This is a genomic window from Pseudonocardia acidicola (genome assembly GCF_012911935.1).
GTDB classification, from domain to species: Bacteria; Actinomycetota; Actinomycetes; order Mycobacteriales; family Pseudonocardiaceae; genus Pseudonocardia; species Pseudonocardia acidicola.
In genome coordinates this window covers 1-42,067 of sequence record NZ_JAAXLA010000064.1, presented here as the reverse complement: position 1 = coordinate 42,067, position 42,067 = coordinate 1, and the positions used below count along the sequence as shown (strand labels likewise).

35 protein-coding genes and 1 pseudogene are annotated in these 42,067 nt (G+C 72.5%); 17 read left to right on the top strand and 19 right to left on the bottom strand.

Annotated features, from left to right (window positions below; genetic code table 11):
- Window positions 1-86: 86 nt before the first annotated feature.
- Together HF526_RS26230 and HF526_RS26225 are read left to right on the top strand one after the other, a co-directional pair.
- The gene (locus HF526_RS26230) at window positions 87-2,066 is read left to right on the top strand and encodes a flavin-containing monooxygenase (protein WP_169384242.1); all 1,980 of its coding nucleotides are present in this window, start codon (window positions 87-89) and stop codon (window positions 2,064-2,066) included.
- Window positions 2,067-2,076: 10 nt separating this feature from the next.
- Window positions 2,077-2,877, top strand: a complete 801-nt coding sequence (locus HF526_RS26225) for an FCD domain-containing protein (RefSeq protein WP_169384241.1) — start codon at window positions 2,077-2,079, stop codon at window positions 2,875-2,877.
- Window positions 2,878-2,920: 43 nt separating this feature from the next.
- Here HF526_RS26225 and HF526_RS26220 read toward each other — a convergent pair whose 3' ends face one another.
- On the bottom strand, window positions 2,921-3,685 hold the full coding sequence (locus tag HF526_RS26220; protein ID WP_169384240.1) for a crotonase/enoyl-CoA hydratase family protein: 765 nt from the start codon (window positions 3,683-3,685) through the stop codon (window positions 2,921-2,923).
- Window positions 3,686-3,811: 126 nt separating this feature from the next.
- Between HF526_RS26220 and HF526_RS26215 the strand changes: the two genes are divergently transcribed.
- Window positions 3,812-4,981, top strand: a complete 1,170-nt coding sequence (locus tag HF526_RS26215; protein WP_338051756.1) for a CaiB/BaiF CoA transferase family protein — start codon at window positions 3,812-3,814, stop codon at window positions 4,979-4,981.
- 85 nt (window positions 4,982-5,066) lie between these two features.
- On the opposite strand, the gene HF526_RS26210 is transcribed toward HF526_RS26215, so the two are convergent.
- From HF526_RS26210 to HF526_RS26200, 3 genes are all read right to left on the bottom strand, one after another.
- A complete protein-coding gene (locus HF526_RS26210; protein WP_169384239.1) occupies window positions 5,067-6,626 on the bottom strand; it encodes a S1C family serine protease in 1,560 nt (519 codons plus the stop codon).
- Window positions 6,627-7,046: 420 nt separating this feature from the next.
- A complete protein-coding gene (locus HF526_RS26205) occupies window positions 7,047-8,213 on the bottom strand; it encodes a thiolase family protein (RefSeq protein WP_169384238.1) in 1,167 nt (388 codons plus the stop codon).
- Window positions 8,214-8,294: 81 nt separating this feature from the next.
- Window positions 8,295-8,444, bottom strand: coding sequence for a hypothetical protein (locus HF526_RS26200; RefSeq protein ID WP_169384237.1), 150 nt, complete (start codon window positions 8,442-8,444; stop codon window positions 8,295-8,297).
- A gap of 75 nt (window positions 8,445-8,519) precedes the next feature.
- On the opposite strand from HF526_RS26200, the gene HF526_RS26195 reads away from it, so the two are divergent.
- Complete coding sequence (locus HF526_RS26195) at window positions 8,520-8,957, top strand: TIGR03618 family F420-dependent PPOX class oxidoreductase (protein WP_169384236.1); 438 nt, start codon at window positions 8,520-8,522, stop codon at window positions 8,955-8,957.
- A 3-nt stretch (window positions 8,958-8,960) separates the two neighbouring features.
- On the opposite strand, the gene HF526_RS26190 is transcribed toward HF526_RS26195, so the two are convergent.
- Entirely contained in the window at window positions 8,961-9,617 is a 657-nt protein-coding gene (locus tag HF526_RS26190) for an FCD domain-containing protein (RefSeq protein WP_169384235.1), read from the bottom strand.
- 98 nt (window positions 9,618-9,715) lie between these two features.
- On the opposite strand from HF526_RS26190, the gene HF526_RS26185 reads away from it, so the two are divergent.
- The 3 genes from HF526_RS26185 to HF526_RS26175 all read left to right on the top strand — a co-directional run bounded on the left by HF526_RS26185 (window position 9,716) and on the right by HF526_RS26175 (window position 12,454).
- Window positions 9,716-10,144, top strand: coding sequence for a nuclear transport factor 2 family protein (locus HF526_RS26185; protein WP_169384234.1), 429 nt, complete (start codon window positions 9,716-9,718; stop codon window positions 10,142-10,144).
- Window positions 10,145-10,152: 8 nt separating this feature from the next.
- Entirely contained in the window at window positions 10,153-10,908 is a 756-nt protein-coding gene (locus HF526_RS26180) for an alpha/beta fold hydrolase (protein ID WP_169384233.1), read from the top strand.
- A gap of 250 nt (window positions 10,909-11,158) precedes the next feature.
- Entirely contained in the window at window positions 11,159-12,454 is a 1,296-nt protein-coding gene (locus tag HF526_RS26175; protein ID WP_169384232.1) for a TMEM165/GDT1 family protein, read from the top strand.
- Between the two features lie 53 nt (window positions 12,455-12,507).
- On the opposite strand, the gene sfnG is transcribed toward HF526_RS26175, so the two are convergent.
- The 6 genes from sfnG to HF526_RS26150 all read right to left on the bottom strand — a co-directional run bounded on the left by sfnG (window position 12,508) and on the right by HF526_RS26150 (window position 18,279).
- Window positions 12,508-13,635, bottom strand: coding sequence for a dimethylsulfone monooxygenase SfnG (sfnG, locus tag HF526_RS26170; RefSeq protein WP_169384231.1), 1,128 nt, complete (start codon window positions 13,633-13,635; stop codon window positions 12,508-12,510).
- Window positions 13,636-13,768: 133 nt separating this feature from the next.
- Complete coding sequence (locus HF526_RS37540; protein ID WP_420821658.1) at window positions 13,769-13,840, bottom strand: putative leader peptide; 72 nt, start codon at window positions 13,838-13,840, stop codon at window positions 13,769-13,771.
- 99 nt (window positions 13,841-13,939) lie between these two features.
- Window positions 13,940-15,436: an LCP family protein gene (locus HF526_RS26165; RefSeq protein ID WP_169384230.1), complete on the bottom strand. Its 1,497-nt coding sequence runs from the start codon at window positions 15,434-15,436 to the stop codon at window positions 13,940-13,942.
- Window positions 15,437-15,441: 5 nt separating this feature from the next.
- Window positions 15,442-15,834, bottom strand: coding sequence for a Sec-independent protein translocase protein TatB (tatB, locus tag HF526_RS26160; protein WP_169384229.1), 393 nt, complete (start codon window positions 15,832-15,834; stop codon window positions 15,442-15,444).
- 88 nt (window positions 15,835-15,922) lie between these two features.
- Window positions 15,923-17,587: an AMP-binding protein gene (locus tag HF526_RS26155; protein ID WP_169384228.1), complete on the bottom strand. Its 1,665-nt coding sequence runs from the start codon at window positions 17,585-17,587 to the stop codon at window positions 15,923-15,925.
- 56 nt (window positions 17,588-17,643) lie between these two features.
- On the bottom strand, window positions 17,644-18,279 hold the full coding sequence (locus tag HF526_RS26150; protein ID WP_169384227.1) for a TetR/AcrR family transcriptional regulator: 636 nt from the start codon (window positions 18,277-18,279) through the stop codon (window positions 17,644-17,646).
- A gap of 67 nt (window positions 18,280-18,346) precedes the next feature.
- Between HF526_RS26150 and HF526_RS26145 the strand changes: the two genes are divergently transcribed.
- From HF526_RS26145 to HF526_RS26105, 9 genes are read left to right on the top strand one after another with little or no spacing between them, the layout of a single operon-like run.
- Complete coding sequence (locus HF526_RS26145; protein ID WP_169384246.1) at window positions 18,347-19,501, top strand: acyl-CoA dehydrogenase family protein; 1,155 nt, start codon at window positions 18,347-18,349, stop codon at window positions 19,499-19,501.
- A 12-nt stretch (window positions 19,502-19,513) separates the two neighbouring features.
- Complete coding sequence (locus HF526_RS26140) at window positions 19,514-21,160, top strand: AMP-binding protein (protein ID WP_169384226.1); 1,647 nt, start codon at window positions 19,514-19,516, stop codon at window positions 21,158-21,160.
- Window positions 21,161-21,162: 2 nt separating this feature from the next.
- Window positions 21,163-22,761 carry an acyl-CoA carboxylase subunit beta gene (locus HF526_RS26135; RefSeq protein WP_169384225.1) on the top strand — a complete coding sequence of 533 codons (1,599 nt, stop codon included), beginning with the start codon at window positions 21,163-21,165 and terminating at the stop codon, window positions 22,759-22,761.
- Window positions 22,762-22,766: 5 nt separating this feature from the next.
- Window positions 22,767-24,743 carry an ATP-binding protein gene (locus HF526_RS26130; protein ID WP_169384224.1) on the top strand — a complete coding sequence of 659 codons (1,977 nt, stop codon included), beginning with the start codon at window positions 22,767-22,769 and terminating at the stop codon, window positions 24,741-24,743.
- Window positions 24,740-26,251 (top strand): class I adenylate-forming enzyme family protein, encoded by a 1,512-nt coding sequence (locus tag HF526_RS26125; RefSeq protein ID WP_169384223.1) that lies wholly within the window; start codon window positions 24,740-24,742, stop codon window positions 26,249-26,251. Before HF526_RS26130 ends, HF526_RS26125 begins: the two co-directional genes overlap by 4 nt.
- Window positions 26,248-27,009 carry an enoyl-CoA hydratase-related protein gene (locus HF526_RS26120; protein WP_169384222.1) on the top strand — a complete coding sequence of 254 codons (762 nt, stop codon included), beginning with the start codon at window positions 26,248-26,250 and terminating at the stop codon, window positions 27,007-27,009. The genes HF526_RS26125 and HF526_RS26120 overlap by 4 nt, the downstream gene beginning before the upstream one ends.
- Window positions 27,010-27,011: 2 nt before the next feature.
- A complete protein-coding gene (locus HF526_RS26115; RefSeq protein WP_169384221.1) occupies window positions 27,012-27,827 on the top strand; it encodes a TIGR03084 family metal-binding protein in 816 nt (271 codons plus the stop codon).
- Window positions 27,824-29,542 (top strand): acyclic terpene utilization AtuA family protein, encoded by a 1,719-nt coding sequence (locus HF526_RS26110; protein ID WP_169384220.1) that lies wholly within the window; start codon window positions 27,824-27,826, stop codon window positions 29,540-29,542. The genes HF526_RS26115 and HF526_RS26110 overlap by 4 nt, the downstream gene beginning before the upstream one ends.
- A 60-nt stretch (window positions 29,543-29,602) precedes the next feature.
- Window positions 29,603-30,478, top strand: a complete 876-nt coding sequence (locus tag HF526_RS26105; protein ID WP_169384219.1) for a LysR substrate-binding domain-containing protein — start codon at window positions 29,603-29,605, stop codon at window positions 30,476-30,478.
- A gap of 11 nt (window positions 30,479-30,489) precedes the next feature.
- On the opposite strand, the gene HF526_RS26100 is transcribed toward HF526_RS26105, so the two are convergent.
- The 7 genes from HF526_RS26100 to HF526_RS35750 form a co-directional block, all read right to left on the bottom strand.
- Window positions 30,490-31,086: a UbiX family flavin prenyltransferase gene (locus tag HF526_RS26100; RefSeq protein ID WP_169384218.1), complete on the bottom strand. Its 597-nt coding sequence runs from the start codon at window positions 31,084-31,086 to the stop codon at window positions 30,490-30,492.
- A gap of 3 nt (window positions 31,087-31,089) precedes the next feature.
- Entirely contained in the window at window positions 31,090-32,442 is a 1,353-nt protein-coding gene (locus HF526_RS26095) for a UbiD family decarboxylase (RefSeq protein ID WP_169384217.1), read from the bottom strand.
- Complete coding sequence (locus HF526_RS26090; protein ID WP_169384216.1) at window positions 32,439-33,215, bottom strand: SDR family NAD(P)-dependent oxidoreductase; 777 nt, start codon at window positions 33,213-33,215, stop codon at window positions 32,439-32,441. Before HF526_RS26090 ends, HF526_RS26095 begins: the two co-directional genes overlap by 4 nt.
- 38 nt (window positions 33,216-33,253) lie before the next feature.
- On the bottom strand, window positions 33,254-34,597 hold the full coding sequence (locus HF526_RS26085; protein WP_169384215.1) for an MFS transporter: 1,344 nt from the start codon (window positions 34,595-34,597) through the stop codon (window positions 33,254-33,256).
- A gap of 44 nt (window positions 34,598-34,641) precedes the next feature.
- Window positions 34,642-35,829, bottom strand: coding sequence for a cytochrome P450 (locus HF526_RS26080; RefSeq protein WP_338051755.1), 1,188 nt, complete (start codon window positions 35,827-35,829; stop codon window positions 34,642-34,644).
- Window positions 35,830-35,928: 99 nt separating this feature from the next.
- Window positions 35,929-36,186 (bottom strand): hypothetical protein, encoded by a 258-nt coding sequence (locus HF526_RS26075; RefSeq protein WP_169384214.1) that lies wholly within the window; start codon window positions 36,184-36,186, stop codon window positions 35,929-35,931.
- Between the two features lie 67 nt (window positions 36,187-36,253).
- Window positions 36,254-38,224, bottom strand: a complete 1,971-nt coding sequence (locus HF526_RS35750) for an APC family permease (protein ID WP_338051754.1) — start codon at window positions 38,222-38,224, stop codon at window positions 36,254-36,256.
- Window positions 38,225-38,312: 88 nt separating this feature from the next.
- Between HF526_RS35750 and HF526_RS26065 the strand changes: the two genes are divergently transcribed.
- On the top strand, window positions 38,313-40,889 hold the full coding sequence (locus HF526_RS26065) for a bifunctional lysylphosphatidylglycerol flippase/synthetase MprF (RefSeq protein WP_211177814.1): 2,577 nt from the start codon (window positions 38,313-38,315) through the stop codon (window positions 40,887-40,889).
- Between the two features lie 21 nt (window positions 40,890-40,910).
- Here the strand turns inward: HF526_RS26065 and HF526_RS26060 are convergent.
- Window positions 40,911-41,969 (bottom strand): annotated as a pseudogene (locus HF526_RS26060) (tripartite tricarboxylate transporter permease); the annotation flags it as partial.
- Window positions 41,970-42,067: the final 98 nt, after the last annotated feature.

The window sequence follows — 42,067 nt, the reverse complement described above, 5'->3', positions numbered from 1 at the left end:
ACCCACCCCGCCCACGACGAAGGGCTGTCCGCCGTCGCGGCGTTCCTGCGCCGCCTCGGACTGCTCCCCGCCGACCCGGAGGCCGCATGAGCGAGCTCGCCAGCGAATCATGGTCACAGCGCACGCCTGCGCCGCCCTTCCCGACCGCCACCGACGACGAGCTGCGCGCCGCGCTGGCGTCGGCGAACATCCCGACGCTGCTGCTCGTGCTCGCGCACCTGACCGGTGACGGCGGGTGGCTGGCCGACCCGTACCGGCCCACCCGCACCGTCGCGCTGAACGACAACGACACCGGCGGGCTGCCCGAGGAGCGGCAGGAGCAGGTCCGCGAGGCCGCGCTCGAGGTCCTGCGGGAGATCCGCGACGGGCACCGCGTGGTGCCGCCCCCGCCCGCCGGGGACCGGATGGTCGAGATGCTCGGCGTCTCCCTCGGCGAGCGGGTGCCGCCCGAGTACGCCACGGCGATGGCCGAGGACGGCGGGTTCCGCCCGCCCGCGTGGCTGACCTCGCCGCCGGTGCACGCGGACGGCTTCCGGGTGCTGATCATCGGGGCCGGTATCTCCGGGATCGCCATGGCGATCGCGCTGCGCCACCTCGGCATCCCGTACACGGTGATCGAGAAGAACGACGCCGCCGGCGGCACCTGGCTGGAGAACAGCTACCCCGGTGCCGGCGTGGACACCCCGTGCCACCTGTACTCCTACTCGTTCGCCCCGCAGCCCGGCTGGACGCGCTACTTCGCCAAGCAGCCGGAGATCCTGAGCTACGTGCAGGGCGTGGCCCGCGACTTCGGGGTGCTCGACGCGATCGAGTTCGGAACCGAGGTCGTGGCCGCGCACTGGGACGAGGACTCGGCCACGTGGGACGTGCACACCCGCCGGCGCGACGGCACCGAGCAGCGGCACGTCGCCGACGTCGTGATCAGCTCGGTGGGCCATTTCAACCGGCCCGTGGTCCCGGACCTGCCGGGGCTCGCCGCCTTTCCCGGCCCGGCGTTCCACACCGCCCGCTGGGACCACTCGGTCGGCCTGGCCGGCAAGCGGGTCGGGGTGATCGGCACCGGGGCGTCGGCGATGCAGGTCGTGCCGGCCATCGCCGACGAGGCCGCCGAGGTCGTGGTGTTCCAGCGCTCCCCGCAGTGGGTCGCGCCGAACGCCAACTACCTGCGCGACGTGCACGCCCACACCCGGCTGCTGATGGCGCAGGTCCCCGGGTACCGGGTCTGGTACCGGCTGCGGCTGATGTGGATGTACCAGGACAAGCTGCACCCGACGTTGCAGAAGGACCCCGACTGGCCGCACCCCGAGCGCTCGCTCAACGCGCTCAACGACAAGCACCGCCGCTTCTTCACCGCATACATCGAGGAGCAGATCGCGGGGGCCGAGGAACTGCGGGACAAGGTGCTGCCGGACTACCCGCCCTACGGCAAGCGGATCTTGATGGACAACAACTGGTTCGCGACGATCCGCCGTGACGACGTCGAACTGGTCGCTTCGGCGGTCCGGGAGATCGACGGGAACGCCGTCGTCACCGCCGACGGCGCGCGCCGCGACGTCGACGTCCTGGTGCTCGCCACCGGATTCTCCCCGCGCCGGATGTTGTACCCGATGGACATCCGGGGACGCTCCGGGGTGCCGCTGCGCGAGCAGTGGGGTGACGACGACGCGCGCGCCTACCTGGGCATCTCGGTGCCGGACTTCCCGAACTTCTTCGTGATGTACGGCCCCAACACCAACCTCGGGCACGGCGGTAGCGCGATCTTCCACGCCGAATGCCAGGTCAACTACATCTCCGCGCTGCTGACGCACATGGTCGAACGCGGCATCGCGACCCTGGAGGTGCGGCCCGAGGTCTGCGACGACTACAACGCCCGGGTCGACGCCGCCCACGAGAAGATGATCTGGACCCATCCCGGGATGACCACCTACTACCGCAACGCCGCGGGCCGGGTGGTCACCACGACGCCGTGGCGGTTGATCGACTACTGGACGATGACGCGGTCGCCCGACCTGTCCGACTTCGACGCGGTCGAGCGGTCCGGCGAACCGGTTCCGCGCGCGGGTTGACAATGACCGCGTGGGCGAGCGCGGGGTGAGCCCCGGCACGGGTACGGCGCAGCGGCCGGAGGCGGTGGGCTGGGGCGGCCTGCCGGCCCACATCGCGCGCCGGATCATCGCCGACGCCCACGCCCGCGGTGTCGCTCCGGGCGAGCCGCTGGCCGACGAGTCGCGGCTCATCGAGCAGTACGGGGTGTCCCGCGGCACGCTGCGCGAGGCGCTGCGGTTGCTGTCGTTCCTCGGCGCGATCACGATCAAGGCCGGGCCCGGCGGCGGCGCCCGGCTCAGCAACCCCGGCCCGGCCGTGGTCGGCAGCGCGCTGGGAATGGTCGTGCAGTTCCGCGGGGCCACGCTGCGGACGGTGTTCGAGGCCCGCTCGGCGCTCGAACCGGGGATCGCGAGCCTCGCGGCCCTGCACCGCACCGACGACGACCTCGCCGTTCTGGACCGGAGCATGACCGCGCTGCGGGCGGCCGAGGAGCTCCCCGGCTACGCCTACGCCGAGCAGAGCGGGCTGTTCCACAATGCGGTCGCGGAGGCGTCGCACAACGACGTGCTGGCCACCGTGGTGCCCGCGCTGGTGGCCATGACGTCGACGGTGCCCTGGCGCTACCCGCGCGGCGGCCGCAAGGAACTCACCGGGCGGATCGCGGTGCTGATCGCGGCGATCCGGGACCGCGACGCGCCGGGTGCGGCGACCGCGACCGCGGCCATGTTCCAGTGGGTGATGGACGACCTGGACCGCAACCAGCGCGCCGCGCTGGAGAGCCGCATCCTGTGGCCCGACGTGGACGCCGGCCTGGCGGCCCGTGCGCGGTGAGCAGTGCCAGAGCAGCACGTACCGCGCACGAGCGGCGCAGCCGCTACTCCCCGCGCCAGACCGGGGCGCGCTTCTCGGCGAAGGCGGTCGCGCCCTCCCGGGCGTCGGCCGAGGACATCACGGGGTCCATCAGCTCGCGCTGCCGCTCCCACCGCTCGTCGGCGGGCCAGTCCGCGCCCTGACTGATGATCTGCTTGGTCGCGCGCACCGCCAGCGGGCCGTTCGCGTTGATCTGCCGGGCCAGCTCGAGGGCTCCCGTGAGCGCCTCGCCGGGATCGGTCAGCCGGTTGGCCAGGCCCCAGCCGTGCGCGGCCTCGGCGCCGAAGTGCTCGCCGGTCAGCGCGTACTCCATCGCGATGGCCGGTGGGATGCGCTGCGGCAACCGGAACAACCCGCCCGCCCCCGCGACCAGTGACCGCTTGGTCTCCGGCAGGCCGAACGTGGCGTCCCGCGCGGCCACGATGAGGTCGCAGGCGAGTGCGATCTCGCAGCCACCGGCCAGCGCGTAGCCCTCCACCGCGGCGATGATCGGCTTCTGCGGCGGGGTGATCGTGATGCCGGCCAGGCCGCGGCCCTCGACCATCGGCAGGTCGCCGACCAGGAAGGCCTTGAGATCCATGCCCGCGCTGAACGTGCCGCCCGCGCCGGTGAGGATGCCGACCGTAAGGCTCGGATCGCCGTCGAGCTCGTCGAGGGCCGCCGCCACCCCGCGGGCGAGCGCGCCGTTGACCGCGTTCTTCGCCTGGGGACGGTTCATCGTGATCACCAGGATCCCGCCGTCACGCTCGGTCCGGACCTCGTCGGCCACGCCGTGCCTCCCTCAGCTCGTGGTGATTCCGCGCGGCGGGTGTGACGCCGGTCGCGGAAGCCGGATACGCAGAAACGTATACCTAGGATTCGAGCGGCAACCGAACGCAAGGCGAAGGAGCCGAACGTGCCGGACGGACTGATCGACGACAGGCCGGCCGCCGGCCCGCTGGCCGGGGTGCTGGTCGCCGACTTCTCCCGGGTCCTCGCCGGCCCGTACGCGACGATGCTGCTCGCCGACCTCGGTGCGACGGTGATCAAGGTCGAGGGCCCCGGCGGGGACGACACCCGCACCTGGATGCCGCCGGTGCGCGACGGCGTCGCGACGTACTACCTGTCGATCAATCGCAACAAGCGGTCGATCGTGCTCGACCTGTCCGACCCGGCCGATCTCGAGGTCGCGCACCGGCTCGCCGCCCGCGCCGACGTCATGATCGAGAACTTCAAGCCGGGTGGGCTGCGCCGGTTCGGGCTGGACCACGACGCGGTCCGTGCGACCAACGAGAGCGTCGTCTACTGCTCGATCAGCGGGTTCGGCTCGCACGGTGGCGCCCACCTGCCCGGCTACGACCTGCTCGTACAGGCCACGTCCGGGCTGATGAGCCTGACCGGTGAGGCCGCCGGGACGCCCTACCGGGCCGGCGTGGCGGTGTTCGACGTGATGACCGGTCTGCACGCCGCGGTCGGCATCCTGGCCGCTCTGCGCCACCGGGAGCGGACCGGTGAGGGCCAGCGGATCGAGACGAACCTGCTCTCCGCCGCGCTGTCCAGCCTGGTCAACCAGACCTCCGCGTACGTGGCCGGCGGCGTGGTGCCGCACCGGATGGGCAACGCGCACCCCAGCCTGTTCCCGTACGAGCCGCTGCCCACCGCCGACGGCGAGTTGATCGTCATCGCGGCGAACAACGGGCAGTTCCGCAAGCTGTGCGACGCGATCGGGGCTCCCGAGCTGCCCGACGACCCGCGGTTCCTGACGATGGCCGACCGCACCGCCCGGCGCGAGGAGCTGCGGCCGCTGCTGCTGGCGAAGCTGGCGACCCGCGGCGCGCAGGAGTGGTTCGAGATCCTCACCGGGGTCGGGGTGCCGTGCGGGCCGATCAACAGCGTCGACCAGGGCATCGCGTTGGCGGAGAGTCTGGGCCTGGAGCCGGTGGTGCACCCGGGCGACCCGCGGACCGCGGTCCCCGGCATCCGCAACCCGGTGGACTACTCGGCCACGCCGCCGTCCTACCGCCGCTCGCCACCTGCGCTGGGCGCCGACGGCGACGACGTCCGCGCCTGGCTGCTCGCCGACTGAGCCGGCACAAGGGTCCGGCCGAGCGGGGGAGGGGAACCCGCCCGGCCGGAGGCCGTGTCCCGGGCCGGGGCCCGGGTGTCGTCGTTCAGTTGTTGCCGAAGGGGATCAGGCCCCCGAACGGGTTGTTGCGGCCGCCGAACGGATTGCCCTCACCTCCGGAGCCTGCCGAGCCACCGTTGGTGGTGGTCGCGGCCTGGTCCACGACGCTGCCGAGCGTCACGTCGACCTGGCGCTCGCCGCCGTTGCTGCGCACGGTCAGCGTGACCTTCTGGTTCGGGGACAGAGCGCCGATCTTCGCGACGAGGTCGGAGAAGTCGTTGACGGTGACCCCGCCGACCTTGGTCACGACGTCGCCCGCGGCGAGCCCGGCGCTCGCGGCCGGTGACCCGGGCTGTACCTGGGCGATCGTCGCGCCGTTCTGGCTGTTGGCCGAGCCGCCTCCACCCGTGCTGCCCTCGACACCGAGCACCGGCTTGGTTGCGTGCCCGGTGTTGAGGATCTCCTGGGCCACTCGACGGGCCTGGTCGACCGGGATCGCGAAGCCGAGGCCGACGCTGCCGGTGCTCCCGCTGGCCGTCGCGATCGCCGAGTTGATGCCGATGACCTGGCCGTCGAGATTCACCAGCGGCCCGCCGGAGTTGCCCTGGTTGATCGGGGCGTCGGTCTGCAGGCCGTTGTAGACCACCCCGGCGCCCTGCTGGTCCTGCACCGCGACCGTGCGGTTCAGCGCGCTCACGATGCCGGTGGTGACGGTGCCGGTGAGGCCCTGCGGCGACCCGATCGCGACCACCTGCTGGCCGACCTGCACGTCCTGGGTGCGGCCGAGGGTGGCCGGGGTCAGACCGGACACGTTCTGCAGCTTGATCACGGCCAGGTCGTAGCTCGGCGAGGTGCCGACGACGGTGGCGCTGTGCTGGCTGCCGTCCGCGAGGGTGACGGTGATCGTGCCGGTCGATCCGGCGACGACGTGGTTGTTCGTCAGCACGGCGCCGTCGGAGGTGAGGATGACCCCGCTGCCCTCGGCGGTGCCCTGGGCGAGGTCGACCCGGATGTCGACGGTGCTCGGGGTCGCCTTCGACGCGGCCGACGCCACGGTGCCGTTGGTCGTCGCGGCCGAGGTGGCGCTGGCCGGGCTGGAGGACAGGACCGTGCCGGAGGTGCTGCCGCTGTCGAGCAGGGCGTACGCCCCGCCGAACCCGGCGGCGCCACCGACCACGCCGGCGATCAGCGCGGCGGCGACGATCCCGATCATGGGCCGGCTTCGGCGCTGCGGGCGGTCGGCGGGCAGGGAAGCGGTGTGCTGCTCGGCGGTGTTGTAGGGGATGCCGCCGTAGGGGCCGGGGGAGTGGGACGCCGCGCCGTAGGCGGAACCGCCGTACGGGGCGCCGGAGTAGTTGTGCGGCCAGGCCTGCGGCGAGGCGGTCTGCTGGGTAGCGGCCTCATGCTGCGGCTCGGCAGGGGGGTTCGCATCCGGGCCCGTCGGGATCGCGGCGTGCTGAACGGTCTCGTCCCCGGAGGCGGGGTACGAGTGGCCGCCGGTCTGCGGCGTGGAAGGCTGCTGGGTCCGGGGGTCTGCGGCCGGCCCGGCGACGTTGCCTCCAACGTCTCCGTCGGGTCGGCCGTGCCCCCGCTGCTCGTCGCTCATGACTACTACGATGCGCCCCGAATCTGAGACTTCTCTGTGGGAAGTCTGGGAATCGGCGCGGAGTTGTCCCAGGTTCTCCGGCCCCCGGGCGGCCCGTCCGGCGGGCGCCGGGGGGCCGGCCGCCGGGTGGGCGGCCGGTCACGCGGCGAGCAGTGCGGGTTGTCGGCGTGGTCGTTGTGCGGGGTCGATCCGTTTCGGCGGAATGAATTCCGGCGGCCCGTCGCGTATTCGGGCGATCCAGCCGGGGTGGCGCGGGGGTCGGGCTGTCCGTCATGAGAGATTCTCCCGACCCGGACCGACAGTTCGGGTCGTCCGGCGGGCGTTCCCGGAAGGAATCCCGAGAATTCCGGGAAGCGTCGCCGCAGGCGGGCGAACTGCCCGGCACCGGACCGCTCCCGGTCTCCCTCGCACAGGCGTTCTTCAGAGCAGCTCGACGATCGTGGCGTTGGCGGTGCCGCCGCCCTCGCACATGGTCTGCAGGCCGTAGCGGATGCCCTGGTCGCGCATGTGGTTGAGCAGCCGGGTCATCAGGACGGTCCCCGACGCGCCGAGCGGGTGGCCGACCGCGATCGCGCCGCCGAGCGGGTTGAGCCTGTCCAGCTCTGCGCCGGTCTCCGCCAGCCAGGCCAGCGGGACTGGGGCGAACGCCTCATTGACCTCGAACGCGCCGATGTCGGAGATCGACAGGCCGGAGCGCTTGAGCACCTTGGCGGTGGCCGGGATCGGGCCGGTCAGCATCATCAGCGGATCGGCTCCGCTGACGGCGCCGGTGTGGTAGCGCGCGATCGGGGTCAACCCGAGCTCCTCGGCCCGCTGCGGCGTCGTGACCAGCACCGCGGATGCGCCGTCGGAGATCTGTGAGGCGTTTCCTGCGTGGATCACGCCGTTCTCGGTGAACGACGGCTTGAGCCTGGCCAGCGTCTCCGGCGTGGTGCCGCGACGCAGGCCCTCGTCGGCGGTGAAGTCCGGCGCCTCGGGGATCGGCGCCAGCTGGCTGTCGAACGCGCCGCGGTCGATCGCGGCGGCGGCCAGCTCGTGCGAGCGGGAGGCGTACTCGTCGAGGGACTGGCGGGAGAGGCCCCACTTGGCGGCGATCCGCTCGGCGCCCACGCCCTGGTTGAAGTCCTGGCCGGGGAACTCGCCGCTGGTCAGGTCGGCGGCGTAGCGCTCGCGGACGAGTGGGCCGAACGGGCGGCCGTTGTCCCGGCCGGCGCCCAGCGGCACCCGGGTCATGGACTCGACGCCGCCCGCGACCACGAGGTCGTACTGCCCGGCCATCACCATGCCGGCGGCGAAGTCGAAGGCCTGCTGGCTCGATCCGCACGCCCGGTTGACCGTGGTCCCCGGGACCGTCTCCGGCCAGCCCGCGGCGAGGACGGCGTAGCGGCCGATCTGGGCGGCCTGGTCGCCGGTCTGGTTGACGCAACCCCAGATCACGTCGTCGATCTCTGCGGGGTCGACGCCGGTGCGCTCGGCCAGTGCGCGCAGGACGTACGCGGACAGGTCGGCCGGATGGACCCCGGCCAGTGAACCGTTGCGCTTGCCGATCGGGCTCCGAACCGCGTCGACGATGACCGCCTCGGGCATGGCTCCTCCTGGTCCAGTTTTGTTGCAATTATCAGACTGTATGAATGAGCACCCGGGCGCGCCAGCGCTGCACCGACACCGTCACAGGCGGCCCAGCAGGGCGTGCTCCACCCGGTCCCGGCACGCCGTCCCAGCCCGCAGGCCGACCACCGGGCGGCCGCGGACGAGTGCGGCCGCCATCAGCCCGCCGCGGCCCTGGGTGCGCAGCACCTCGGCCGCTGCCGCGCGCACCGGTTCGAACCCGGCGTCGGCCTCCCGTCGATGGTCATCGCTGCCGACGGTGGTGCGCGGCAGTACTGTCGCGGCATGGCCGATCTCCAGGATGTCTGGGCGCTGGCGGAGCGGGAGAAGTTCCTGGCCACGGTGGCCACGGTCCGGGCGGACGGTTCGGTGCAGGCCTCGCTGGTCAACGCCGGCCCGGTCGCGCACCCGCTGACCGGCGCCCCGACCGTCGGTTTCACCACCTACGGGAAGGTCAAGCTGGCCAATCTGCGGGCCCGCCCCCGGCTCGCGCTGACGTTCCGGTCCGGCTGGCAGTGGTACACGATCGAGGGCACCGCGGAGATCATCGGCCCGGACGATCCGGCCGACGGCGTGGACGCCGAGCGGCTGCGGGAGTTGCTGCGCGAGGTCTTCCGCGGCGCGGGCGGCACCCACGACGACTGGGACACCTACGACACCGTGATGCGCAACGAGCGCCGCGCCGCGGTGCTCGTCACCCCGGAGCGCGTCTACTCCAACTGAGAACTACAGGACCGCCGCCGCGGTCCGGGCGATGTGCTCATGGGCGGCCGCGGCCGCGGCGTCCGGGTCGTGGCGGGCGATGGCGTCGACGATCGCGCGGTGCTCGGCGATGACGGCCTCGTGTCGTTGCGGTAGGGCGAGGGCCTCGAAGCCCATCAGCCACATCGCGCCGCGCAGGCTGACCATGGTGGCGTGGGTCCGCTCCAGTCCGGCGAGCTCGGACTGCAGCAGGTGGAACCGCTCGTCGAGTGCGAGGAACGCGGACTGCTGCCCCGATGTGCCCAGCTTCTCCTGCGCGTCGATGAGCTCGTACAGGGGAGCCAGGTCGTCATCGGCGGCGTGGCGGGCGAGCCGGCCGGCGACGTAGGGCTCCAGCAGCGAGCGCAGGTCGAAGACCTCCCGTCGTTCCTCGGTGGAGAGCGTACGGAGCCGGAACCCCCGCTGTGACTCGATCTCGACCACGCCTTCGCGGCTCAGCGAGATCAGTGCCTCGCGCACCGGGGTCCGGGACATCCCGAGCGTCTCGGCGAGTTCGTTCTCGGAGTAGCGGACCTCCTGGCGAATCGCGCCGTCGCGGATCGCCTGCTGGATCTGCAGATACGCCCGGCGGGCGAGGGTCGGCGGCCGCTCGATGGCGGCGACTCCGTGCAGCTTCGTCACGCCGAAGTCTTACACAATCGATGATCGCGCCATACTTGTATGCTACGTACTAGAGCACTAGCGTGCCTTTCTGCCGATCCATCGAGAAGGGGTTGCTGATGTCTCTCTCCGCCGACGACAAGATCGCCATCCAGGAGCTCTCGAACACCCACGTGAAGTACCTCGACGCCCACGAGGTCGAGGCATGGGCGGGCTGCTGGCTGCCGGACGGCAAGTTCATCGCCACCTACGGCACCTTCGAGGGCCACGAGGCGATCAAGGAGTTCATCCGCGGGCACATCGCCGCGGGCAAGGAGGACGGTGCCCGCCACGTCCTGACGAACTACGTCATCGACGGCGACGGCGATCGCGCCACCGTCTACTGTCTCGTCGTCAAGATCCAGGTCGAGAAGGCGCCGCACATCATCGCTTCGGGCGTCTACAACGACGTCGTGGTGCGGACCGCCGAGGGCTGGAAGTTCGAGTCCCGCCAGCTCGACGTGGACAACGGTGTCTTCGCCGCCGCTGCGGCCGCAGGCCAGAGCTGAGGCGCGACGTGAGCGCGCTCGAAGCGGAACGCTGGGGCGATGCGGGTCCCCCCGTCGTCCTCGTCCACGGCAGCCTGAGCTCCGCGGCCGCGGCGTTCGGTGAGCAGCAGGTACTGGCCGACCGGTACCGGCTGATCGCGCCGTACCGCCGCGGGTACAGCCCGAGCCCGGGAACCGACCGGATCGACCCCGACCGCGACGCCGAGGACATTGTCGAGCTCCTCGGCTCCGGCGCCCACCTCGTCGGCACGTCGATGGGCGGCGTCGTCGCGATGCGGGCGGCCGCGCTGGCACCGGAGAAGGTCTGGTCGCTGACGGTCATCGAGCCCCCGGCGATGCCGAACGCCGCGGGCCGGCCCGAGGCCGACAAGCTGATCGAGGGCCTGCGCACCCACTGGGAGCAGCACGGCGACGACGACCTCGAGACCTTCGCGGCCGGGTTCCTGCGGACGCTCGACGTGTCGATGGAGCTCCCCTCGCCGCTGCCGCCCCCGTTCGCCGAGGCGGTGCGCAACCTGAAGACCGAGCGGCCCTGGGAGACCGGGGTGCCCCTGGAGAAGCTGGCGGCGGCGCCGTTCCCCAAGCTGGTGGTCACCGGTGGTGGCACGCCCGGTTTCGAGGACGTCGCCGACGTGCTCGCGGAGAAGCTCCCCGGCAAGCGGGTGCTCTTCGACGGCAGCCCGCACGCGGTGCAGCGGATCGGGGCCCGGTTCAACGAGGAGCTGCTGAGCTTCCTCGCCGCATCCGGGGCTCCGCAGCAGTAGTCACGCCCCCGGGAGGTGTCTGTCGTGTCATCAGACACCTCCCGGGGACAGCGGTGTCCGACCGGCGTAGTCTCACCCGCAGCGAAGGGGAGTAGCTCCCAACGTCGCGGTCGACATACTGGTGGCCTCACGCCGCCCGGCCGTGCGGCCTGCTGAAGCAGGCGAGCGAGACCTTCGATCCGGCAGATGCCGGATCGAAGACGCCCGCGCCCTCGATCCGGTCAGAGATCGAGGGGTGGATTTTCCGGTCATGGACGGCTTCCCGGTCGCGTTCGCGATCAGCTTCGGGGTCATCTTCGTCGCCGAGCTCGGCGACAAGTCCCAGCTCATGGCGCTGACGTTCGCCACCCGCTACCGCGCGCTGCCCGTGCTGGTCGGCATCACGATCGCCACCGCCGTCGTGCACGCCGTGTCGGTCGCGGTCGGCTACGGCCTCGGCGCCGCCCTCCCCACCGGCTGGATCGCTCTCATCGCGGCCGTCGCGTTCCTCGGATTCGGCGCCTGGACCCTGCGTGGCGACAGCCTCACCGACTCCGAGCAGGAGAAGGCCGAGAAGTCGACGCGCTCGGCGGTCGTCGCCGCGTCGATGGCGTTCTTCCTGGCCGAGCTGGGCGACAAGACGATGCTTGCCACGATCACCCTGGCCACCCAGCACGGCTGGTTCGGCGTCTGGCTCGGTTCGACGGTCGGGATGGTCGTCGCCGACGCGCTCGCCATCGTCGTCGGCCGCCAGCTCGGCCGGCACCTGCCCGAGCGGGCCATCGCGCTCTGCGCCGCCACGCTGTTCTTCGTCTTCGGCGTGTGGTTGCTGGCCGACGCCACCGAGCAGCTGACCGGGCGTCCCGCCTACGACGTCGTCGCGTCCACACTCGACCACCACGCCGCCGGCTGGATCGCACTCGGCCTGGGCGTGCTGGCGGTCGTCGCCGGCGGGATCGGCCGGCGGCGCGCCCTGCGGTCCCGGGCGGACCATCCGCGGGTGGTCGCCGCGCCCAGCGTCGCCGGTTCGCCGGCCTGGTGGGCCCGGCTGCTGTTCGGGCTGTCCCTGCTGCTGGGCCTGGCCGCACCGCTGCTCGTGGCGGCCGATCTGCTGCAGCCGATCCCGCTGCTCAGCGACCCCGGCATCGTGGTCGTCGGCGCCGGGCTGATGCTGCTCGGAGTGGCCCTGGTGCTCGCGTCGCAGGCCCACATCGGCTCGGTCCGCCGGTCGGGCGAGAGCACCGAGGGGGTGCCCGCACTGGCCACCCACGGCCTGTACTCCCGAGTCCGCAACCCCGGGTTCACCGGCATGGTGGTCGCCACCGCCGGCACCCTGCTCATGGTCCCGACACTGGTCGGTGTGCTGGCCACGGTGCTGATCGTGGTGGCCGTGCAGATCCAGGCCCGCGCGGTCCGCGAGCCGGGGCTGACACAGGCCTACGGCGAGGCCTACGCCGGGTACGTCGAGCGGACCGGGCGGTTCGTGCCGCGGATCCGGCCGCGTGAGCAGGCCGGCGCCGCGCCGGGGCTGCCCGCGGAGCACGCCGATCGCGCCCGGGTGGGCTGAGCCCGGACCGTCCGGTGGCCACCGGGAGCACCGGTGGCCACCGGCCCGTCACCTCAGCCGGCGCCCGCGCCGACGGGCTCGCGTGCGTCGAGGTCGGCCTCCATCTCCCGGATGACGGGCAGCACGTGACGGCCGAAGTACTCGACCTCCTCGTGGTAGTGCAGGAAGCCCAGCAGCAGCATGTTCACCCCGCGGCGCTTGTACTCGATGGCGCGCTGCGCGATCTGCTCCGGCGTGCCGATGAGCTGGGTCCGGAAGCCGTCGTTGTACTGGACGAGGTCCTCGAACGAGGAGTCCGCCCACATGCCGGCCTTGTCGGAGGTGGACTTCCCGGCCTGGGCGACCGCGTCGCGGAAGCCCTCGACGGCGCCGCGGTCGGCCTTCGCGACGATCTCGCGCAGCGTCTCGCGGGCCTCGTGCTCGGTGTCCCGGGCGATGAGGAACCCGTTCAGCCCGAACTTGACGGTGCGCCCGTGCTGCGCGGCGGAGGCGTTGACGTCGGCGATCTGTTCGCTGATGCCGTCGAAGTCCTTGCCGTTGCTGAAGTACCAGTCCGACACCCGACCGGCCATCGCGCGCGCGGCCGTGGAGTTGCCACCCTGGAAGATCTCCGGGTTCGGCCGCTGCGGGGTGTTGAGCGGCTTGGGCTTGAGGCTGTAGTCGCGGATCCGGTAGAAGTCGCCGGCCCGCTCGACGTTGTCCTCGGTCCAGATGGCGCGCAGCGCGTCGATGAACTCCGCACTGCGGGCGTAGCGCTCGTCGTGCTCGAGCCACGGCTCGCCGAGGGCCTTGAACTCGCCCTTGAACCAGCCGCTCACCACGTTCACCGCGAAGCGGCCGTTCGACAGGTGGTCGGCGGTGGCGCCGAACTTCGCCAGCACGACCGGGTGCCACAGGCCGGGGTGCACCGCCGCGATGACCTTGAGTCGCTCGGTGGCCAGCAGCAGGGCCAGCGAGAAGCTCGTCGACTCGTGCTGGTACTCCGCGCTGTAGCTCGCCATGTAGCGGACCTGGCTCAGCGCGTACTCGAACCCGTTGTTCTCCGCGAGCTGGGCGAGCTTCTTGTTGTACTCGTAGTCCCAGCCGGTGCGCTGCTCGATCGTGCTGGTGACCAGCCCGCCGCTCACGTTCGGCACCCAGTAGGCGAACTTGAGCGGTTCGGACCTCTGGTCCGCTGCCATGCGTCGTCCTTTCGTCGCTTCGTGTCGGTGCTTCGTCGGTATGGCCCGGCTGCCGGGCGGCGGGCAGCGCAGGCTGCGCGCAGAGGTGCGGATGGACCCGGGCTCGCGTGTCCGGCCCCGGGGCGAGCAGTGATCAGCGACAGGCGCAGGAGGTGACCCGGGCGAGATCGACGTGACGTCGACGGGTGAGCTCGCGGGCGATCACGACGATCACCTTTCAGACCCGTTGACGTGCTGTCAACGCGATGTGACCGAATTCTGCAGAAGGTGCGGCGCCGACCGCGTGGTGCAGAGGACCCGGCGGTCAGTTCACGCAGGGCACGCCGTCCGCGGTGATCACCGGGCCGTCGGCGGGCGGGGCGCCCGGGGCGTCGTCGCCGGCCGGTGCTGTCGGCGTCACCACCGCTGCGCCGGCGGGCCCGCTGCCCCTGCTCGCCGGCGTGGTGGCCGGGCCGGCGTAGTCCCGCCCCAGCACCACTGAGATCCTGCCGGCCTGCACGGTCTCGTCGCGCTGCACGCGCAGCCCGCCGAGCAGTTGCGCGACACGCCGGGCGGCGTCCTGGTCGGCGGTCGCCGTGCGAACCAGCGACCGCGTCGTGGCCGTGGTGTTGCCCATCTTCCCCGGAACGAAGCCCTGGTTGCCGAGGGCGTCGAGGGCGGCCGCGGCCAGCCCGGTGCGCTTGGTCCCGTTGGCGACGTCGACGGTGACCGGCGGGCCCTGCGCAGGCGCGGGGTCGGCCGCCGCGGGCGGGGTGCCGCCGGTCAGCCCGGCGTAGAAAGCCTTCACCGTCGTCGGATCGATCTGCACCGCCGTGCCGTCGGACGGCGTGGGCAGGTCGGGCCGGCCGGTGGGGATGGTCCGGAACTGGATGTTGCCGCCGGTGAGCCCCTGCGCCTGCCCGGCGAACCCCATGAGGTCCCAGCCCTGGTCCAGCACGACGTACTTGCTCACCACGGCGATCAGTCCGGACAGCGCGGACGGGTTGCCGAGGGTTCCGGCGGAGAGCACCTTGTGGGCCAGGCTTGCCATGAACGCCTGCTGGCGCACGATCCGGTCGAGGTCACCGCGCGGCAGGCCGTGCCGTTGCCGGACGAACGCCAGCCCCGCGGCGCCCTCCAGGCTCTGCGGTCCGGCGGGGAAGTTCGCGCCGGAGAAGGAGTCGTGCACGGGGGCGTTGAGGCAGACCGGGATCCCTCCGACGGCGTGGGTGATCTCCGCGAACCCGGCCAGGTTGACCTCTGCGTAGTGGTCGACCGACGCGCCGGTGAGCTGCTCGACGGTCTGGATCAGCAGGCGGCGGCCGGCCTGGCTGGACTGCTGGGCGAGGTCCGCGCCGGTGACGCCGCGCGCCTGGAGTCGGGCGTGCGTCTCGTTCATCGCCCGGGCGTACGCAGAGTTGATCTTGTGGGTGCCGAAACCGGGGACGCTCACATAGGAGTCGCGGGGGATCGACACGGCCGTCGACACCCGGGCCGGGTCGCTCGGGATCCGCACGAGGATCAGCGTGTCGGTGTTCAGCTCGCCGTTGGCGTCGCCGGCGTTGAGCTGGTCGAGCACGTCGCGCGGTAGCGGGTTGCCCCGGGCGTCGGTGCGGCTGTCCAGGCCGACCAGCAGGATGTCGGTCGCGCCGTCCGTCGGCCGCGTCCCGCCGAGCACGTCGCTGGTCACCAGGCCGCCGTCGAGCTGCCGGAACGCCGACCAGCCGTAGCCGGTCACCGCCAGGGCCGCCGTCGACAGCAGCGCCACCAGGACCCGGGCCCACCGCGTGAACGGGCGCGTCCTCCCGTTGCTGCGTGGCATGCCGCTCAGGTCGCGTCGGGATCGATCGGCGGCCGCTCCCCCTGCGTGAGCGGGACGGGCGCGGGTGCCGGTTGCAGGACCGGAGCGGGCGCCGGCGGAGTGCTGGGCCCGGCGCTGTCGCGGGCGCCGTCGCTGAACAGGTAGCGCATCGCCGCGGCCCGCGGATCACGCAGCGCCCGCAGCTCGGTGATCGGGAGGTCGGCCAGCGGCTTGCGCAGCTCCGCCAGTTCCGGGCCGAACTCCTCGCGCAGCTGCTCGCGGGCCCCGTCGAGGTAGGACTTCACCTGCCGGACGGTCCGTCCGAGCCACTCCATCGCGCCCGGCAGCCGCTCCGGCCCGAGCACGAACAAGGCGATGAGGACCAGCAGGAACAGCCGTTCCCAGCCCAATCCGAACATTCGGCACGAACCTCCACGTCGTCGCTCATCCGGGCGACGATGCGCCGATGGCGCCGACGAACCTAGCCGAGTGTGGGTTAGCGCCCGGCTAGGCCTCGTAGAGAGCCGCGTGCGCGTTGCGGAGCTTGTACTTGAGCACCTTGCCGCCGACGGTCTCGGGCAGCGCGCCGGCGAACACGATGCGCTTGGGCGTCTCGAAGCCACCGAGTCGCTCGCGGCAGAAGGCGATGAGGTCCCGCTCGGCGGGCGCCGTCCCGGGGCGCGGCACCACGACGGCGGTGACAGCCTCACCCCACCGCTCGTGCGGCAGCCCGATCACCGCGGCGCGGAGCACGTCGGGGTGTGCGTGCAGCACCGCCTCGACCCGCATGCTGGACACGTTCTCCCCGCCGGTCTTCACGATGTCCTTGTAGCGGTCGACCATGATCCGCAGCCCGTCGTCGTCGACGGTGGCGCTGTCTCCGGAGTGGAACCAGCCGCCGCGGAACGCCTCCCGGGTGGCCGCTTCGTTCTTGTAGTAGCCCGCGGTCATGATCGGGGAGCGGTAGACGGCCTCGCCGGGCCGGCCGCGGACCGGCTCGCCCGACTCGTCGACGACGTCGGCGGCCAGCAGCGGACTCGGCACGCCGACGTAGTTGACGGCCGGGGCCGTGCGCCGGTGGACCTCGGGCCACTTCCCGGGCCAGAACCGGTGGCACGCGATCGCCTCGGTCTGGCCGAAGATCCCCAGCGTCACCAGTTCCGGGCCGCACAGCTTCTCCAGCGTGGCGAGCAACGCCGGGGCGAGCGCGCCCCAGCCGTAGACGAGCACCCGCAGGCTGGTCGCGTCGAGCTCGGGACGCGCCTGCAGTTCGGCGGCGAACGCGCCGACGAACTGCGGCGAGCCCGCCCACAGTGCGCTCACCCGCTCCTCGGCGACAGCCTGGGCCACCTGGTCGGGGCTCGGTCGCCGGCCGATCAGCAGCGTGCCGCCGGACAGGAACGCGGAGAACGTGAAGATCTGGTCGCCGACGTGGTAGATGATCGGCAGGAAGACGGCCAGCCGCAGGTCGCACTCGAGCGGGACGCCACGGGTCAGCGACAGCGCGAAGTTCAGCGCGGCCAGGTGGGTCGAGCCGTGCGAGATCATCACGCCCTTGGGCATGGACGTGGTGCCCGAGGTGAACAGCAGCTGCCAGATGTCGTCGCCGTGGATCTCGACGTCGGGCTCGGTGACCGGCCGGCCGGCGAGCAGTTCGGCGAACGACGGGCTGCCCGCGACCGGTCCGCCGCCGATGGTGATCGTGGCGCCGACGCCGAGTCCCGTGCGGGTGAACGCCTGCTCGGCGCGCGGCCACAGCTCGGCGTCGACGATCGCGAAACCCGGCTCGGTCAGCTCGATCAGGTGCTCGACGACATCGCCGGCCAGGTTCGGGTTCAGCGGTACCGCGACCATGCCCGCCTTCGCGATCCCGATCTTGGCGAGGTAGGCCTCGACGGAGTTCTCGCAGAACAGCAGCACCCGCGCGCCGGGTTCGAGACCCCGGGCGGCCAGTGCGTGCGCGAACTGGTTGGCGGCCCGGTCGGCCTCGCGGTAGGTGACGCGTGCGAAGCGGTCGTCGCCGTAGGCCCCGGCCCAGCCGGTGATCGCGACCTGGTCCGGGTAGCTCCAGGTGAGCCGCTCGAACACGTCGCCGACCGAGGTGCGTTCCCAGCGGTGTACCGCGCGCCGCCCGCGCAGCGTCGTGACGTCGAGATCGGCCGGCTCACCCATCACAGCCCCCTTGCTGCTCCCGATGTCCGACAGCATTCCGTTCGGGGCCGCTCGGATCAAGTGTTAGTCATCAGCAGTTCACTTCTGTCGGTGGGCTCGGGAGTCACTCCGAGGCACGCGTGCGCCACCGCGTCGAGCAGTCCGGCGAGCCGCTCGGTGCTCAGGCCGCTGCGGAAGAACAGGGTGGACTGGATGGCGCCGATGGCGGCGTGCACCGCCAGGCGGATCTCGCCGTCGGCCAGGTCGCGGCGCAGCGGCGCCAGGACGTGCACCCACTCCTCGATGTAGTGCCGCTGCTTGCGGCGCAGCCTGCGACGGTCCTCCTCGGGCAGGTTGTGGATCTCCCGGTGGTAGACGGCGAGCACGTTGCGATCCTGAACGGCGACGTGAATGTGGTCGCGGACCAGCGCGGACAGCGCCGCACGGTCGTTCGGTGCGGTCGAGACGATGGTGGCCGCACGGGTCTGCAGCCGGTCCATCACCTGGTCGAGCAGGGCCACCAGGATGGCGTCCTTGCTGTCGAAGTGACGATAGATCCCGGAGCCCACGATCCCGGCCTCGGCACCGATGTCAGCCATTGCGACGGCATGGAATCCCCGCCTCGCGGTCAGCTCGGCCGCGGCGGCCAGGATCCGCGCCTTGCGCTCCGGATCGCGCTGTCGTCGCGGAGCCGGCGGCCGCTTGCTCACCATCTGGCCATCATGACAGTCGGCCGCTATGGTCGCCATCAGTGAACGGCTGATCACGTCTGGAGCCATGGTGGACTTCATCGACAGCGACGAGCACCGCGATCTGCGAGCCGCCGTCGGCGCGATCGCGGCCGGCTTCGGCGGGCGGTACTACGCCGAGCACGCCCGCGCGGGCGAGCCGTGCGACGAGCTGTGGGCCGCGCTCGGCGCCGCCGGGTTCATCGGGGTGAACGTCCCGGAGGCCTACGGAGGTGGGGGCGGCGGGCTCGTCGAGCTCGCCATGGTGTGCGAGGAGATCGCCGCGCAGGGCACCCCGCTGCTCCTGCTGCTGGTCTCCGCGGCCATCTCGGCCGAGGTGATCTCCGAGTTCGGCAGCGACGAGCAGCGCAAGCGGTGGTTGCCCGGGTTGGCGAGCGGGGAGAGCAAGGTCGTCTTCGCGATCACCGAGCCGGACGCCGGGTCGAACACGCACAAGCTCGCCACCACGGCCACCCGCGACGCAGGCGGCGACTGGTTGCTGAACGGCACCAAGCACTACATCTCCGGCGTCGACGAGGCCGACGCGCTGCTCGTCGTCGCGCGCAGCGGCCGCGGCGAGGACGGCAGTGCCCGGATGTCGCTGTTCGTCGTGCCCACCGATGCCCCCGGGCTGGTCCGCACCCCGCTGCCGGTGGACGTGATGCTGCCGGAGAAGCAGTACGTGCTGCACTTCGACGACGTCCGGGTGGGCCCCGGATCGCTGGTCGGCGAGGAGGGCCAGGGCTTCCGGCAGGTGTTCCGCGGGCTCAACCCGGAGCGGATCACCGGGGCCGCGCTCTGCGTCGGGATCGCCCGCTACGCGCTGGGCCGCGCCGCGCAGTATGCGAACGAACGCCAGGTCTGGGACCGGCCGATCGGCGCGCACCAGGGTGTGGCGCACCCGCTGGCCCAGGCGAAGATCGAGACCGAACTCGCCGCGCTGATGACGCAGAAGGCGGCCTGGCTGCACGATCACGGGCTACCGGCCGGGGAGGCGTCGAACATGGCCAAGTACGCCGCCGCCGAGGCCGCGCTCGCCGCGGTCGACGCGGCCGTGCAGACCCACGGCGGCAACGGCCTGGCCGGCGAGTTCGGGCTGCTGCCGTACTGGGGCCTGGCCCGGCTGCTCCGGATCGCCCCCGTGAACCGCGAAATGATCCTCAACTACGTCGCCCAGCACTCCCTGAACCTCCCCCGCTCCTACTGACCGGAGGCCCCCATGCACGAAGACGCGGAAGCGAGAGCGGCGTTCGGTGCATCTGACGCAGCGAAGGCCACGTTCGCCGCACCCGAGCCGGACCTCGTGCACCGGGTCAATGTCGGGGACTCGTTGACGCGGACCGCTGCGGCGCGGGCGGGGCGGCTCGCGGTCGTGGACGGGGAGCGGCGGTGGAGCTACGCGGAGTTCAACGCGTGGGTCAACCGGCTCGCGCACGGATTGGCCGGCCGGGGGTACGCCCGGGGCGACGCGCTCGGGCTCGCCTCCGGCAACAGCGCGGAGTTCCTCGCCGTCTACTACGCGTGCGCGAAGCTCGGCGTGGTCTGTGTGCCGATCAACCTCGGCTGGCGCCCGGACGAGGTGGCCTACGTGCTCGGGCACTCCGGTGCCCGGGGCATCGTCGTGGAGACCCAGCTCGTCGCGGCGATGAGCGAGGCGATCACGCAGGCGTCCGATGTGGCCGACGTGATGGTGGCCCCGGGGACCGGCGCGCCGTACGCCGCCGAACCCGCCGACCGGCACTGGGTCACGCTCGACATGCTGGCGTCCGAGGTGGACACCGAACCGGAGTGCGTCGTCGGCGACCGGGACGCGCTGAGCTACCTCTACACGTCCGGCACCACCTCGTTCCCCAAGGGCGTGGTGGGCAGCCACCTGGGGATCTACCTGGAGTCGATGTCGAGCGCGCTCGACTCGGGGTGGAACGCCGCCGACCGGTTCGTGGCGATGATGCCGATGTTCCACACCGCGCAGCTCAACGCGTTCTGCACGCCGGCGGTGCTGGTCGGGGCGACCATCCACGTGCTGCGCGGATTCGACCCGGCGGTGCTGCTGGACCTGATCGAGCGCGAGCGGATCACCCAGGTGTTCGGGCTGCCGATGATGTACCGGGCGATGCTCGACCACCCGTCGTTCGCCGGTCGGGACCTCTCCAGCCTCAAGCGTGCGGTCTACGCCATGGCCCCGATGCCCGACGAGCTGATCCGCCGCGCGCTCGACGGGTTCGGGTGCGACTTCGCGCTCCTGTTCGGACAGACCGAGATGAGCCCGGTGACCACGCTGTTCCGCCCCGAGCACCAGCTGAGCCACATCGGCGCGGTCGGCACCCCGATCACCGGCGTTCAGGTCGCGATCATGGGCCCGGACGGGGAGCTGCTGCCCACCGGTGAGCAGGGCGAGATCGTCTACCGCGGGCCGAGCACGATGAACGGCTACCTGCACAACCCCGAGGCCACCGCGGAGGCGTTCGCGCACGGCTGGTTCCACTCCGGCGATGTCGGAAGCTTCGACGACGACGGCGTGCTGTGGTTCGCCGACCGCTACAAGGACGTCATCAAGACCGGCGGGGAGAACGTCGCCTCCATCGAGGTGGAGAAGGCCGTCTACGCCGCGGACGAACGGGTCGGCGAGGTGGTCGTGGTCGGGCTGCCGCACGAGCGGTGGAGCGAGGCGATCACCGCCGTCGTCGTGCCCAAGCCGGGCGAGACCCTCGACGAGGCCGAGCTGACCGCGAAGCTCAAGGCGCGTCTCGACGGCTACAAGGTCCCCAAGTCCGTCATCATCACCGACGAACTGCCCCGCACCTCCACCGGCAAGATCCAGAAGAACGTCGTGCGCGAGCGGCACGCGACCCACTACGAAGGCTGACGATGCCCGTCCTGAGATCGACCGTCGACACGTCGAACGAGACCTTCCAGGCCAACCGCGCCGCCCAGCTCGCCGTGCTCGACCAGCTGAACGAGCAGTTGGAGCTGGCCATCGCCGGTGGCGGGGAGCGCTACGCCCGGCGCCACCGCGATCGCGGCCGGCTGCTCGTGCGTGAGCGCATCGAGCTGCTGCTCGACCCGGACAGCCCGTTCCTGGAGCTGTCGAGCCTGGCCGCGTGGGGCACCGAGTTCACCGTCGGCGCCACCGTGGTCACCGGGATCGGCGTGGTGTCCGGTGTGGAGTGCATGGTCATCGGGCACGACCCGACGGTCCGCGGCGGCGCGATGAACCCGTACTCGCTGCGCAAGACGCTGCGCGCCTTGGAGATCGCGCGGGTCAACCGGCTGCCGGTGGTCAACCTGGTGGAGTCCGGTGGGGCCGACCTGCCCACCCAGGCCGACCTGTTCGTGCCGGCCGGGCGGATCTTCCACGAGCTCACCGAGCTGTCGGCGCTGGCGATCCCGACCGTCGCGCTGGTGTTCGGCAACTCCACCGCCGGTGGGGCGTACGTCCCCGGCATGTGCGACTACGCGGTGCTGGTGGACAAGCAGGCCAAGGTGTTCCTCGGCGGCCCGCCGCTGGTCAAGATGGCCACCGGCGAGGACGCCGACGACGAGGCGCTCGGCGGCGCCGAGATGCACAGCAGAGTCTCCGGGCTGTCCGACCACTTCGCCGTCGACGAGTACGACGCCATCCGGATCGGCCGCGAGATCATGGCCCGGATCAACTGGCGCAAGCTCGGCCCGGTCCCGGCTCCGGATCCGGCGCCGCCCCGTTACGACCCCGACGAGATCCTCGGCATCGTCTCCTCCGACATCAAGGTGCCCTTCGACCCGCGCGAGATCCTCGCCCGCACCGTCGACGGCTCGGAGTTCGACGAGTACAAGCCGCTCTACGGCACCTCGCTGGTCACCGGGTGGGCCCGGATCCACGGTTATCCGGTCGGAGTGCTGGCCAATCACCGCGGCGTGCTGTTCAGCGAGGAGGCCAAGAAAGCCAGCGAGTTCATCCTGCTGGCCAACCAGACCGACACCCCGTTGATCTTCCTGCAGAACACCACCGGATACATGGTCGGCACCAGCTACGAGCAGGGCGGGATCATCAAGGACGGCGCCAAGATGATCAACGCGGTGACCAACAGCGCGGTCCCGCACCTGACCGTCAACATGGCGTCGTCGTTCGGCGCGGGCAACTACGGCATGTCCGGGCGGGCCTACGACCCGCGGTTGATGTTCGCCTGGCCCGGGGCCAAGCTCGCGGTCATGGGAGCGGCGCAGCTCGCCGGGGTGATGTCGATCGTCGGGCGGGCGTCGGCGGCGTCGCAGGGACGCCCGTTCGACGAGGACGCGGACGCGAAGCGCACCGCCGCCATCGAGAGGCAGATCGAGGCCGAGTCGCACGCGTTCTACGTGACCGCGCGGCTCTACGACGACGGGATCATCGATCCGCGCGACACCCGCACCGTGCTCGGCATGTCGCTGTCCGCCGTGCACTCCAACACCGTCGCCGGCCGCCGTGGCTTCGGCGTCTTCCGGATGTGAGCTCGATGATCCAGAAACTGCTGATCGCCAACCGCGGCGAGATCGCCGCCCGGGTCATGCGCACCGCGCACGCGCTCGGGATCGCCACCGTGGCCGTGTTCTCCGACCCGGATGCCGACGCCCCGTTCGTCGCGCTCGCCGACGAGGCGGTCCGGCTGCCGGGCGCCGCGCCCGCCGACACCTACCTGCGCACCGATCTGATCATCTCCGCGGCCCGGGCCGCCGGCGCCGACGCGGTCCACCCCGGCTACGGGTTCCTGTCGGAGAACGCCGGGTTCGCCCGGGCCTGCGCCGACGCCGGCCTGATCTTCGTCGGCCCGCCGCCGGAGGCCATCGCCGCGATGGGCTCCAAGCTGGAGGCCAAGGCGCTGATGGAGGCGGCCGGGGTCCCGGTGCTGCCCGGTGCCACCGTGACCGAGGAGACCGATCTCGCCGCCGTGGCCGCGCGGATCGGCTTCCCGCTGCTGGTCAAGGCGGCGTTCGGCGGTGGCGGGCGCGGGATGCGGGTGGTCCGGGGGCCGGCCGATCTCGCCGATGCCGTCGAGGGCGCCCGTCGCGAGGCCGCGTCGGCCTTCGGCGACGGCACGGTGTTCCTGGAGCGCTTCGTCGTCGACCCCCGCCACGTCGAGGTGCAGATCTTCGGCGACGCGCACGGCAGCGTGGTGCACCTGTTCGAGCGCGAGTGCTCGATCCAGCGGCGCTACCAGAAGATCGTCGAGGAGGCGCCGTCGCCGGCCGTCGACGACGCACTGCGCGCCGAGCTGGGTGCGGCCGCGGTGGCCGCGGGCAAGGCGATCGGCTACGTCGGGGCGGGCACCGTCGAGTTCGTGCTCACCGACTCGGGCGAGTTCTTCTTCCTCGAGGTGAACACCCGGCTCCAGGTCGAGCACCCGGTCACCGAGCTCGTCACCGGGCTCGATCTCGTCGAGCTGCAGCTGCGGGTGGCCGAGGGCGAGCCGCTGCCGCCCGCCGTGCTGGACGCGCGCATCGACGGGCACGCGATCGAGGTGCGGCTCTACGCCGAGGACGTCCCGGCCGGGTTCCTGCCGGCGACCGGCACCCTGCACCGGTTCGCGGTTCCGCCGGGCCCGGGCGTCCGGGTCGACGCCGGCGTCGTCGACGGCTCGGTGGTCGGCACGCACTACGACCCGATGCTGGCCAAGGTGATCGCGCACGGCGCCACTCGCGCCGACGCGGCGCGGCGGCTCGCCAGAGCACTGCAGCAGGCCCGGATCCATGGCGTCACGACCAACCGCGATCTGCTGGCCGGCATCCTGCGTGAGCAGGAGTTCCTCGCCGGCCGCACCGACACCGGCTACCTGGCCCGGCACGACCCGGCTGCCCTCGGCGCACCCCCCGGCGACGCGGTGGCCGCGCTGGCCGCGGCCGCCGCGCTCGCCGGACAGGCCGGGAACCGGGCCGCCGCGACGGTGCTGGCCACGCTGCCCTCGGGCTGGCGCAACGTCGGCGGCGCCCCGCAGCGGGTGAGCTACACGCTCGGCGGGCGCGCGGTCGAGGTCGCCTACCGGTACACCCGCGACGGCGTCACGGTGACCGTCGACGGCGAGCCCCTCACCGGTGTCCGGGTGCTCGCCGCGGCACCCACCGAAGTGGACCTGGAGATCGGCGGAGTCCGCCGGACCTTCTTCGTGCACCGCGCCGGGGATACGTCCTACGTGGACAGCCCGATCGGGTCCGCAGCGCTGGTGACGGTGCCGCGGTTCGCCGACCCGTCGGCCGCGCAGCACGCCGGTTCGCTGCTCGCACCGATGCCGGGCGGCGTCGTCCGGGTGCTCGCCGAACCGGGGGACACCGTCGCCGCGGGCCGGCCGCTGATCGTTCTGGAGGCGATGAAGATGGAGCACACCATCACCGCGCCCGCCGACGGTACGGTCACCGAGGTGCACGTCGTCCGCGGCGACCAGGTCGACACCGGGCAGGTGCTGGCCGTCGTCGAAGCGACGGAGGAGGCCGGGGCATGAACATCGCGACCCTGCTCCGGAGGGCGGCCGCCGACCACGCGGGCCAGGTCGCGCTGCGGCTCGACGACGAGGAGATCGGCTACGCGCACTTCGCCGAGCTCGGCGGCCGGTTCGCGGCCTTCCTTCTCGCCCAGGGCCTGCGCCCCGGCGACCGGGTCGCGTTCTACCTGCCCAACCAGCTCGAGTACCTGCCCGGGCTGCTCGGCACCTGGCAGGCCGGAGGGGTCGGCGTCCCGCTGAACTACCTGTTCCCCGAGGCCGCGTTGCGCCACGCCGTCGCCGACTCCGGCGCGACGCACCTCGTCGCGCTGCCCGGCGACGTCGCCCGGCTGTGCACGGTGCTCGACGGCCTGCCGGTCGCCGAGCGCATCCTCACGACCGGGCCGGGCGGCGGGTTCGCCGCGGCCGTCGCGGCGCGCCAGCCGGTGCACCGCGTCGAGCCGCGGCTGGACCGCGACGACGCGCTGCTGATGTACACCTCGGGATCGACCGGGGTGCCCAAGGGCGTCCGGCAGACCCACCGCAACATCACCGCCCAGGTCGAGGGCGTGATCGACCTCTACGACCTCACGGCCGCGGACCACGTCCTGAACTGCATGCCGCTGTTCCACGTCGGCGGCCTGCAGCTGGCGAGCCTGCCGGTGCTGCTGCGCGGCGGGCAGATCACGTTCATGGCGAGATGGGATCCGCTGGCCTGGCTCGAAAGGGCGACGAAGCTGCGGCCCACGTACGGCGGCCTCATCTCCACGATGATGATCGACGTCGGGAATCGCACCGTCGGCGCGCCGGTCGTGCTCGACTCGTTCCGGATCTGCATGTTCGGCGGGTCCCGGACGCCGAACGCGGCGATCGAGCGGCTCGCGGCCGGCACCGGGATCGTCGGCACCGAGATCTACGGCCAGACCGAGCAGAGCGGGCTCGTCGTCTCCTACCGGCCGGGCGAGCCGCGCCGGCCGAACTCGATGGGCCGGGCGATGGAGCAGGTGGTGCAGACCCGGCTCGTCCCGCCGTCCGGAGGCCCGGACCTGGAACCGGGGTCCGGCGAGGTCGGCGAGCTGTGGGTCCGCGGCGACGCGGTGACCCCCGGCTACTGGAACCGCCCGGAGCTGCACGACGAGAAGTGGGTCGACGGCTGGTTCCGCACCGGCGACCTCATGTCGCGCGACGCCGACGGCTACCTCTACTACGTCGACCGGATCGACGACATGATCGTCTCGGGCGGGGAGAACATCTTCCCGCAGATGGTCGAGGAGCACCTGGCGAACTGCCCGGACCTGGCCGAGGTCGCGGTGATCGGCACCCCGCACGAGCGCTGGGTCGAGCAGGTCACCGCCGTCGTCGTGGCGAGCCGCGACGGCGTCACCGCCGACGACGTCGCCGCCTACTGCGCGACCGACCCCAACCTGTCCGGCATGCACCGGCCGCGTCGCATCGAGATCGTCGACGCCCTGCCGCGCACCGGCAGCGGCAAGCTGAACCGGCCCGAGCTGCGCAGGATGTTCCGGTGAGTCCGGTGACGTACGAGGTCGACGAGGGGATCGCCTGGCTGACGATCAACCGCCCGGAGGCGCGCAACGCGTTGAGCAAGGCGGTCCGCGACGGGCTCTGGGACGGCGTCCGGCGCTTCAACGACGACACCGGCGCCGAGGTCCTCGTCCTCACCGGCGCCGGGGACAAGGCGTTCTGTGCCGGTGGCGACCTCAAGGAGATGGCCGAGACCGCGCTCGAGGTCCCGCCCCCGGACTTCCTGCCGCAGATCGGCCGCAACATCGAGGTGCCCAAGCCGACCATCGCCGCGGTCAACGGGGTCGCGTTCGCCGGCGGCTTCCTGCTCGCCCAGCAGTGCGACCTGGTCGTCGCCGCGGACCACGCCACCTTCGCGATCTCGGAGGTGAAGGTCGGTCGCGGGGCGCCGTGGGCCGCGCCGCTGTCGTGGCTGGTGCCGCCGCGGATCGCCCTGCAGATCCTGCTGACCGGCGACCCGATCAGCGCCCGGCGGGCCCACGAGATCGGGCTGGTCAACGACGTCGTGCAGGCGCCGGACCTGCGTGACCACGTGCAGTCGCTGGCCCGGCGGATCGCGGTCAACGCGCCGCTGTCGGTGCGCGCGGCCAAGCAGACCGCGTACCTGTCCGCGCGCTACCCGCGCGAAGCGGCCTACGACCGCGCCGAGGAGATCTGGGAGCCGGTGTACCTGTCCGAGGACGCCCAGGAGGGCCCGGCCGCGTTCCGGGAGAAGCGCACGCCGGTGTGGAAGGGACGGTAGGGATGCCCGTAACTCGCGACTTCATGGATGCGCTGGCCGACGACCTCGCGGCGGAGTCCGCGGCGTTGCGTGCGCTGCTCGCCGGCCTCGACGAGGACGACTGGCGCCGCGACACCCCGGCGGCGGGCTGGACCATCGCGGACCAGGTCTCCCACCTCGCCCACTTCGACGACGTCGCCGTGCAGTCGGCCACCGACCCGGAGGCGTTCCGCACCGAGCTGGAGAAGGCGGTCGCGGCGGGCGGGATCGACCCCGACCAGATCGCCGAGCGCTACCGGGAGCTGACCGGCATGCAGCTGCTCGCGTGGTTCGACGACGCCCGGGCCCGGCTCATCCGGGATTTCCGCGGGCTGGACCCGTCGCTGCGGGTGCCGTGGTTCGGACCGGCGATGAGCGCCGCGTCGTCGCTGACCGCGCGGATCATGGAGACCTGGGCGCACGGCCAGGACGTGGCCGACACCGTGGGTGTGCAGCGCGAACCCACCGACCGGCTGCGCCACGTCGCGCACATCGGCGTCGGCGCCCGGCCGTTCAGCTACGCCGTGAACGGGAAGGACGCCCCGACCGCGCCGGTCCGGGTCGAACTGACCGCGCCCAGCGGCGCCGTGTGGACGTGGGGCCCCGAGGATGCCGCCGACCGGGTCACCGGCCCGGCGCTGGACTTCTGCCTCGCCGTCACCCAGCGTCGGCACCGCGACGACACCGCGCTGCAGATCACCGGCCCGGCGGCGGCGGAGTGGATGTCGATCGCCCAGGCGTTCGCCGGGACCGCCGGCACCGGCCGGAAGCCGGGGCAGTTCTCCGGGAGCGACGCATGAGGCGGCCCGTGCGCATCGGCAACTGCTCGGGCTTCTACGGCGACCGGCTCGCCGCCGCGAAGGAGATGGTCTCCGGCGGCCCGATCGACGTCCTGACCGGCGACTACCTCGCCGAGCTGACCATGCTCATCCTGGCCAAGGCACAGGCCAAGGACCCGGCAGCCGGGTACGCGAAGACCTTCCTCACCCAGCTCGAGCAGGTGCTCGGGACCTGCCTGGACCGCGGGATCAGGGTCGTCGCCAACGCCGGCGGGCTGAATCCGGCCGGGCTGGCCGCGGCGGTCCGCGACCTGGCGGACCGGCTCGGGCTCGGCGTCCGGGTCGCGCACGTGGAGGGCGACGACCTGCGCGGCAACCTGTCCGCGATCACCCCGCCCGTCGGCGAGGCGAAGCCGGTGTCGGCCAACGCCTACCTCGGCGGCTGGGGGATCGCGGAGGCGCTGGGCGCGGGCGCCGACGTCGTGGTCACCGGGCGGGTCACCGACGCGTCGCTGGTCGTCGGGCCGGCGGCGTGGTGGCACGGCTGGAACCCCTCGGACTGGGACCGGCTCGCGGGCGCGGTCGTCGCCGGGCACGTCATCGAGTGCGGCCCGCAGGCCACCGGCGGCAACTACGCGTTCCTGCACGAGGTCACCGACCGGCGCTACCCGGGCTTCCCGATCGCCGAGGTGGCCGCCGACGGCTCGTCGGTCATCACCAAGCACGACGGCACCGGCGGGCTGGTCTCGGTCGGCACGGTGACCGCGCAGCTGCTCTACGAGATCGCCGAACCGGCGTACCTGGGCCCGGACGTCACCGCGCATTTCGACACCGTCGACCTCGCGCAGGAGGGCCCGGACCGGGTGCGGATCTCCGGCGTGCAGGGCAGCCCGCCGCCGGAGACGCTCAAGGTCGCGCTCAACGACGTCGGCGGCTTCCGGAACACGATGACGCTCGTGCTGACTGGGCTGGACATCGAGGAGAAGGCCGCCTGGGCCGAGCAGCAGCTGTTCGACGTGCTCGGCGGCCGGGAGCGGTTCGCCGAGGTCGACGTCCGGTTGTTGCGCTTCGACCGGCCCGACGCGCCGTCCAACGAGCAGGCCACCGCGCACCTGCGGATCACGGTCAAGGATCCCGACCCGCGCAAGGTCGGCCGGGCGTTCTCGAACGCGACGATGGAGCTCGCGCTGGCCGGCTACCCGGGCTTCCACACCACGACCCCGCCGTCGGCGGAGTCGGCCTACGGGGTCTACCGGCCCGCCGCCGTCCCACGCGACGCGGTGCAGCACGTCGTCGTCCTGCCCGACGGCGAGCGCCGCACCATCCCCGACCCGGCGACTACGTCGCCCGTGCGCGGAAATAGTCGCCCGAGCGACTCTTTCCGCGCACAGGCGCCGACGAAGTCGGCGCCGTTAGGTGCGGTGTGCGGGGCGCGGTCCGGAGACAAGGGCGGCAACGCCAACATCGGCCTGTGGACCCGCGACGACGCCGGCTACGCCTGGGCGCGGGAGTACCTGACCGTGGAGCGGCTGCGTGAGCTGCTCGGCCCGGAGGCCGCCGGGTGCGAGATCGAGCGGTTCGAGCTGCCGAACCTGCGGGCGCTCAACGTCGTGGTGCGCGGGATCCTCGGGGAGGGCGTCGCGTCGTCGGTCCGGCCGGACCCGCAGGCCAAGGGTCTGGGGGAGTACCTGCGCAGCCGCGTCGTGGACGTTCCGATCTCCCTGCTCCCGGGATAGGGTGCCCAATACGGTCTGAACCAGACCGTATGCCCGAGACGCCGACGAGGGAGTGCCGCGGTGGAGCTGCATCAGCTGCGGTACTTCGTCGCGGTCGCCGAGGAACGCAGCTTCACCCGCGCCGCGGCCCGGCTGTTCCTCTCCCAGCCGTCACTGTCGGTGCAGATCCGCAAGCTCGAGCAGGACGTCGGAGCCCGGCTGTTCGAGCGCACCGGACGGCACGTCGTGCTCACCGCCGCCGGGGCCGCGCTGCTCGAACACGCCGTCCGGGCCCTCGATGAGGTCGAACGGGGCCGGCACCGCGTCGGCGAGGTGACCGGCCTGCGCGGCGGCAGCGTCTCGGTCGGTGTGCTGCCCAGCGTGGGCGCGCACCTGCTGCCCGACGTCGTCGCGGCCTTCCGGGAGGCGCATCCCGGCGTCACCGTGCAGGTCGTCGAGCACGACGTGTCCCGCGAGTTCGAGCAGATGGTCCAGTCGGGCGAGCTGGACGTGGCGCTGACCCGGCTGCCCACCTCGCTCGCCGGGCTCGGCTCCGAGACGATCGTCCGCGAGCCGATCGTGCTGCTCGTGCCGCCGGAGCACCCGCTGCGCCGCAGCGACGGGGTCTGGCTGCGCGACCTGGCCGGCGAGGCGTTCGTCGGGATGCGCCCCGGCTACGGACTGCGCGACCTCGCCGACGCGCTCTGCGCCGACGCCGGGTTCCGGCCCCGGCACGCGCTGGAGACCGGGCAGCTCTCGATCGTGCACGGCATGGTGCGTGCCGGGATGGGCGTGGCCCTGCTGCCGCGCCTCGCGGTCGGCGGTGAGCAGGGCACGGTGGCGGTGCGCGATGCCGCCGCCGTCCGCGAGCTGGGCGTGGTCTGGCGGGAGAGCGCGCTGGAGTCCCCGCCCGTCGCGGCGTTCCTGGCGATCCTGCGGCGCACCGCCTGCCGCTGATCGGCGCGCGGTCAGAGCCGGTGGACCGTACCGTCCCCGGACGTCCGGTCCCCGTCCCAGCGCTGCACCGCCTCGGTGTCGACGTCGAGCAGGTCCAGCGCCCGCCCCACCGTGTGGTCGACGATGTCCGCGACGCTGGCCGGCCGGGTGTAGAAGGCCGGCACCGGGGGCATCACGATCGCTCCCGACGCCGTCACGTCGGCCATCAGCCGGATGTGCCCGGCGTGCAGCGGCGTCTCGCGCAGCAGCAGCACCAGCCGCCGCCGCTCCTTGAGCACCACGTCCGCCGCGCGCACCACGAGCGACTCGTCGTAGCTCGACGCGATGCCCGACAGCGTCTTGACGCTGCACGGCGCGACCAGCATCCCCGCCGTCCGGAACGACCCACTGGAGATCGGCGCGCCGAGGTCGTTGTCGGAGTGCACGACGTCGGCCAGCGCACGGACCTCCGCGACGCTGCGGTCGGTCTCGTAGCCGATCGTGGCCCGGGCCGCCTTGGTCATCACCAGATGGGTCTCGACGTCCGGCTGCTCGCGCAGCAACTCCAGCGCCCGGATGCCGTAGACGGCCCCGGACGCCCCGGTCAGCGCGACGATGATCCGGGGCACGTCCTACAGCCCCAGCTCGGCGAGGTGTGCGCGAACCCGTTCGGGTTCGGCCGGGACGACCCGCATCTGCCGGTACTTCTCGCGGTCGGCGGCGGGCACCGTCGCGTCGACACCCAGCTTGGCGGTGAGCGCGCCGGTCGCCGACGGGTCGAGGCTGCTGCCCTTGGCGTTCGGGACCACCAGCAGGTCGCGGTCGGCCTGCACCCGGGTGGCCACCGCCCAGCCGATCTGCTCGTCGTCGAGCACGTCGACGTCGTCGTCGACCACCGTCACGTGCTTGATCGTCGCGGCGGTGAGGAAGAGGGTGAGCATGGCGGTGGTCGCCGCGCCCGGTGCCGGGTTGCGCAGCGCGACGATCGCGGACAACCGGCACGAGCCCGACTCGGGCAGCCGCAGCCCGGCCACGTCGAGCCCCGCCCGGCGCAGCGCCCGCAAGCACATCGCCTCCCGGGGCAGCCCGCCGGCGTAGAAGTGCTCCCGGCCGCCGGACAGGATCGTCTGGAACACCGCGTCGTCGCGGTGCCAGCCGTCGAGCAGCTCGATCACCGGCGCCGGCCCGCCCGGGCCGTAGGTCCGCGGGTACTCTCCGAACGGACCCTCGGCCTCGCGCCGCCCGGCGCGGAACCGGCCCTCGAGCACGAACTCCGCCCCCGCCGGGACCAGCGCGTCCACCGTCGGCGCGGCCACCACCGGCAGTGCCTCCGGCGCGAGCGCGCCGGCCACCTCGAGATCGTCCAGCGCCCGGTCGGCGGGGGACTGGCTGGCCAGCACCAGCACCGGGTGCACCCCGAGGACCAGCGCGACGTCCAGGTCGCGGCCGGCCGCCTCGGCCTCGGTGAAGATCGCGCGCAGCCGCCCGGGCAGCAGCAGCGCCCGCAGCTCCCGCTCACCGGCGGCGAGCAGCCGGTTGATCGACAGGTTCATCCGCCCGCTCGCCGGGTCGCGCACCGCGAGCAGCGCCGAGGTCAGGTACATCCCGCCGTCGCGGGAGTGCTGCCGGGTGAGCGGCAGCGCGGAGAGCAGCCGCTCACCGGTCATCCGGTTCGCGAAGACCGGGGCGTCCGCCTGCTCGACCTGCTTGCACGGACGGGGGGCGTCGAGCGCCGCGGCGAACCGGTCGGCGACCTCGTGCGGGTCGCAGCCCAGCGCCAGCCCGAGGTGCTCGCGCCCCAGGACGGTGTTGCCGACCAGCGGGAACTCCGCGCCGGCGACGTGATCGAAGCGCACGGCCCGGCGACCGTCGGCACGTTCCAGAACCGCGGCCACGTCCTGGTCGGGCTCGATCGTGGCGCTCAGCCGGGCCAGCTCGCCGCGGCCGTCGAGCAGGTCGAGCCAGGACCGGAGGTCAGTGCTCACACGAACACCCCGCCGCCGTCGACGACGACCGTCTGCCCGGTGACGAAACCGCTGGACGGCGACGCGAGCCACAGCACGGCACCGACCAGGTCGTCGGGAGCCATCTCCCGGCCCAGCGCGCGCCCCTTGGCGGCCATCGCGATGTAGTCGCCGGTGTTGAGCGTCCGGCTCGCGTCGTCGCTGACCAGGCCCGGGGCGACGCCGTTGACCGTGATGGAGTCCGGGCCCAGCTCGCGGGCCGCGGCCCGGGTCAGCCCGTCGACGGCGGCCTTGGACGCGACGTAGTGCGCGAACCCGGGCGCGCCCATTCGCGCCACCGTCGAGGAGATGTTGACGATCCGGCCGCCGCCGCCCGCGCGCATCGCCGGGGTGACGGCCTTGATGGCCTGCCAGGTGCCGCGCACGTTGACGGTGAGCACCAGGTCCCACTCGTCGTTGGTCAGTTCGGTGAGGTGCTTCTTGCCGCCCAGCCCGTGGTAGACGGCGGCGTTGTTGACCAGCGCGTCGAGCCGGCCGAACTCGCCGGTCGCCGTGGCGACGACGCGCTCCCAGTCGGCGTCGGAGGTGACGTCGGCGGCCACGAACACCACCCGGCCGGCGCCGGCGGCGCTGGCCTTCTCCGCCAGGGCGGTACCGGCGTCGGTCGCGGCGGCGACGTCGGTGGCGACCACGTTCGCACCGGCCGCGGCGAACGCGCTGACGTACTCACCGCCGATCCCGCCGCCGGCCCCGGTGACGATGACGGTCTGGCCGGTGAGTCCCTCGGAGGTCATGGAATTCCTTTCCTGCACGTCGTGCCTGGTCGAGCCGGTCATGCCTGCTGAGCGGCGGTGGCGGTGGTGGATTCGGGTTCGGGGCCGGGCTGGGCGGCCGCGTCGGCGTCGGGGCGCTCGAGCGCACCCCGGGTCTCCGGGGACAGCGCGGCCCCGATCAGGAAGATCGCGACGCAGCCCAGCAGGAACACCGCCAGCCGGCTGGGGATGTCGGCGACCGTGGGGCTGGCCGCCGTGACGAACGTCGTGGACAGGCCGCCGAGGGCGAACCCGCCGTTCCACACCACCGCCGTCGCGGTCGCCCGCAGCCGGGTCGGGAAGCGTTCGTTGAGGTAGATCGGCACCGCGGCGTAGGACGCGTTGGCCAGCACGGTGAGCAGCAGGCCGTAGCCGAGCAGCGGGCCGGTGTCGGTCGGGCCGAGGCCGGCCATCGCCGCCACCAGCAGCGGCAGCGCGACCAGGTTGACCCCGCCCACGGCCAGGAAGACCCGTCGGCGGCCGAAGCACTCGGACAGGTGCCCCACCAGCAGCGCCACCGGCAGGATCGCCAGGCTCATCCACACCAGGAGCAGACCCCGCGAGCCGGCCGGCACCTCGTTGACCGAGCCGAGGAAGGTCGGCAGGAACCCCGAGGTCAGGTAGTACTGCGCGCCCGCGCCGACGACCAGCCCGAGACTGGTCAGCAGCACGACCCGGCGGCCGGGCGCCCACAGGTCCCGGGCCCGCGCGGCCTGCTGCGGAGTCGCCTTGTGAGCCGCCGCGGCCCACAGCGGCGACTCCTCGATGAAGCGGAACAGCACCAGGCTGAACGCCGACGCCAGCAGGCCGGCGAAGAACATGACCCGCCAGCCCCACTCGGTGAACGCCGGTCCGGGGAAGGCCGCCGACACCGCGAGGAACACCAGCGAGGCGATGACCGCGCCGAGCCCGGCGCCGCCGCCGCTGATCAGGCCGGAGACCAGCCCGCGCCAGCGCTGCGGGACGGTCTCGGTGCCGAGAGTGTGCGTCGAGGCGACCACGCCGCCCACGAGCAGGCCCTGCACCAGGCGCAGCGCCACGAACAGCACCGGCGCGAGCATCCCGATCGTGTCGTGCGTGGGCAGCGCGCCCATCAGCGCGGTGGCCAGGCCGACCCCGGTGATCGTCACGATCATGCTGCGCCGCCGGCCCAGCCGGTCGGCGTAGCGGCCGAACACCGCCCCGCCGAGCGGCCGCATCACCAGGCTCACACCGAACGACGCGTACGTGGCGGCCAACTGCAGGGTGGCGCTCTCCGCCGGGAAGAACAGCGGGCCGATCGTCGAGGCCACGTAGAGCAGGATGAACAGGTCGAACAGGTCGAACGCGAAACCGACGGTCGACGCGCTGCCTGCGGTGATCATCTGCCGCCGGGTGGGCCGGAGAGGGCCCGCTGCCGCCCCTGCGCTCACCAGGTCACCGGGAGCGTGCGCACCCCGAGGTGGCGGCCGCCGCCCTCGAGCGGGTCGGTCCGCTCGACGGTGCCGTCGACCCGGAAACCGGGGATGCGGCGCAGCACGGTCTCGACCGCCAGCTTCGTCTCCAGCTTGGCCAGCGCCATGCCGGGGCAGGTGTGAATGCCCGCACCGAACGCGAGATGCCGGTTGGGGCGACGGTCGATGACGATCTCGTCGGCCCGGTCGAACACCTCGGGGTCGCGGTTGGCCGAGGCGAACAGCAGCAGCACCCGCTCACCGGCCTTCATGTCCATCCCGCGCAGGCAGGTGTCCTTGGTGAGCTGACGCGGGAACCAGTGCAGCGGTGTCTCGTAGCGCAGGATCTCGTCGATCATCGACGGCACCAGCTTCGGCTCGTCGATGAGCCGCTGCTGCACCTCGGGGTGTTCGGCGAGGTAGAGCAGGGTGTTGCTCAACCCGAGCGCGGTCGAGTCGTGCCCCGCGTAGGTCAGGATGAACATCATGTTCGCGAGCTCTTCGTCGCTCGCGTGCAGCTCCTGGTTGGCCTCGAGCAGACCGGTGATGAAGTCCTCGCGCGGCTCGGCGCGGCGCTCGTCGAACAGCGAGATCCAGTAGGCGCAGACCCGGTCGATGATCTCGCGGCCCCGCGGCCCCGACGCGTGCTCCAGGAACTCCAGCGAGTAGGAGCGGATGTGCGCGCTCTGCTCCGCGTCCAGGTCGTAGAGCTGGGTGATGACGTCGAGCGGGAGCGGCGTGGACAGCTCGTCGACGAGCTCGGCACGGCCCCGGTCGATGAACGCGTCGACCAGCCGGTCGACGGTGGCCTGGATCTTCGGATCCATCGCCTTGGCCGCGGCGCCGCTGGTCAGCGGGGCGATCAGGGCGCGGAACCCGGCGTGCTCCGGCGGGTCGTGGTCGATCGGCGGGAACCGGCTGTCGGACACGGCGGGGACGTAGACCCCGCCGGTCGAGGAGTACGTCTCGTGGTCCATCGCCACGGCGCGGACGTCGTCGTAGCGCGACACCGCCCAGTACCCGCCGTACTTCTCGCTGTGCGCAACCGGACACTGCGAGCGCAGGTCCGCGTACAACTCGTAGGCGCGGTCGGGGGACAGATCCGGGGAGTGCGGATCGAACTCCAGGGGCTTCTCGACCGTGGTCGGCTCGCTGTCGGGCACCGGTGCCCTCACCTCCGTCGACGCGTGTTGTCGCGCCTGAGTCTGTGAGGTGGCTCGCTATCGGTCGATCGTCAACTGACTATGCCTGCGATAGCCGGCTCAGGTCTCCAGCTCGGGTTCCTCGACCGGCACGGAGCGCAGCTGCTCGGCGACGTCCGCCGGATCCGCCTCCAGCGGCGCCTCGCCCGGGACCGCGACGATCAGGTCCTCCAGATCCTCGGCGACGTCGCCGGGATCGGCCTCGATCGGTATCTCGGTGAGATCGTCGGGAAGATCGTCGAGCTCGTCGTCCTCGGCGTCGAGCACGGCGGGCAGCTTCTGCTCGAGCACGTCATCGTCAGGATCTTCGATCCCCATGTCCAGCGCTCCTTCCCAGTTCCGTGACGGGGGTGCCCCCGTCCGTCCGGGCTACACCTGCGGTGTGTCAGCCCACGTGCACCGCGGGCCGGCGCCGCGGATCCGGTTCGGCCTCGCGGAGGATCTCCCGGGTGACCGGGGCGACCTCGCCGGCCCCGGTGAACAGGTAACGCAGCAGGTGGAACACCGGGTTTCCCTCGGTCCAGTCGAAGTAGATGTGCGGCGGGACGCCGGTCATGTCCCGGATGTGCAGCAGGAGCGCGGCGATCGCGTTGGGCACCGCCGGGCCGGACACCCGCAGCACGCGGTAGGGCCCGCGTCGCTCGCCGTGCACATGCAGCTCGGACTCGAACTCCGACGGGTCGGTGATGTCCACCTCGACCAGCAGCACCTTGTCCGGGTCGGGGAGGTGATGCCCGGCGCGCTCCTCGTCGAGTTTCTTCCGGTACTCGTCGTGGTCGGTCTCGCCTTCGCCGCGGGCGTGCGGTTCGTGCGCGATCAGCCGGATCGGCCCGGAGGCCAGCTCCCGGATGAACTCCTCGGCCGTCTCGTCGAGGTGCACCGCGGTGATCCGCAGCTCGAACGCGCGGATCGCGCGCGACAGGAACGACACCGCGATGATGCCGGCGATGAAGCAGGAGGCGATCTGCACGCCCTCCGGTCGTTCGATGATGTTGACGATCGTCGTGTAGATGAAGATTGCGGAGATGACCGCGAAGGCGGCGGCGGCCCGGCGCCGTCCGCGCCGCCGGGCGGACAGGGTCACCGCGATCGCCGCCGAGGTGATGAGCACCAGCACCCCGGTCGCGTACGCGCCGCCCTGCGCGTCGACGTCGGCGTCGAACAGGATCGTGATCAGGAATCCGATCGCGGTGAACACGAGCACCAGCGGGCGGACGGCCTGCGCCCAGTGCGGCGCCATCCCGTATCGCGGCAGGTACCGCGGCACCAGGTTGAGCAGGCCGGCCATCGCCGAGGCGCCGGCGAACCACAGGATGGCCATCGTGCTCACGTCGTAGACGGTGCCGAAGGCGTTGCCGAGGTGTTCGTGTGCGAGGTAGGCCAGCGCCCGGCCGTTGGCCGCCCCGCCGGGCTGGAACTCCGGTGCCGGGATGAGCAGCGTCGTGATCAGGCTGCTGGTGATCAGGAAGGCGCTCATGATCAGCGCCGCGGTGGTGAGCAGCTTGCGGGCGCCGCGGATGCGCCCACGCGGGCGCTCCTCGGTGTCGTCCGGATCGCCGTCGATCAGCGGCATCACCGCGACGCCGGTCTCGAAACCGGACAGACCCAGCGCGAGCTTCGGGAACACGATCAGGGCGACCGCGACCATCAGCCAGGGGTTCGGGTACTGCGACACCAGCAGCCGCGTCCAGTCGAAGAACACCCCCGGCGCGGTGGCGATGTTCCACAGGCCGTCCACCACCACGACGCAGTTGAGCGCGAGGTAGCTGCCGACGAGGAGCACCGCGATGGTGATGGCCTCGGTGAACCCGGCGAGGAACACCGCACCGAGTGCCGCCAGCAGCAGCAGCGTGATGCCCACGTTGTGGCCGTGCAGCGCCCGCGGGACCAGCGGGTTCTCCACCAGGTGCGCGGTGGCGTCGGCCGCCGACAGAGTCATCGTGATCATGAAGTCGGTCGCGGCGAAACCGAGCAGCGCCAGAACGAAGAGCTTGCCCTTCCAGAACGGCAGCAGCCGCTCCAGCATGGCGATCGACCCCTCGCCGTGCGGGCTCTCCACTGCCACCCGCCGATACACCGGCAGTGCGCCGAACAGCGTGACCAGAACCAGGATGATCGTCGCCAGCGGGGACAGCAGCCCGGCGGCCAGCGCCGCGATCCCAGGCTGGTAACCCAGCGTCGAGAAGTAGTCGACCCCGGTCAGGCACATCACCTTCCACCAGGGATGGCGGGGATGCTCCGGCGGTGGCTGGGCGTGCGGGCCCTGTCGTCGCCCGGCCCGGTCGGTCAGGCCTTGCAGCAGCCAGTCACCGAGTCGGTGCTTCAGCTCATCGGCAGGTCGTGTGGTGGTCGCCACAGTCCCATCGTCCCCTCCGGGGCTGTTCGGTGGCCATCCGGGGACGTCGGCTGGGAGAGTGCTGTGCGACGCCTGAGGAGGCTCACGGATGACCGGCACGACACGGGTGGACACCGGACGGGCCGGTCGCCCGGACCCGGGCTGCTGCCTACCGGGTGCCGGGGCCGCCCCGGCGGTTGTCCGGATGCTCCGGCGGGCGCCGCTCACCGTCGGGTCGGTGCCGTTGTTGTGGGTCATCGGGGCGGTCACCGGCAGCCTCTGGCGGGGGCCGTCGCGCGAGCTGCGCGCCGCGATCGGCGCCGGCCCCGGACCGCTGCGCGACGGGCACTGGTGGAGCCTGTTCACCTCGGCGACGTGGTGCCCCGGTCTCGCCTCCTACGTGGTGAACAGCATCGCGATCGTCGCGTTGCTCCCGGTCGCCGAGCGCCGGCTGGGCAGCCTGCGCACCGCCGGGCTGCTCGGGGTGGTGCAGGTCGTCGGCACGCTCGCCGGGCTCGGGCTGGTCGCGCTCATCACGATCGGCGGCGGTCGCTGGGCCGACCATCTGCAGGTCGCGGTCGCGGTCGGGCCCGGCGCCGCGCTGGTGGGCACCCTGCTCGCCGCGAGCGCCGGGTTGGCCGCGCTGTGGCGGCGCCGGCTGCGGCTGGTGCTGCTTGCCGTGCTCGCCATGCTCGCGCTCTACTCCGGGCTGCTGGGCGACGTGCTGCGCCTCGCCGCCGGGGTGTTCGGCCTGGTCCTGGGGATGCTGACGCTGGGCCGGCTGCGCCCGGGCGGACGCCGCGACCAGGTGATCGGCACGCCGTCCCGGCCGGAGGCGCGCGTGCTGGTGGCGTTGCTGGTGGCCGCGTCGGCGCTGGGCCCGCTCATCGCCGCGTGGGCGCAGACCCGGGTCGGCCCGCTGTCGGTGCTGCGGTTCGTGTTCGCCTCGCCACCGCCCGACGCGCTGACCGTCGAGCAGATCTGCGCCGGCGCCGGCACCGATCGCGGCGCCCTGCGCGAGTGCGCCGAGCTGCAGGCGCGGCTGCGGCTGTCCGGGCTCGGGCCCGGGCTGATGTCGGCGATGCCGGTGGTGCTGCTGCTCATTGCCGCCGAAGGGCTGCGCCGCGGCCGCCGGGCGGCGTGGCTCGCGGCGTTCGGGCTCAACCTCGGCCTGGCCGCGCTGGGCCTCGCGCTGGCCGCGCACACCGCGTCGGTCCCGATGGAGCAGCGGATCATCCTCGGCGCCGTGGTGCACCTGCACGCCTGGTTGCTGCTGGCGCTGCCCGCGCTGCAACCGCTGCTGGTCGCCGTGGTGCTCGTCGCCGCCCGCGGCCGGTTCGACGTGCGCGCCCCCGTCGGCACCTACCGGGCCTGGGCCCGCGTCGCCGCCGGCGCCCTCGCCGGCGTCTCGGTGCTGTTCGTCGGCGGCAGCCTGCTGGTCGCCCACGGCTACGACCGGCCGCCGGGGCTGCTCATGCTGCTCGGTGACCTGCCGGTCCGCTTCCTGCCGCCGGTCTACCTGGGCGAGGTCGAGCCCACGTTCCTGCCGGTCTCCGGCGTCGCCACCATTCTGTACGAGTGGACCGGCCTGGTGTTCTGGATCGTCGTCGGGGCCGGTGCGCTGGTCAGCTTCACCCGCAGCCGGCTGCGGGACCCGGAACCGGACCAGCGGCGGGTCCGGGAGTTGCTCGAGGACACGAGCGGCTCGTCGCTGTCGTTCATGACGACCTGGCCGGGGCACACCTACTGGTTCACCCCCGACGGCGCCGCGGTCGTCGCCTACCGCGTCATCGGCGGTGTCGCGGTGACCACCGGGGACCCGGTCGGTAAGCCGGCCGCCCGCGAGCGCGCGGTGCGCGGGTTCGTCGAGCACTGTCACGCCCACGGCTGGACGCCGTGCCTGTACAGCGTGGGCGCCGAGGTCGAGGCCATCGCGCGGGGCCTGGGCTGGAGCACGGTGCAGGTCGCCGAGGAGACCGTGCTGCCGCTGCCCGGGCTGGCCTTCACCGGCAAGAAGTGGCAGGACGTGCGGACCGCGCTGAACAAGGCCGAGAAGGCCGGCATGGTCGCCGAGTGGTGCAGCTACCGGACCGCGCCGCTCGCCGTCACCGACCAGATCCGGGCCCTCTCCGAGGAATGGGTGGCCGACAAGGGCCTGCCCGAGATGGGCTTCACCCTCGGCGGCCTCGAGGAGCTCGACGACGACGAGGTGCGGCTGCTCATCGCCGTCGACGCCGACCGCACGGTGCACGGCGTCACCAGCTGGCTGCCGGTCCGCTGCGACGGCGAGATCGTCGGCTGGACCCTGGACTTCATGCGCCGCCGCTCCGACGGCTTCAAGGGCGTGATGGAGTTCCTCATCGCCTCCGCGGCATTGCGCTGCAAGGACGAGGGCGTCGAGTTCCTGTCGCTGTCCGGCGCGCCGCTGGCCCGCCTCGACCGCGGCGAGCCCATCGGCGGGCTGCAGAAGCTGCTCGACGCGGCCGGCCGGCGGCTCGAGCCGGTGTACGGCTTCCGCTCGCTCCTGGCGTTCAAGGCGAAGTTCCAGCCGGTGTACCGCCCGCTGTACATGGCCTACCCCGACCCGACCGCGTTGCCCGCGATCGGCAACGCCATCGGCCGGGCGTACCTGCCGCGCCTGTCGGCCCGGCAGGCCACCCGCCTCGCCCGCGCCGTGCTGCGCTGAGCCCGGCGAACGCCGCGAGGATCACGGCACACCGGCCCCGCGGCGCAGCATCCTGCGGATCAACGGCAGCCCCAGCAGCACCGCGATCACCGTGTACACCATGATCGACAGCGGCGTGCTCACCAGGGTCGTCACGTCCCCGTCGGCGATCTGCAGCGCCCGGCGCAGCTGCAGCTCCGCGTCCGGGCCGAGGATCACCCCGAGGATCGCGGGCAGCACCGGCAGCCCGTAGCGGCGCATCAGGAACCCGATCGCCCCGATGATCAGCAGCACGATCAGGTCGATCGGCTGGCCGCTGACCGCGTAGGCCCCGATGCAGGCGAAGAACAGGATGCCGGCGTACAGGTAGGGCCGGGGGACCCGCAGCAGCTTCGCCCACACCGGCGCCAGTGGCAGGTTGAGCACCAGCAACAGCACCAGACCGATGAACAGGCTCGCGATCAGCGTCCAGACCAGCTCGGACTCGCGCGCGAACAGCAGCGGCCCGGGCTGGATGCCGAACTGCTGGAACGCGGCCAGCAGCACCGCGGCGATCGCCGTCGTCGGCAGCCCCAGGGTCAGCATCGAGGTCAGCGTCCCCGCCGACGAGGCGCTGGCCGCCGACTCCGGACCGGCGAGACCCTCGATCGCGCCCGAGCCGAACTCGTCGCGCCGCTTCGACAACCGCCGCTCCAGCACGTAGGACAGGAACGTCGGGATCTCCGCGCCACCGGCCGGGATCGCGCCGAACCCGAAACCGATGAACGGGCCGCGCAGCCACGGCTTCCAGGTGCGCTGCAGGTCCCCGCGGTCCAGCCACGGCCGGCCCACGGGGATCACCTGCTGGGCACCGCGGCGCAGATGCGCGGCCACCCACAGCGCCTCGCCGACCGCGAACAGCCCGACCGCGACGATCACCACGTCGATGCCGTCGGCCAGCTGCGGGACGCCGAACGTGAGCCGCTGCGCGCCGGTGAGCGGGTCCAGCCCGACCAGGCCGATGGCCAGCCCGATCGCCAACGCGGCGAACCCGCGGACCCGGGACCGGCCGAGCACCGAGGTGACCGCGACGAACGCGAGCACCATCACGGCGAAGTAGTCCCGCCACGGGCGCGGGCGCACATATGTCACGAACGGCACTTTCGCTCGATAGGTTTGAACGAAAGTGCCGTTCGTGACAAACAGGGGAGGGCTGGAGG

Coding starts and splice junctions, on each gene's coding strand:
- HF526_RS26185 (WP_169384234.1), top strand. CDS start 9,716: ATGTCTCTCTCCGCCGACGACAAGATCGCCATCCAGGAGCTCTCGAAC.
- HF526_RS26125 (WP_169384223.1), top strand. CDS start 24,740: ATGAACATCGCGACCCTGCTCCGGAGGGCGGCCGCCGACCACGCGGGC.
- HF526_RS26155 (WP_169384228.1), bottom strand. CDS start 17,587: ATGGGTGAGCCGGCCGATCTCGACGTCACGACGCTGCGCGGGCGGCGC.
- HF526_RS26135 (WP_169384225.1), top strand. CDS start 21,163: ATGCCCGTCCTGAGATCGACCGTCGACACGTCGAACGAGACCTTCCAG.
- HF526_RS26165 (WP_169384230.1), bottom strand. CDS start 15,436: ATGCCACGCAGCAACGGGAGGACGCGCCCGTTCACGCGGTGGGCCCGG.
- HF526_RS26175 (WP_169384232.1), top strand. CDS start 11,159: ATGGACGGCTTCCCGGTCGCGTTCGCGATCAGCTTCGGGGTCATCTTC.
- HF526_RS26090 (WP_169384216.1), bottom strand. CDS start 33,215: ATGACCTCCGAGGGACTCACCGGCCAGACCGTCATCGTCACCGGGGCC.
- HF526_RS26110 (WP_169384220.1), top strand. CDS start 27,824: ATGAGGCGGCCCGTGCGCATCGGCAACTGCTCGGGCTTCTACGGCGAC.
- HF526_RS26115 (WP_169384221.1), top strand. CDS start 27,012: ATGCCCGTAACTCGCGACTTCATGGATGCGCTGGCCGACGACCTCGCG.
- HF526_RS26140 (WP_169384226.1), top strand. CDS start 19,514: ATGCACGAAGACGCGGAAGCGAGAGCGGCGTTCGGTGCATCTGACGCA.
- HF526_RS26210 (WP_169384239.1), bottom strand. CDS start 6,626: ATGAGCGACGAGCAGCGGGGGCACGGCCGACCCGACGGAGACGTTGGA.
- sfnG (WP_169384231.1), bottom strand. CDS start 13,635: ATGGCAGCGGACCAGAGGTCCGAACCGCTCAAGTTCGCCTACTGGGTG.
- tatB (WP_169384229.1), bottom strand. CDS start 15,834: ATGTTCGGATTGGGCTGGGAACGGCTGTTCCTGCTGGTCCTCATCGCC.
- HF526_RS26130 (WP_169384224.1), top strand. CDS start 22,767: ATGATCCAGAAACTGCTGATCGCCAACCGCGGCGAGATCGCCGCCCGG.
- HF526_RS26085 (WP_169384215.1), bottom strand. CDS start 34,597: ATGATCACCGCAGGCAGCGCGTCGACCGTCGGTTTCGCGTTCGACCTG.
- HF526_RS26230 (WP_169384242.1), top strand. CDS start 87: ATGAGCGAGCTCGCCAGCGAATCATGGTCACAGCGCACGCCTGCGCCG.
- HF526_RS26195 (WP_169384236.1), top strand. CDS start 8,520: ATGGCCGATCTCCAGGATGTCTGGGCGCTGGCGGAGCGGGAGAAGTTC.
- HF526_RS26205 (WP_169384238.1), bottom strand. CDS start 8,213: ATGCCCGAGGCGGTCATCGTCGACGCGGTTCGGAGCCCGATCGGCAAG.
- HF526_RS26075 (WP_169384214.1), bottom strand. CDS start 36,186: ATGGGGATCGAAGATCCTGACGATGACGTGCTCGAGCAGAAGCTGCCC.
- HF526_RS26065 (WP_211177814.1), top strand. CDS start 38,313: ATGACCGGCACGACACGGGTGGACACCGGACGGGCCGGTCGCCCGGAC.
- HF526_RS26150 (WP_169384227.1), bottom strand. CDS start 18,279: ATGGTGAGCAAGCGGCCGCCGGCTCCGCGACGACAGCGCGATCCGGAG.